The sequence below is a fragment of the Oceanotoga teriensis genome (assembly GCF_003148465.1).
GTDB lineage: Bacteria > Thermotogota > Thermotogae > Petrotogales > Petrotogaceae > Oceanotoga > Oceanotoga teriensis.
Map to the genome: position 1 here is coordinate 1 of NZ_QGGI01000001.1, position 54,762 is coordinate 54,762.

At 24.6% G+C, this 54,762-nt stretch carries 52 protein-coding genes, 4 pseudogenes and 1 riboswitch; of the genes and pseudogenes, 27 read left to right on the forward strand and 29 right to left on the reverse strand.

The genetic code is table 11. The features are described 5' to 3' along the window. A partial coding sequence (locus C7380_RS13620) for a hypothetical protein (protein WP_206050471.1) occupies window positions 1–325 on the forward strand: 325 nt, incomplete at its 5' end. On the opposite strand, the gene C7380_RS00005 is transcribed toward C7380_RS13620, so the two are convergent. The 8 genes from C7380_RS00005 to C7380_RS00040 all read right to left on the reverse strand — a co-directional run bounded on the left by C7380_RS00005 (window position 320) and on the right by C7380_RS00040 (window position 11,614). Continuing rightward, entirely contained in the window at window positions 320–1,774 is a 1,455-nt protein-coding gene (locus C7380_RS00005) for an aminoacyl-histidine dipeptidase (protein WP_109603431.1), read from the reverse strand. The two genes, C7380_RS13620 and C7380_RS00005, sit on opposite strands and share 6 nt — an antisense overlap. Window positions 1,775–1,879: 105 nt before the next feature. Next, window positions 1,880–3,913, reverse strand: a complete 2,034-nt coding sequence (locus C7380_RS00010) for a methyl-accepting chemotaxis protein (protein ID WP_109603432.1) — start codon at window positions 3,911–3,913, stop codon at window positions 1,880–1,882. A gap of 240 nt (window positions 3,914–4,153) precedes the next feature. After that, complete coding sequence (locus tag C7380_RS00015; protein ID WP_109603433.1) at window positions 4,154–5,881, reverse strand: FAD-binding oxidoreductase; 1,728 nt, start codon at window positions 5,879–5,881, stop codon at window positions 4,154–4,156. Window positions 5,882–5,893: 12 nt separating this feature from the next. Beyond that, complete coding sequence (locus tag C7380_RS00020) at window positions 5,894–7,453, reverse strand: FGGY-family carbohydrate kinase (RefSeq protein WP_109603434.1); 1,560 nt, start codon at window positions 7,451–7,453, stop codon at window positions 5,894–5,896. A 20-nt stretch (window positions 7,454–7,473) separates the two neighbouring features. Further along, entirely contained in the window at window positions 7,474–7,821 is a 348-nt protein-coding gene (locus C7380_RS00025) for a DUF1667 domain-containing protein (RefSeq protein ID WP_158274716.1), read from the reverse strand. A gap of 5 nt (window positions 7,822–7,826) precedes the next feature. Next, window positions 7,827–9,059 (reverse strand): NAD(P)/FAD-dependent oxidoreductase, encoded by a 1,233-nt coding sequence (locus C7380_RS00030; RefSeq protein WP_158274717.1) that lies wholly within the window; start codon window positions 9,057–9,059, stop codon window positions 7,827–7,829. Then, a complete protein-coding gene (locus tag C7380_RS00035; RefSeq protein WP_158274718.1) occupies window positions 9,046–10,767 on the reverse strand; it encodes an NAD(P)/FAD-dependent oxidoreductase in 1,722 nt (573 codons plus the stop codon). The genes C7380_RS00030 and C7380_RS00035 overlap by 14 nt, the downstream gene beginning before the upstream one ends. 151 nt (window positions 10,768–10,918) lie before the next feature. Next, on the reverse strand, window positions 10,919–11,614 hold the full coding sequence (locus C7380_RS00040; protein WP_158274719.1) for a GntR family transcriptional regulator: 696 nt from the start codon (window positions 11,612–11,614) through the stop codon (window positions 10,919–10,921). Between the two features lie 98 nt (window positions 11,615–11,712). Here C7380_RS00040 and C7380_RS00045 point away from each other — a divergent pair, with 98 nt between their 5' ends. Next, entirely contained in the window at window positions 11,713–12,354 is a 642-nt protein-coding gene (locus tag C7380_RS00045; RefSeq protein ID WP_109603439.1) for a lactate utilization protein, read from the forward strand. 9 nt (window positions 12,355–12,363) lie between these two features. Here the strand turns inward: C7380_RS00045 and C7380_RS00050 are convergent, their stop codons facing one another. Then, complete coding sequence (locus C7380_RS00050) at window positions 12,364–12,624, reverse strand: EscU/YscU/HrcU family type III secretion system export apparatus switch protein (protein WP_170110802.1); 261 nt, start codon at window positions 12,622–12,624, stop codon at window positions 12,364–12,366. 188 nt (window positions 12,625–12,812) lie between these two features. Here C7380_RS00050 and C7380_RS00055 point away from each other — a divergent pair, with 188 nt between their 5' ends. The 4 genes from C7380_RS00055 to C7380_RS00070 are packed head-to-tail and all read left to right on the forward strand — an operon-like array spanning window position 12,813 to window position 16,017. Further along, window positions 12,813–13,889, forward strand: a complete 1,077-nt coding sequence (locus tag C7380_RS00055; protein ID WP_109603441.1) for a tetratricopeptide repeat protein — start codon at window positions 12,813–12,815, stop codon at window positions 13,887–13,889. A gap of 20 nt (window positions 13,890–13,909) precedes the next feature. Then, window positions 13,910–14,371, forward strand: a complete 462-nt coding sequence (locus tag C7380_RS00060; protein ID WP_158274720.1) for a prepilin peptidase — start codon at window positions 13,910–13,912, stop codon at window positions 14,369–14,371. Continuing rightward, window positions 14,337–15,101, forward strand: a complete 765-nt coding sequence (locus tag C7380_RS00065) for a YdcF family protein (protein WP_109603443.1) — start codon at window positions 14,337–14,339, stop codon at window positions 15,099–15,101. Before C7380_RS00060 ends, C7380_RS00065 begins: the two co-directional genes overlap by 35 nt. Before the next feature lie 13 nt (window positions 15,102–15,114). After that, window positions 15,115–16,017, forward strand: a complete 903-nt coding sequence (locus C7380_RS00070; RefSeq protein WP_109603444.1) for an SMR family transporter — start codon at window positions 15,115–15,117, stop codon at window positions 16,015–16,017. Between the two features lies 1 nt (window position 16,018). Here the strand turns inward: C7380_RS00070 and C7380_RS00075 are convergent, their stop codons facing one another. After that, on the reverse strand, window positions 16,019–16,603 hold the full coding sequence (locus tag C7380_RS00075) for an isochorismatase family protein (protein WP_109603445.1): 585 nt from the start codon (window positions 16,601–16,603) through the stop codon (window positions 16,019–16,021). 147 nt (window positions 16,604–16,750) lie between these two features. Between C7380_RS00075 and gpmA the strand changes: the two genes are divergently transcribed. After that, window positions 16,751–17,497, forward strand: coding sequence for a 2,3-diphosphoglycerate-dependent phosphoglycerate mutase (gpmA, locus tag C7380_RS00080; protein ID WP_109603446.1), 747 nt, complete (start codon window positions 16,751–16,753; stop codon window positions 17,495–17,497). A 32-nt stretch (window positions 17,498–17,529) separates the two neighbouring features. Here gpmA and C7380_RS00085 read toward each other — a convergent pair whose 3' ends face one another. From C7380_RS00085 to ribD, 7 genes are all read right to left on the reverse strand, one after another. After that, window positions 17,530–18,252, reverse strand: a complete 723-nt coding sequence (locus tag C7380_RS00085) for a basic amino acid ABC transporter substrate-binding protein (protein ID WP_109603447.1) — start codon at window positions 18,250–18,252, stop codon at window positions 17,530–17,532. A 14-nt stretch (window positions 18,253–18,266) separates the two neighbouring features. Further along, window positions 18,267–18,992 carry an amino acid ABC transporter ATP-binding protein gene (locus C7380_RS00090; protein ID WP_109603448.1) on the reverse strand — a complete coding sequence of 242 codons (726 nt, stop codon included), beginning with the start codon at window positions 18,990–18,992 and terminating at the stop codon, window positions 18,267–18,269. Next, window positions 18,985–19,689, reverse strand: a complete 705-nt coding sequence (locus C7380_RS00095; RefSeq protein WP_109603449.1) for an amino acid ABC transporter permease — start codon at window positions 19,687–19,689, stop codon at window positions 18,985–18,987. Before C7380_RS00095 ends, C7380_RS00090 begins: the two co-directional genes overlap by 8 nt. A 318-nt stretch (window positions 19,690–20,007) precedes the next feature. Next, window positions 20,008–20,469 carry a 6,7-dimethyl-8-ribityllumazine synthase gene (gene ribH / locus C7380_RS00100; RefSeq protein WP_109603450.1) on the reverse strand — a complete coding sequence of 154 codons (462 nt, stop codon included), beginning with the start codon at window positions 20,467–20,469 and terminating at the stop codon, window positions 20,008–20,010. Between the two features lie 10 nt (window positions 20,470–20,479). Continuing rightward, entirely contained in the window at window positions 20,480–21,649 is a 1,170-nt protein-coding gene (locus tag C7380_RS00105) for a bifunctional 3,4-dihydroxy-2-butanone-4-phosphate synthase/GTP cyclohydrolase II (RefSeq protein WP_109603451.1), read from the reverse strand. After that, window positions 21,639–22,196, reverse strand: coding sequence for a riboflavin synthase (locus C7380_RS00110; RefSeq protein WP_109603452.1), 558 nt, complete (start codon window positions 22,194–22,196; stop codon window positions 21,639–21,641). The genes C7380_RS00105 and C7380_RS00110 overlap by 11 nt, the downstream gene beginning before the upstream one ends. Next, window positions 22,181–23,209 carry a bifunctional diaminohydroxyphosphoribosylaminopyrimidine deaminase/5-amino-6-(5-phosphoribosylamino)uracil reductase RibD gene (ribD, locus tag C7380_RS00115; RefSeq protein ID WP_109603453.1) on the reverse strand — a complete coding sequence of 343 codons (1,029 nt, stop codon included), beginning with the start codon at window positions 23,207–23,209 and terminating at the stop codon, window positions 22,181–22,183. The genes C7380_RS00110 and ribD overlap by 16 nt, the downstream gene beginning before the upstream one ends. A 112-nt stretch (window positions 23,210–23,321) precedes the next feature. After that, window positions 23,322–23,436, reverse strand: a riboswitch (FMN riboswitch). 103 nt (window positions 23,437–23,539) lie between these two features. Between ribD and C7380_RS00120 the strand changes: the two genes are divergently transcribed. Beyond that, window positions 23,540–24,067, forward strand: a complete 528-nt coding sequence (locus C7380_RS00120) for a GNAT family N-acetyltransferase (protein WP_109603454.1) — start codon at window positions 23,540–23,542, stop codon at window positions 24,065–24,067. On the opposite strand, the gene C7380_RS00125 is transcribed toward C7380_RS00120, so the two are convergent. Together C7380_RS00125 and C7380_RS00130 are read right to left on the reverse strand one after the other, a co-directional pair. Further along, window positions 24,068–25,795, reverse strand: coding sequence for an ABC transporter ATP-binding protein (locus tag C7380_RS00125; RefSeq protein WP_109603455.1), 1,728 nt, complete (start codon window positions 25,793–25,795; stop codon window positions 24,068–24,070). Further along, window positions 25,789–26,700: an MBL fold metallo-hydrolase gene (locus C7380_RS00130; protein ID WP_158274723.1), complete on the reverse strand. Its 912-nt coding sequence runs from the start codon at window positions 26,698–26,700 to the stop codon at window positions 25,789–25,791. Before C7380_RS00130 ends, C7380_RS00125 begins: the two co-directional genes overlap by 7 nt. Window positions 26,701–26,809: 109 nt before the next feature. Between C7380_RS00130 and C7380_RS00135 the strand changes: the two genes are divergently transcribed. From C7380_RS00135 to C7380_RS00145, 3 genes are all read left to right on the forward strand, one after another. Continuing rightward, window positions 26,810–27,013: a putative motility protein gene (locus tag C7380_RS00135; protein WP_109603457.1), complete on the forward strand. Its 204-nt coding sequence runs from the start codon at window positions 26,810–26,812 to the stop codon at window positions 27,011–27,013. 159 nt (window positions 27,014–27,172) lie between these two features. Beyond that, a complete protein-coding gene (locus C7380_RS00140) occupies window positions 27,173–28,432 on the forward strand; it encodes a metallophosphoesterase family protein (protein ID WP_158274724.1) in 1,260 nt (419 codons plus the stop codon). Next, window positions 28,429–31,548, forward strand: coding sequence for an AAA family ATPase (locus C7380_RS00145; RefSeq protein ID WP_158274725.1), 3,120 nt, complete (start codon window positions 28,429–28,431; stop codon window positions 31,546–31,548). Before C7380_RS00140 ends, C7380_RS00145 begins: the two co-directional genes overlap by 4 nt. Before the next feature lie 29 nt (window positions 31,549–31,577). Here C7380_RS00145 and C7380_RS00150 read toward each other — a convergent pair whose 3' ends face one another. From C7380_RS00150 to C7380_RS00160, 3 genes are read right to left on the reverse strand one after another with little or no spacing between them, the layout of a single operon-like run. Beyond that, window positions 31,578–32,897 carry an MATE family efflux transporter gene (locus C7380_RS00150; protein WP_109603460.1) on the reverse strand — a complete coding sequence of 440 codons (1,320 nt, stop codon included), beginning with the start codon at window positions 32,895–32,897 and terminating at the stop codon, window positions 31,578–31,580. Continuing rightward, window positions 32,887–34,206, reverse strand: coding sequence for an alpha-amylase family glycosyl hydrolase (locus C7380_RS00155; RefSeq protein WP_109603461.1), 1,320 nt, complete (start codon window positions 34,204–34,206; stop codon window positions 32,887–32,889). Before C7380_RS00155 ends, C7380_RS00150 begins: the two co-directional genes overlap by 11 nt. A gap of 2 nt (window positions 34,207–34,208) precedes the next feature. Continuing rightward, window positions 34,209–35,189 (reverse strand): LacI family DNA-binding transcriptional regulator, encoded by a 981-nt coding sequence (locus tag C7380_RS00160; protein WP_109603462.1) that lies wholly within the window; start codon window positions 35,187–35,189, stop codon window positions 34,209–34,211. A 153-nt stretch (window positions 35,190–35,342) separates the two neighbouring features. On the opposite strand from C7380_RS00160, the gene C7380_RS00165 reads away from it, so the two are divergent. The 4 genes from C7380_RS00165 to C7380_RS00180 all read left to right on the forward strand — a co-directional run bounded on the left by C7380_RS00165 (window position 35,343) and on the right by C7380_RS00180 (window position 39,646). Beyond that, window positions 35,343–36,194 (forward strand): alpha/beta fold hydrolase, encoded by an 852-nt coding sequence (locus tag C7380_RS00165; protein WP_158274726.1) that lies wholly within the window; start codon window positions 35,343–35,345, stop codon window positions 36,192–36,194. 571 nt (window positions 36,195–36,765) lie between these two features. Continuing rightward, window positions 36,766–37,959, forward strand: a complete 1,194-nt coding sequence (locus C7380_RS00170; protein ID WP_109603464.1) for a quaternary amine ABC transporter ATP-binding protein — start codon at window positions 36,766–36,768, stop codon at window positions 37,957–37,959. A 1-nt stretch (window position 37,960) separates the two neighbouring features. Beyond that, window positions 37,961–38,782, forward strand: a complete 822-nt coding sequence (locus tag C7380_RS00175) for an ABC transporter permease (RefSeq protein WP_109603465.1) — start codon at window positions 37,961–37,963, stop codon at window positions 38,780–38,782. A gap of 66 nt (window positions 38,783–38,848) precedes the next feature. Beyond that, on the forward strand, window positions 38,849–39,646 hold the full coding sequence (locus C7380_RS00180; RefSeq protein ID WP_109603710.1) for a glycine betaine ABC transporter substrate-binding protein: 798 nt from the start codon (window positions 38,849–38,851) through the stop codon (window positions 39,644–39,646). 29 nt (window positions 39,647–39,675) lie between these two features. Here the strand turns inward: C7380_RS00180 and C7380_RS00185 are convergent, their stop codons facing one another. Then, a complete protein-coding gene (locus C7380_RS00185; RefSeq protein ID WP_109603466.1) occupies window positions 39,676–40,806 on the reverse strand; it encodes an MFS transporter in 1,131 nt (376 codons plus the stop codon). A gap of 227 nt (window positions 40,807–41,033) precedes the next feature. On the opposite strand from C7380_RS00185, the gene C7380_RS00190 reads away from it, so the two are divergent. From C7380_RS00190 to rlmD, 3 genes are all read left to right on the forward strand, one after another. Then, window positions 41,034–41,594, forward strand: coding sequence for a hypothetical protein (locus C7380_RS00190; protein WP_109603467.1), 561 nt, complete (start codon window positions 41,034–41,036; stop codon window positions 41,592–41,594). Between the two features lie 110 nt (window positions 41,595–41,704). After that, entirely contained in the window at window positions 41,705–42,268 is a 564-nt protein-coding gene (locus C7380_RS00195; protein WP_158274727.1) for an MBL fold metallo-hydrolase, read from the forward strand. A gap of 11 nt (window positions 42,269–42,279) precedes the next feature. After that, on the forward strand, window positions 42,280–43,623 hold the full coding sequence (rlmD, locus tag C7380_RS00200) for a 23S rRNA (uracil(1939)-C(5))-methyltransferase RlmD (protein WP_109603469.1): 1,344 nt from the start codon (window positions 42,280–42,282) through the stop codon (window positions 43,621–43,623). A 287-nt stretch (window positions 43,624–43,910) separates the two neighbouring features. Here the strand turns inward: rlmD and C7380_RS13790 are convergent, their stop codons facing one another. After that, entirely contained in the window at window positions 43,911–44,054 is a 144-nt protein-coding gene (locus tag C7380_RS13790) for a hypothetical protein (RefSeq protein ID WP_206050486.1), read from the reverse strand. Window positions 44,055–44,574: 520 nt separating this feature from the next. Here C7380_RS13790 and C7380_RS00210 point away from each other — a divergent pair. The 4 genes and pseudogenes from C7380_RS00210 to C7380_RS00225 all read left to right on the forward strand — a co-directional run. Beyond that, window positions 44,575–44,783, forward strand: a pseudogene (locus tag C7380_RS00210) (helix-turn-helix domain-containing protein); the annotation flags it as partial. 2 nt (window positions 44,784–44,785) lie between these two features. Further along, window positions 44,786–45,163, forward strand: a complete 378-nt coding sequence (locus tag C7380_RS00215; RefSeq protein ID WP_109603471.1) for a TIR domain-containing protein — start codon at window positions 44,786–44,788, stop codon at window positions 45,161–45,163. 20 nt (window positions 45,164–45,183) lie between these two features. Then, a complete protein-coding gene (locus tag C7380_RS00220; protein WP_170110804.1) occupies window positions 45,184–46,176 on the forward strand; it encodes a caspase family protein in 993 nt (330 codons plus the stop codon). Window positions 46,177–46,307: 131 nt separating this feature from the next. After that, on the forward strand, window positions 46,308–46,766 hold the full coding sequence (locus C7380_RS00225) for a TIR domain-containing protein (protein WP_206050474.1): 459 nt from the start codon (window positions 46,308–46,310) through the stop codon (window positions 46,764–46,766). A 19-nt stretch (window positions 46,767–46,785) separates the two neighbouring features. On the opposite strand, the pseudogene C7380_RS13710 reads toward C7380_RS00225, so the two are convergent. Both C7380_RS13710 and C7380_RS13640 read right to left on the reverse strand, forming a co-directional pair. Continuing rightward, window positions 46,786–47,993 (reverse strand): annotated as a pseudogene (locus C7380_RS13710) (relaxase/mobilization nuclease domain-containing protein); the annotation flags it as partial. After that, window positions 47,966–48,112, reverse strand: a pseudogene (locus C7380_RS13640) (plasmid mobilization relaxosome protein MobC); the annotation flags it as partial. The pseudogenes C7380_RS13710 and C7380_RS13640, both read right to left, overlap by 28 nt. Window positions 48,113–48,160: 48 nt before the next feature. Between C7380_RS13640 and C7380_RS13440 the strand changes: the two are divergent. Next, a complete protein-coding gene (locus tag C7380_RS13440; RefSeq protein ID WP_158274728.1) occupies window positions 48,161–48,325 on the forward strand; it encodes a hypothetical protein in 165 nt (54 codons plus the stop codon). Between the two features lie 851 nt (window positions 48,326–49,176). After that, complete coding sequence (locus C7380_RS00240) at window positions 49,177–49,899, forward strand: DUF5131 family protein (protein WP_109603474.1); 723 nt, start codon at window positions 49,177–49,179, stop codon at window positions 49,897–49,899. Between the two features lie 244 nt (window positions 49,900–50,143). Here C7380_RS00240 and C7380_RS00245 read toward each other — a convergent pair whose 3' ends face one another. From C7380_RS00245 to C7380_RS00255, 3 genes are read right to left on the reverse strand one after another with little or no spacing between them, the layout of a single operon-like run. Further along, window positions 50,144–50,860: an ABC transporter permease gene (locus tag C7380_RS00245; protein ID WP_109603475.1), complete on the reverse strand. Its 717-nt coding sequence runs from the start codon at window positions 50,858–50,860 to the stop codon at window positions 50,144–50,146. Then, complete coding sequence (locus C7380_RS00250) at window positions 50,860–51,672, reverse strand: ABC transporter ATP-binding protein (RefSeq protein WP_109603476.1); 813 nt, start codon at window positions 51,670–51,672, stop codon at window positions 50,860–50,862. The genes C7380_RS00245 and C7380_RS00250 overlap by 1 nt, the downstream gene beginning before the upstream one ends. Next, window positions 51,669–52,469: a MerR family transcriptional regulator gene (locus C7380_RS00255; protein WP_109603477.1), complete on the reverse strand. Its 801-nt coding sequence runs from the start codon at window positions 52,467–52,469 to the stop codon at window positions 51,669–51,671. Before C7380_RS00255 ends, C7380_RS00250 begins: the two co-directional genes overlap by 4 nt. 179 nt (window positions 52,470–52,648) lie before the next feature. Between C7380_RS00255 and C7380_RS13795 the strand changes: the two are divergent. From C7380_RS13795 to C7380_RS13445, 3 genes and pseudogenes are all read left to right on the forward strand, one after another. Then, window positions 52,649–53,155 (forward strand): annotated as a pseudogene (locus tag C7380_RS13795) (GrpB family protein); the annotation flags it as partial. Beyond that, complete coding sequence (locus tag C7380_RS00260; RefSeq protein WP_371682077.1) at window positions 53,135–54,394, forward strand: phosphotransferase; 1,260 nt, start codon at window positions 53,135–53,137, stop codon at window positions 54,392–54,394. The pseudogene C7380_RS13795 and the gene C7380_RS00260, both read left to right, overlap by 21 nt. Before the next feature lie 99 nt (window positions 54,395–54,493). Then, a partial coding sequence (locus C7380_RS13445) for an SAP domain-containing protein (RefSeq protein ID WP_170110805.1) occupies window positions 54,494–54,762 on the forward strand: 269 nt, incomplete at its 3' end.

Consider the following 54,762-nt stretch of genomic DNA (forward strand, 5'->3'; position numbering starts at 1 on the left):
TGTGTTAGGCGCGCCGCCAGCGTTCACCCTGAGCCAGGATCAAACCCTTCATCCTTATGGTTTGTCCTTCTTCAGTTCTTTCTCTGACGTCTTTTATTCCTTACCTTATTGGCTTTCTTCTATCCACTTTTCAAACAGCATTTCTTCCTCTGGCTTCTCAGCCAGCCGAAGTATATACTATCACATTTCTCTATCTCCTGTCAATTTCTTTTTTGTTACATTTATTCCCCCCTTTCCTTACATATTTCCACCTCTTAACGTGTTTGATGATTTTATAAGAAAATATGGAGACACAATAATATCTCCATATTTTTATATTTTATAATTCTTTGAGTATATTTTTTAGAAAATTCCAACTTCTTTCAACGGATGAAATACTCATTTTTTCTTTTGGAGTATGAACATCATATAAATTAGGACCAAATGATATCATATCTATATCTCCAAGTTTTTCTTTAAAAAGTCCACATTCTAAACCAGCATGTATTGCTGAAATTTCTGGATCTTTGTTATACATTTTTTTATAAACATCTATAAAAACATTTCTTATTTTTGAATTTTCTTTGAATTGCCATGCTGGATATTCAGCAGTTCTTTGAACTGTTGAATTTGTTAAAAAAGCAATATTATCAAAAATCATATGCATATAATCTTTTTTACTTTCTATAGAACTTCTTGAAGCAGATTTAAAATATATTTTTTTATCTTTTATTTCAATAATACCCAAATTATTAGATGTTTCAACTAAATCTTCAATTTCGTCTGACATTCTTATCACACCATCAGGTATTAAATTTATTATATTTATTATTTTTTTAGTAATACTATTTTTTATAACTTTTTTAAATTTTTCTTTTGATTCTTTAAAATCAATTCTAATATTTTTATCAACTTTATAATATTCTTTTTTTATTATATCAACAATTTCGTCAAAATCATTTTTTATTGTAGTAAAATATTTTTCATCAAATGCTATTATTGCCTTTGATTCTCTTGGTATTGCATTATCTTTCGCGCCTCCAATTAAATCAACAAGTCTTATTTTAGTATTTTTAGATATTTCATATAAAACTCTTCCCATTAATTTATTAGCATTAGCTTTTTGTTTTATTATTTCAGAACCTGAATGACCACCATTTAATCCTGTTATATATATTTCAAAGAATCTATAATCTTTTTTAGATTCTTTATATTCTAAATCAAGGGATATATTTTCCCTCATTCCACCAGCACAACTAACTAAAAATATTCCTTCTTCTTCTGAATCTATATTTATTAAAGTTTTACCTTTAATATTTTCTGGATTTAAATTATGAGCACCTGTCATTCCAGTTTCTTCATCGGTTGTTATTAAAACTTCTATTGGTGGATGGGCTATATCTTTAGAATCTAATAAAGCTAATGCAAAAGCTACAGCTATACCATCATCTCCACCTAATGTTGTGCCCTCTGTTTCAATAAAGTCTCCATTAATTTTCATTTTTATAGGATCTTTAGAAAAATCATGTTTTACAGAACTTTCTTTTTCACAGACCATATCCATATGACCTTGAAGTGTAATTATGGGATTATTTTCTTTACCATTTGTACCATTTTTTCTAATTATTATATTTAAAGCTTTGTCTTGTATTACTTCAAGATTTCTTTCTTTAGCAAAATTAAAAAGCCAATCACTTATTTTTTTTTCACACTTTGAACAACGTGGAATTTGATTTATTTCTTCAAACCATTTAAAAACTTCTTTGGGTTCTAAATTTTCTAAAACTTTATTCATATTATTACCCCCTTATATTATTTATAACAATTATAACAAAATGAGTTTATTTTTTCATAAAGTATATTTAAATTTTAAAAAAAATGATATCTGAATAATCAGATATCATTCGAATTTGAATATGTTTATTTTTTCATTTAAATTTGTTGATATTTCTTTTAATGAATCAGAAAGTTGTTCAATTTCATGAGATTTTTTTGTGTTAGTTTCTATCATTTCTTTAATATCTTTTATTTGATAAAATATTTCCTTTACTAAATTATCTGCCGCCTCCATTGAAGAATTCATTTCTTCAGATGAAGCACTTTGTTCTTGACTCGATGCTGAAAGATTGTTTATTTCACTATTAATCGAATACACTTTTTGTTTTATATCTTCAAATTTTTTTATTAATTCATCTGTACTTAAATCTATTCCTTCAATTATTTCAACTATTTTAGATGTTGATTTGTTAACACTGATGGTTCCAGCATTTATATCTTTTAATATTTCTTCAATTTCTTGTGTTGCTTTAGAACTATCATCTGCAAGTTTTCTTATTTCATCTGCAACTACAGCAAATCCTTTTCCAGCTTCTCCCGCACGAGCTGCTTCAATAGCAGCATTCAATGCTAATAAATTAGTTTGTTCTGTTATACTTCTAATACTTTCAATTATACTTTGAACATTTTTTGTATTATTTAAAAGTTTTTCAACTTCTTCTTCTGTTAATTTAGATCTATTTTTTGCATTATCTATAGTAGATTTTATATCTTTTATTTTTTCAGATCCATCTTCAGCTGAACTTAATGATTCACCAGAAAAAATACTGAGTTCTTGTGCCGAATTAGAAATAGTAGTAGAACCTTGAGCTACTTCAAATATACCATTATTTAAATTTTCAACATTATTGCTAACATTCTCAGAATTATCTTTTACAGTAGTTATTTTTTCTTGTAACTTAATTCCAAAATTTATCAATTCTTCAGCTGTATTGTTCAATTTTTTTGAATACTCTAAATTTGAATTAGAACTAAATTCAACTTGTTTTAAAGCATCATTTAAATTTTTTCTCATATCTTCTAATGCATTTGAAATATCACCTATTTCATCTCTTCTATTCAGTTTAAAATCTACTGTAAGATCTCCTTTTCCAAATTTTTCAATTTTATTTTTTATATATTTTAAAGGATTTATAATTATTTTATTTATTAAAAGAAATAGAATTAAAATAAATATAGCTATAAATATTATAGAAATTATTATTGATTGAGTTATAGCATTTCTTATTCCTAATTCTTCTTCTAAAAGGTTTATAATTATGAATATTCCTGTATCTCCTATTATTGATTTTGAAAAATATGTATTTTTGGAATTATAGTCAAATTCTTTTACTTCAGTCCTTTCAGATAAAATATAATCTGTAATATCTTTCTCTAATTTATTTTTTATATTAATCTTTAAATTTTCTTCTTTATTATTTGAAACAACATAAGTACCATCTTTATATACTGCAAAAGCTGATCCAGTTTCTCCAATATCAATATTCAAAACTTTATCAGTTAAAACATCCAATCCAATATCTATTGTAGTAACACCTATATTTTTGTTATCTTTTATTATTGGAGAGGTTATTGTGATCATAGTCACATTGGTGACAGAGTCAGCATAAGGTCGACTCCAAACAGAATTTTTAGATTTTATTCCCGATTTATACCAATCTTCTTTAAAATAATTTGATTTTTCATTTGAATAATCCCAAGTTAATTTTATGTTTGAATTTTCTTTATATGAATATGGTCCAAAATATATTTCATTTTTATCATATTCATATGGTTCCATCCAAAAACCTCCTCCAACTATTAAAGGATTATTTTTTATTATTTCATTCAAAAAATTTATTATAATATCTGTTGACTCTTCATCATAAGTTTTAAAAGATGAAACTAAATTTGAAAGATTTTCAGAACTCTCTTTTATCTTTTCGAAAGAAATATTTAAATTATCTGAAATCCCTTCACTCTTTGCAGATAAATAATTATCAGCCATACTTTGTATATTTGTTTTTAAAGAACTTACATTAATATAAATTTGAATTGCAAATAGTATTACTGAAATTGAAGAAATAAAAATAATTATTTTTTTACTTATAGTATTCATTGTAATACCCCCTTAATTTTTAATAATAAGCTATATAATTACATCATTAAATTTTTTCTTAAAATAAAATAATATTTTTATTTATAAAAAACATAAATTAAATTTCATTTGATAAATTAACATTTTATTATTTATACAGTAATCATAACACATTATAAAACCGAAATATTAACTAATTATTAAATAAATATATTTTTATTGTATCTATAAAAAACAAAATAACATACCATAATAGGTATGTTATTTTTTATTATTTCTTATTAAATTTTTTTCCAAATCTAAACCTAATGTTCCACCTGGATTCATTATATTATTAGGATCAAAATAATTTTTTAAATTCTTAAATAAATCCATTTGATTTTCACCTATATAGCTTTCTAACCAAGGAGCAGTCATTTTCCCTATTCCATGATGATGTGACATGCTCGCACCATATTTTTGAATATTGTCTAATATTCCATATTGATATTCGAGATATTCTTCTTCCTCTTCCATTTTTGCAATAAAAATAAAATATAAATTTGCTCCCTGAGGATAAAAATGTGATATATGAGTCATACATATTGTATTTGGTCTGCTATGACAAAATTTTCTTACTCCTGTATGAACTTTTTCCATATTTTCCCAATTTACAGAGCATTCCAATGTATCTATCATAATTCCAAAGTCTCCAAGATCTTCTCTTAAATAAGGATCTCTAAATCTACCTTTTTCCCATGAAGAGGTGATATATCCTGTTGTATACATAGCATTATATTTTTTACAAATTTTTTTTATATTTTTTTTCACCAATTTAGAAAAATTTTTTTCTCCTTCTGTAAATCCGAGCATTAAACATCTTTCCATAGGATTGAATCCTCTAAATTTAAGAATTTTATCTATTATAGTATCTTCTACACCGTATAATTTCATAGCAACATCTGTCTCTTCAGGATCAGATAGTCTAAAAACTGATGGATAACCAAACTGACCTTGCATTATTTCTCTTGCAGCTTCTTTTGCATCTTCCCAATTTTTAAATATGAATGAAAATTTTTGATGGTTTTCTGGTAAATACTTAAAAATTTTTAAAGTGGCACTAATGAGAATACCAAATGCTCCTTCACTTCCCATCATTATTTCATCTATATCTGGACCAGTAGCTTGAGCAGGAAATTCATTAGTTTTTATTTCTCCTATTGGAGTAATATATTCTTGGCATATAACTATATCTTCAATTTTTCCGAAATATGTCGAATTTTGTCCTGCTCCTCTTGTTACTATCCAACCTCCTACTGAAGAATATTCAAATGATTGTGGAAAATGTCCACAAGTATATCTTCTTTTTGCATTAAATTTTTCTGGGGCTTTATTTAAATACTCTTCAAGATCCGGACCTTGCATTCCAGCTTGAACAGTTATAGTTTGATTTATTTCATTAAATCTTATTACCTTATTCAGATGTTTTCTCATATCTAAGGTTATTCCTTGTTTTACAGCTTCCATACCTCTTGTTACAGTTGATCCACCACCAAATACATATATAGGTATTTTTTCATCATTACAATATCTAACTATATTAATTATATCTTTTTTATCTCTTGGATAAATTACTATATCTGGAATATTTTCTACTTTTTTGTGCCTCATTCTTATTGAATCAATCATAGTTTTACCATAAGAAACTGAAAGTCTCGTATAAACATCCTCATTTACATTGTCTTCACCAACAATAGTTTTAAATTTATTTATATTTTCTTTAGTAAGTTTAATTTCTCCATCATATTTCACATCATCAAGCCCAAGATTTTTAGGTTCTATAAAATCATTATCTGTCATATTAAACGTTTTTTTCATTAATTCATATAATTTTTCATTTGGATGTTTAAATTCATTCCATTCCCCCCACTTAAATATGCTTCTATAAGAATTTTCTGGCGGTTTATTTATATACCAATTTGGTTCGAATCCTTTATATTTATGACCCATAAATCCCACCCCTTATTCATTTGGATAATTAGCTATATCCTTAATTTGAATATATAAATTTTTTAATCTTGGATATATTCTTTTATATACTTTATGAAATAAATCTTTATATATTTCAGAATTTTTTTTATCTGGAATAAACTCATCTTTATAATGAATCATATTTTTTATTGCTTCTTGATAATTTTTATATATTCCCAATGAAACAAAACCTATCATAGCTGCTCCTAATCCACTAGCTTCATTAGTATGTATTCTAAGTACTTTTCTATTGAACATATCAGAAGTTATTTGACATATAGTTTCTGATTTACTTCCACCTCCTGAAACCTTTATTTCTTCAATATGTTTATTAGTTTTAGATTCAATCATTTCTATACCATCCATTAAACCATAATTTATACCTTCTATAATTGCTCTATATATATGTATTCTCGTATGAACATCTCCAAAACCTATTATTGATCCTTTTGCAAAAGGGGTTTTTATATGTGGTCCCCAATATGGTTGTAATATTAAACCGTCTGAACCAGCTGGTATACTATTTAATCTTTGATTTAAAAGAATTTCAGGATTTATATTTAATTTTTTTGCTTCTTCCATTTCTTTTTGTGCAAATTCTTTTTTAAACCAACTTATCATCCAATAGCCTCTAAATATTTCTACTTCGGGATTATATGAGTTTTTTATAATACCAGGATATGCAGGCATAAATTTTATTGGTTCTATATACTTATTAGATGTTATTTGAATAGTTGCTGTAGTTCCAAAACTTATACTCGCACATCTTTCATCAATACATCCATTTGCAAGAGTTTCACACCCTTTATCTGAAGCACCAGCATAAACTGGAATTCCATTTTTTAATCCAGTTTCATATTCAGCATTTTTGTTTATATTTCCTATCAAGGTTCCAGGTTCAACAAGTTCTGAAAGTTTATCTTTTTCAATACCAAAAATTCGCCATTTCCAACTACTCAAATTTTCTTCCCATTTTCTTTTTTTATAATTAAAAGGAATATGGCCTACTTGATTTGCAATAGAATCTTTTATTTCGCCTGTTAATTTAAAATTCAAATATGCTGATAATTGAATATATTTATAAGTTTTATTCCATACTTCATTTTCATTTTCTTTTATCCAATTAGCTTTTGATTCTCTTGATATAATTTCTATAGTTTTTTTCATACCAACCAAATCAAATATTAATTTTTCATGTTTATAAAGTTTTCCTGGATATTTAACCATTCTTTGATCAAGCCAAGTTATAGTATTTCTCAATACTTTTCCATTTTTATCTAAATTTATCATTGTATCTCTCAAAGTAGTTATGACAACAGCATCTATTTTTTTAAATTCTGAAAAATTTTCTAATTTCAAATAATTTGTTGCTTCACATAAACTTTTCCAATATATTTCAGCTTTTTGTTCTGCCCAACCAGGTTTAATAGAAAAATAAGGATTAAAATCTATTTTTTTATACCCTTTAATATATCCAAATTTATCAAAAATAATTCCTCTCAAACTCTGGGTTCCACAATCAATTGATAAAATTCTTTCATCCCCCTGCATTTATTTCACCCCAACCCATTTTATTCTATTTCATCCGTAGTTATTATATCCACCCCTGTATTACAAACATTTTTTAAAACAATACTTCCAGGTTCTATTTTTTCTTTAAGTATGAATTTATTTATATTTTGCATTATTTCAAATATTTTATTCTTGGGAACTTCTGAATTTGTTTTAACAGATAATCTTGGCTTATCTTTAAAAATCGTTTTTATTGTAGTACATATTGTTCTTCTTGGATCTTTTAATTCATTTAATGCAAAATAATATCCTCTTTTACATTTATTACCAGTTATAATATATTCATTTTTTTCTTTTTCAATATTTAATTCACAGGAGTTTGGACATACTATACAAGTAAGTTTCACCATTATCACTCCAATATCATACTTATTTTTTTATTTTTAATATTTTTTATAGTTAATTTTTCCATTTCTGCCGGAATTAATTTATTATAATTTTTTTCAACAATTTTGTCATCTAAAAAAATTTTTAATTTAGCATTTTCAAATCTCTTTTTACTTCTAAAATAAAAAATTATCTCATCATTTGAATTTTCATTTATATATTGAGGTACAATGTATAAAAAATTTTCATTTATATCTACTTTAGTATTCTTATTATTTGTTTTTTTATTTTTAATATATTCGCATGCTTTTTTTCCAGCAATTTCACCACTCTCGGAAACATAATCTACTAGATCGTTTACATGGAGAGCATTACCACATATAAATATTCCTGGAATTTCAACAGACATAAAATCATTATCTACAAATGCTCCATTTGTTTTTTTATCTATAGTTATTCCTAGATCTTCTAAAAGTTCATTTTCGGGTATTAATCCAACTGATAATATTAAAGTATCACACTTTATTATTTTCTTTGAATTTTCTATAAGTTCATAGTTTTTATTTACTTTAGATATTTCAACAGCTTCAATTCTTTCTTTTCCAAATATTTTTGTTATTGAATGCGACAAATATAAAGGTATATCATAATCATATAAACACTGTCTTATATTTCTTGTAAGACCTGATGGTGTATCTTTTATCTCATAAACTCCCAATACTTTAGCTCCTTCAAGTGTAAGTCTTCTCGCCATTATTAGCCCTATATCACCGCTTCCTAAAATAATACAATTTTTTCCTGGCATAAATCCCATTATATTAGTCATATATTGAGCAGTTCCAGCATTATATATTCCAGCAGGTCTCTCTCCTTGTATAAAAATTTGTTTTGATGTTCTTTCTCTACAACCAGTTGAAAAAATTACAGTTTTTGTTTTTAAAATATGTATTCCATTTTCATTTATTATTTTAATATGAAAATCTTTATCTTTTTTTATTTCAATAACAAAAGTTTTTAATAATATATCAATATCTTTATTTTTTATAATATTTTTATATTTTAAAGCATATTCAGGTCCCGTAAGTCTTTCATTAAATTTTAAAACTCCAAACCCATCATGTATGCATTGTTTTAAGATTCCACCTAATCTTTCTTCTCTTTCAATTATTAGAGCTTTACAACCTTCATTATTGACTTTTAAAGCAGCTGCCATTCCAGCAGGTCCTCCACCTATGATAATAACTTCATATTCTTTCAATAAAATCATCCCCAAATTTTTTTGTTTCCTTAAATATTAAATTTGAACCTAAACCTTTTTTTAAAATTTTTTCATATTCTATTCCAGTTTCTTCATGAATTATTTTTAATAATAAAGGTGTACAAAACCCACCTTGACATCTTCCCATTCCAACTCTTGTTCTTCTTTTTATCGCATCTAAAGTAATAGCTGGTATATTAGAATGTATAACTGATTTTATTTCTCCATAACTTATCATTTCACATCTACAAACTATTTTTCCAAAATCTGGATTTTTATTAATAATTCTATTTTTTTCTTTATCCTCTAATAAATAAAGTATAGGATATCCTTTTCTATTTGGATTATATTTAATATTTTGATTTATATTTGTTTTACTTTTTAAAATATTTATAGTTATTTTCTCAACATCTTCTGATATAGACGGTGCAGAAGCTATTCCAGGTGATTGTATTCCAGATACATGAATAAAATTTGAAATTTTTGAAGATTGTTTTATTATAAAATCTTCTTTATAAGTAGAAGCTCTTGTCCCTGAAAAATAAGTTATTATATCTTTTTTATTTATTTGTTTTAAAACAGAACTATGTTTATTCATTATTTCATTTATTCCTTTTGAAGTTGTACTATAATCTTCTTTATAAGGTTGTTCATAAGCATTAGGCCCTAATAATAAATTCTCTTCTACTGTTTTTATTATTCCTCCACCCTTACTATTATTTTTTAAATTAAAATCAGTTTTTGAAACCACTGAATTTATAAAATTTCCTGTTTTTTTATCCAATATAATTATCTCGCCTTTTCTTGGATGTATAGTATAAAATCTATCTCCAACAATTTCTGCTACTTCATCAGAATGAACTCCAGCACAATTTATTAAACACTTTGTGAATATTCTTCCTCTATTAGTTTCTATATAAACTACTTCATTATTTTCTTTATAAACATCTTTTAAGAATGTTTCAAAACTAATATCAACTCCATTTTCAACTGCATTTTCTGCATATGCTATTGTTGTTTTATATGGTGATATAATTCCTGTTGAAGGAATTAAAAATCCTCCTATTAAGTTCTTATCTATATTTGGTTCTATCATATTTATTTGTTTTTTATCAACATATTTTAAATAAACACCATTTTTTTTAGCTCTTAATTTAATAAAAGGCGATATGAATTTTAAATGCCATTTATCAAAAACTATTAAAGATCCTGTTCTTTTAAATTCAAAATTTAATTCTTTTGATTTTTTTTCATATAATTTATTGCCAAGTACATTATAATAAGCTTTTTTAGTACCAGGTTTAGGACTTAATCCTGGATGAATCATTCCATCATTTCTTGATGAAGTATGTACTGCTATATCATTTTCTTTATCTATTACTAAAATTTTTATATTCCATTTTGAGAGTTCTCTTGCAATACTACAACCTATTATTCCAGCACCTATAATAATTACATCATATTTTTTATTATTTAATTTGTTATCTTTTAAATCTGTATTTATAAAATTTTCTTTTTCTTGATTTATAAATTTCAAATTATTTATAACTCCATCAAAATCTGACATAGCAGCTATTTTTCCAGCTTTAATTACTTGTTCCCAATTTTCAACCACACCTTCAAGCTTTAAGGCATTGTTTTGAATTGATATATCAATATCATAAGAAATATCTTTTTTTATTTTATTTTTTAATTTTTGAATATTCATTTGCTCATCTCCTAAATAATGTACATACTGTCCGGACATTTAAATTATATACTATATTAATTTTTTGTTTAAATGTTATTAATTTTATTAAGCTTTGAAAATCAGTTTTTATTTTAGATTAAGCTTTAAATTCCATTAAATTTTGAATTATTTAAAATTTAACTACACTTTTAAATGTATATATATCACCTCTAAATATAAATTTTAAATATAAAAAAATATCATTTTTTTCATCAAATATTTTTCTCGATAATTTTATACCGGGAATTCTTTTTGTATTTAAGTATTCTGATATGGGTGAATCTATCAATACTGGTTTTATTTCTTGCTCCATCTTTTTATAAATAAAATTTTTCTTTTTAGACAAAAAATAATGCATGGAGTCTTTTATCATATCTTCATCTATATCTCCAACTTTACTAAAAGGAAGATATGATTCCTCATAAGCAAAAGGTATTTCAGAAGCATATCTTATTTTTATTATTCTATATAAGTATTCTTCGTTTTGGAAAAGTTTTTTATTATTTTTAACTTTGTTAAAACTTATTATTTTATTCTTAGGAACATATCCCATTTTTATTATCTCTTTTGTAAAAGAAATTTTTTCGCCTATACTATCATTTATTCCATCTTTTTTTGATATAAAAGTACCCTTACCAGGTCTTCTAACAACATAACCTTCTTCAACTAAAATATTTATTGCTCTTCTTATAGTTTCACGACTAACTTTAAATTTATTCATTAATTGAATATCGCCAGGAATTTTATCTCCAATCTTATATTCATTCGAATTTATCATTGATTCTAATAATATTGATATATCTTCATATAATGGATTTTTTTTCAAATTTATCACCTTCATTTTTATTCTATTTCACTTAAATATTTATTCTTTTTTATTTTATCATGTTAAAATATTTTTAGATAAACAATAGGGGGGATAAAATGAGAGATGAACTTTACAAATGGAAATTTATGAGTATAGGAAATGAAATTATAGAAAATTTGAGAATGAAGAAACATGAAGCTTATCTTGTAGAATCTTCTAGTGAAGCTTTAGAAATTATAAAAAAATTAATACCAGAAAATTCAAAAGTTACTGTGGGTGGAAGTATTACTTTATCTCAAACTGGTATAATCGATTATTTAGAAAACAGTAATATAAATTATATCAGCAGAAAAAATGCTAAAAATTCAGATGAAATGAATAAAGTATTTTTAGAATCTTTTACGAGTGATTTTTTTATTTGTTCTGCAAATGCAATAACTTATGATGGTAAAATAGTACAATTGGATGGTAATGGTTCAAGAGTAGCCCCTATGATTTGGGGACCTAAAAATGTAATAATAGTTGCTGGAATGAATAAAGTTGTAAACAATTTAGAAGAAGCAAATTCAAGAATTACTTATATAGCTCCAATGAATGCAAAAAGATTAAACACTAAAACGCCCTGTACGAGATTAGGCGAATGTATAGATTGTGAATCAAGAGAAAGAATTTGTGTTCACAAAACCATATTAGAAACAGGAGTAAGACATCCTGGAAGATTTAAAATAATTTTAATCGCTGAGAATTTAGGACTTTAAAGGGAGATTTTATCTCCCTTTTTTATCAATAGTGTAAACATAAGCTATTATTTCAGCAGCTATTTTATACATTTCAGGAGGAATTTCTAAATTTAAATCTAATCCATAAAAATTTTCTGTAGCAACTTCATCTTTAATAATAGGGATTCTTTCTTCTTCAGCTCTTTCTATTATTTTATCAGCTATTTCATTTATTCCTTTAGCAACTATTTTAGGTGCTTTATCAGTACCTTTTTTATATCTTAAAGCTATTGCTTTTTTCTTATTCATGATATACTCCTTTTATATTTTAATATCATTTATAAAACTATATATAAATTCCTTGAATTATTATAATTTAAATATAATTATAGCACTATATTTTAATTTTTAAAATATAATCAAATTTTTTAATTTTTGTTAAGTATGGTAAAATTATTATGAAGATTTTTTTACATACTTCAAAGGGGGAGATTTATATGGAGAACATTGTAAACGTGAACTTAAATGGAGAGGTTTACACTATAACAGATAGAACACCCTTTCCATTATTACTTTCTGAATATTTATATGAAGGCGATTTTGATCTTATGATGGTAGATTTAAAAGAAAAAAAAGACTTTATAAATGAATGTAAAACGTTAAAAGTTCTCATGGATAATATTCCAGGTATAAATTCTAACTTCATAACAAGTCCTTTTATTTTTAATGATTTTTTATCCTATATGGAAGAATTCAATATAAAAATAAATGATTTTAATCATGTTTCTTTGAATGGTTTGATAGATATAGTTTTGGATAGAGCTGATAAAAAAGATTTTGATATAGTAAAAAAAATATTATACTTCACATTAGATATTGATTCTAATTTTGCCCCTGCATATGAACTTTTAGGATCTATTCTAATTGAAGAAGGAAATTTTGAAGATGGAAAAAAGTCTCTCGAAAAAGCTGCAAAAATAGACCCTTGGAATATTGCCGCTTTGTCTGAACTAGGAGAGGCTTATTTTAATTTAAAAGAATATGATAAAGCGGCTGAAATTTGGAAAAAAGAAATAGAACTTGCCCCTAATAATTATGTAACTTATTTTATGATAACTGATGCTTATATGGAAGTAGACAAGTATGATAAAGCAGCAAACATTTTAGAAAAATTTTTAAATAGATTTCCAAAAAGTATACTTGGAAAATTCCAACTTTCAAATATATATAAAGAATTATCAAGAAATATAGAAGCTGAAGGTCTTTTAAACGAAATTTTAAATTCTATTCCGGAATACGAGAGTGATATAGAGATATGGACTAAATTAATGATAGAAAACAATAAAAATAAAACAGTCATAAAATTTATAGAAAAATTCATAGAAAGATCTGAAAACAATGAACATTTCAAACTTTTATTAGTTATACCATATTTTAAATCTGGCGAAATAGAAAAAGCTAAAAAAATTTTTAAAAACTTAAAAGATGAATACTCATGGTATATATATGGCTTAAAAGATTCGTTCAATGCTGTTTTAAATAAAGATGAACTAAAGGAATTAGAACTGATATGACTTTTAAAAAAAAGTGCCTATTGGGCACTTTAATTTTTTCTATAAATTTAATTCATTTCTTTTTATTTGAAAATTTCTTTGATATAATTATTATAAACTCTATAATATTTGCTGGATATATTGACTATAAAAAATTCATAATTCCAGATACTTCTGTAATAATAATTTTAATTGTATCTTTATTTAATTTTTCTATTTATAATTTAATAATTTCAATAATAATTTTTTTATTACTTGTAAATTTTTATAAAAAGAAAAAAATGGGATTTGGAGATGTAAAACTTTTAACAGTATTAAGTTTATATTTTGGATATGAAATTTTTTTTATAATAATATTTAGTATCATATTGATACTTATTTTAAATTTTAAAAAAGAACAGGCTAAAATACCTTTTGGTTTTTATATAATGTTTGGAGTATTAATAAATTTATTCATGAGGTGGTTTTATGATCCTTTACAAAATTATTGGTTCCCTTTTTGAAATTCCCGGAATTTTTATATTGATATGTTTTATAATGTTTTTATACTACTTAAAAAAAGAGAAACGTGTTAGAAAATTTCTTCTTTCTATATTGATAATAATATATATAATTTCAACTGGTTGGTTTTCAAGAATGCTTGTCTACCCTTTAGAAAATAAATATCCTCCATTTAAACTTCAAGGTAAAGAATTTTCAAATGATAATGGTATAATACTGACACTTGGTGGTGGAATAATATCTAATATTTCAGAAAACACAAATCAACTTTCAGATTCATCTATGCAAAGAATATATCAATCATATTTAATGTATAAAAATTTAAGATATCCCATAATAGTAACAGGAGGAAAAATTGAAGGGACAAAAAATCTTCCGGAAGCTTTTGTTATGAAAGATACATTGATAAAAATGGGAGTTGAACCAGAAGATATTTTTATAGAAATAAATGCTAGAAACACAGAAGAAAATGCTAAATTTGCATCTGATATAGCTAAATCTTTGAATAAGGATAAAATATATTTAGTTACTTCAGCTGTACATTTACCAAGGTCTATGAAAATATTCGAAAAATATTTTGAAGAAAATTTAATACCAATACCTACAGATTATCAACTTTCAAGAACAGAATTAAGTTGGTATGATTTTTTGCCAAAGATGGAATTTTTAAAAGCTACAGCAAGTGCATTACATGAATATATTGGTATTTTGTATTTGATGTTAAAAAATTAATTGAGGTGTTATTTTGATATATTTAATAATAGCAATATTTTTTAGTTCTTCAATAGCAATAATATTTAAAGTATCAGAACTCAATTCTCAAAGTAGATTAAATGTTACAACATTTAATTATGCAACTGCCTCAATAATAAGTGGGATTATGTCTTTAAGAATCCCACTTAATTTTGAAAATAACATAAATTTTTTTAATGAGTTTAAAAATGTAATAGAAACCCCCAACTTAATTTTAAGTAATAGTTCAAGTTTCATATGGAGCTTAATTATAGGAGTTCCTGCTGGATTATTCTTTTTTCTATCTTTTTTACTTTATCAAATAAATATTAAAGAAAATGGAGCTTCATTATCTGGTGCATTTTCAAAAATTGGAATTCTTGTTCCAATGATAATATCAATAATTTTATGGAAAGAATATCCAACTAAAATCCAATCTTTTGGTATAATTTTATCTTTAACTTCTATATTTCTAATAAATATTCCAAATAAAAATGAAAAAAAGAATTTTAATTATTTATTAATTTTATTATTATTAACGGGTGGAATGGCAGAATTTTCAAATAAATTATTCCAAAAATATGCCAAAACAGAAATTAAAAGTATATTTCTATTTTTTGTTTTTATATCAGCATTTTTGATAAGTTTAATTTTTTCAAAAAAAGATTTAAAAAAATTAACAAAAAAAGAAATTCTTACTGGTATATCAGTAGGAATTCCTAACTTATTTTCATCTTATTTTTTAATATTATCTTTAAATTATATAAAAACCTCTATAGCTTTCACAATTTATTCAATAGGAAGTATTTTAATAATAAATATAATAAGTTTTCTATTTTTTAAAGAAAGATTGAAAAAAATAGAAATAATAGGTATTTTTATCATTATATTATCTCTGTTTCTTTTAAATATTTAAATTAAATAATTTCTATCTCATCTAAAACATCTTTACTTAAATTTTCTGAAATTTGTTTTTTATTAACAGATTTGACAAATTTTTTTAAAACTATTACATTGAAACCTTTTTCTAATGCATCTTTTATTGTTTCTTTAACACATACATCTCCTGCAAGTCCTAAGATTATAAGATTTTCTATATCTTCTAATCTTAACCTTTCTTCAAGACCATTTGATTTTTTTAATTCATAATCATCATAAAATGCAGAATAACTATCAAATTCTTCAGATGTTCCCTTTTGAAATAAAAAATCATAGTATTCTATGAAAAGCTGATTACCAAATGTGCTTTTAACGCAATGAATTGGCCATTCTTTGAATGAAATATGATTTTTCGGATGATCATCTTTACTTGAAAAAATCTTTATACCTTCTTTTTTTATATCTTTTACAAAATTATTAATATCTTTTATCCAAAACTCATCAGTTCCTTTAACTGGAAGTTCTGATGGGCATCTTTCAGTAAAACCGTTTTGGCAATCAACACATAATAAAGCAGTATTCTTTAAATTAAATTTAGTTTTAATATATTCTAATATGTTCATTTTAAATCCCCCCATAAAGTTATTCTATAAATATTTTATCATATATAATATTATTTTTCCTTTAAAGTATTTTATTTGTAAAATATCTCTTATATAATATATATTGTATGTTCTAATTTTTCACAATCATTTAAAGGGGTGAATAATATGTATAAATTAGTATTAATAAGACACGGCGAAAGTGAGTGGAATAAAGAAAACAAATTCACAGGTTGGACAGATGTTAACCTTTCCGAAAAAGGTGTTAGTGAAGCTAAAAATGGTGGAAAACTATTAAAATCAGAAGGTTTTGAATTTGATATAGCTTTTACTTCAGTTTTGAAAAGAGCTATAAAAACTTTAAACTTTGTTTTAGATGAAATGGATCAAGATTGGATACCAGTAATTAAAGATTGGAGACTTAATGAAAGACATTATGGTGCATTACAAGGTTTAAATAAAGCAGAAACAGCTGAAAAACATGGAGATGAACAAGTGAAAATTTGGAGAAGAAGTTATGATATACAACCTCCAGCCTTAACAGAAGATGATGAAAGATATGCCGGAAAAGATAGAAGATATTCAAATCTTTCAAAAGAAGAATTACCATTAACAGAATGTTTGAAAGATACTGTTGAAAGATTCTTACCTTTATGGCATGAAGAAATAGCTCCTACAATAAAAGAAGGAAAAAAAGTTATAATTGCTGCTCATGGTAACTCATTAAGAGCTTTAGTAAAATATTTAGATAATATATCAGAAGAAGAAATTGTTAGTTTAAATATTCCTACAGGAACACCTCTTGTTTATGAATTAGATGAAAATTTAAAACCAATTAAACATTATTATTTGGGAGATCAAGAAGCTATAAAAGCAGCAATGAATGCCGTTGCAAATCAAGGAAAATCCAAATAATTAAAAAAGCAGTTCAAAATGAACTGCTTTTTTTAATTAAAATATTTATCTATTAATTCTTTATATTTTCCATTTTCTCCTAATTTTTTTAAAGCATTATTTATTTCTAACATCAAATTTTCATCATCTTTTCTAAAGGCTATTGCATAACTTTCTTTCAATGAATCAGTATTTACAACTTTTATACCTTCATTATTTTTTATAATATTCTTAGCTGGTTCTGAATCTAATACTATAGCTTCAATTTTTCCATTTTTTAAATCTAATACAGCAGAATAAACATTTGAAAATCTTTTTAATATTGAATTATCTTTTTCTGTCATCAAAGCATCTCCAGTAAAACCTAAAACAACACCAACATTTTTATTTTCAAGATCTTCAAAACTTTTTATATAATTATTATCTTCATTTATAATTATTACTTGTTTGGCTTCATAATAAGAATTACTAAAATTGACATTTTCTTTTCTTTCTTCAGTTTCGGTCATTCCTGCAATTACCATATCAACTTTTTTACTCTGTAAAGCTGGTAAAAGACCATCAAAGTCCATATGTATAACCTTTATTTCTTTATTTAATATATTTCCAACTTCATTTATTAAATCTATATCAAAACCAACTATTTTATCTTTATCAAAATATTCAAAAGGAGGAAATTCAGCATTTGTTCCAACATATATAATATTATTCTCATTACATGAAACTAAAAAAATAGCCATAATAGTCAATAAAATACTAAGTAAAAATTTTTTCATATATCAACAACTCCCTATTTTAAATTAATTTTATTTAAGAAATCTAAAGTTCTTTTATTTTTTGGATTATTAAATAATATATCTGGTGATCCTTTTTCTATAATTTTTCCTTCATCCATGAACCAAATTTCATCTGATATATTTTTTGCAAAATTCATTTCATGTGTCACAATGAGCATAGTTATATCATCCTTGGATAAATCTCTTATAACATTCAAAACTTCTTGAACCATTTCTGGATCAAGTGCAGAAGTTGGTTCATCAAAAAGTATTATTTCAGGATTCATAGCCATAGCTCTCGCTATAGCTACTCTTTGTTTTTGCCCACCACTTAATTGAGATGGATATGAATTTATTTTATCTAAAAGTCCAACTTTATCAAGTAATTCATATGCATTTTTTTCAGCTTCTTTTTGAGTTTTTAGGCCTAATAAAATCGGAGCCAAAATTATATTATTTAAAACATTTTTATTGTTAAATAAATTAAAATTTTGAAAAACCATTGCTATATTTTTTCTTATATTACTAATATTTTTTTCATTTAAAATATTAGTGCCATTAATATATATTTCACCACTTTCTGGAATTTCTAATAAATTTATGCATCTTATTAAAGTTGATTTTCCAGAACCAGAAGGACCAATTATTGAAACTTTTTGACCTTTTCTAACTTCAATATTTATATCTTTTAAGATATGTTTATCAGAAAAATATTTATTTAATTTTTTTATTTTAATCATTTACTTTCATTCCTTTTTCTATTTTTTTCATTATCTTTGTAAAAATAAAAGTTAAAATTAAATAAATTATTCCAACTAATATTAAAGGTTCAATACCTCTATATGTCTGACTTGTTATAATCTTAGAAGAGGTTAATAAATCCATGCCGCCAATAAATCCTACAATTGAAGTTTCTTTAAGCAAAGTTATAAATTCACTTATCAATGTTGGTAAAATAATTTTAATGGACTGAGGTACTATTATATTCTTCATAGTCATAGAATAACTGAGACCTAATGAATATGCTGCTTCTTTTTGACCTTTATCAACTCCTTGTATTCCAGATCTTATAATTTCAGAAACATAAGCAGATGAATTTATACCAAAAGAAATAGAAGCTATTATAAATATAGGTGTATTTTTAAGATATCCAACAAATATTAAATTTGCAAATATCATTAATTGAACAACAGCTGGTGTACCTCTTATTAGATTAACATATAATTCTCCTATTTTTTCTAAAGGATTTAGAAATATTCCCCATTTTTTAAAAGGGTGAAATTCAAACAATCTCAAAAAAGCAATTAATATTCCCAATCCTAATCCAATTAAAGCCGAAAAAAATGTAACAGAAAGTGAAAAACCTAAACCTTTTAAAATATATAAATATCTTTCATTTTCTATAAAAATAAAACTCAAAGTTTCTAAATAATTCATTAAAATCTCCTCTCAATATAAATTTAATCTTTTTCATTATATTGAAAACTCCGTTTTTTAAACATTTGTATACCTCCTTATATATAATAAAATGGAAGTCATACTAAGACTTCCAATTTTATATTAAAAATATATTTAGATATACAAAAATTAGTTCAAAAAATGATTATAATGAACATGAAGTCAATAGTATGATAAAATAATTATTCATTTCAAATGATCTTCGGCGATATCGCATTTTCATACTATTTCCTCCTTTTATTTTTTGATATTTTACAATATTTTTATTTACAAATCATGTGATATATGTTAAATTTATTAAATCAAATTATCTATATTAATCATTTCAAGCAAAGATAAAGCGGCATCGAATCCTTTATTTCCAGATTTTAATCCTGATCTATTAAAAGATTGTTCTAATGTATCTGAAGTTACAACTCCAAAACTTATAGGAATTTTAGAATTTAATGTTAAATGAGCTATTCCTTTTGAAACCTCATTTGAAACAATTTCAAAATGATATGTATCCCCTCTTATAATACATGCTAAAGCTATTATTCCATTATATTTTTCTGAATCTAAAATTTTATTACATAAATGTGGAATTTCAAAAGCTCCAGGAACAATATAAACATCTATATCCTCTTCTTTGACATCATGTCTTATTAAACAATCATTTGCACCTTTTAATAAATTATCTGTGATTGTAGAATTAAACCTTGAAATTATAATTGCTATTTTTTTATTTAATCCATTATATTTACCTTCATATATATTCATAATAACCTCCTTAAACATTCAAATTATGATTAAATCTAATTTTTTTTGTTTTCAAATAAAATTCATTATATTCATTAATTTCTCCATATAGATTTATACTTTCTTCTATATCTATACCATACTTAGATAATTGTTTTATTTTATCTGGATTATTAGTTAATAATTTTATTTTATTTACTTCCATAGCTTTAAGAATTTGAGCAGCATTTGAATAGTCTCTATTGTCTGCAGGTAGTCCTATTACCTCATTAGCATCATAAGTATCTACACCTTTATCTTGAAGAGCGTAGGTTTTAATTTTATTTGTTATTCCTATATCTCTACCTTCTTGTCTCATATAAATTAAAATCCCATCATTCTCTGATATGAACTTTAAATAATTATTTAATTGACTTCCACAATCACATTTTAATGAACTCATCACATCACCTGTTACACATTCAGAATGAACTCTCACATAAGGTATCTTATTATAAAAATCACCTTTTTTTATGACAAAATGTTCTTTTTTATCAAGATTATTTTTAAAAGCTATTATCTCAAATTCTCCATATTTTGTTGGAAGTTTTGCTTTTGAAACCATAAAAATATTTTGAACTCTTTTTATATATTCTTCATAAATTTCATCAATAGTAATTACTCTAATTTGAAGTTCTTTTGCAAGATTTTCTATATATTTTAAATTATGAGACTCTCCATTATCATCTATTATTTCTACAAAAGAAGAAAATCTTTTATATCCTAAAATACTCATTAATTCAATAGAAGCTTCTGTATGACCTTTTCTATTATTAAGACCTCTTCCACCAATCAAACTAACATGACCGGGATAAGCAAAAAGTCCTATATTTGGATTTTCGGATAAAACAGATACAGTATTCGCTCTTTCAATAGAAGAAATGCCTGTATTTGAAAGCTTATAATCAATAGGAATAAAAAAATTTGTGGAAAATTTTTCTTTATTATTAGATGGAAGTTTTATAAAACCTCCATCCAAAAGGATATTTTCATCTGCTGCTGTACATAACAATCCTCTACCTTTTTGTATAAATAAATTTATAATTTTTTCATCCATCAATTCAGATGGAAATACCATATCCCCTTCTATTTCTCTCTTAGTATCTAATATAATAACCGGTTTACCTAATTCAAAATCTTTTTTTATATTTTCAATATCCATACTTTTCACCTCTCGCATATCTATTTAAAATATCAATTTCATAATTAACATAATCATACATCTTCAAATCAAATAAATTTGTATTTAAATAAGTATGTGGAATAACTTGAATTACAAAAGAATCCATATATTTTTCGGCAATAGTCAAACTAATTCCATTTAGTGCAATTGCTCCTTTTCTTACAATTGCCCAATTTTCTTTTGGCATTTTAAATTCCATATAATAAGTATCAGAAATTTTCTTACAATTTAAAAATCTTATCATACCGTCTATATGACCAGTTACAATATGACCATCAAGTCTTCCATTAAACTTTAAAGCTCTTTCTATATTTAATTTTTTGGATATATTAATATTTGTAATTTTCTTAGTCTCTTCTCCAAGTGTAAATTGCAATTTACTTTCTGATAAAGAATCTACAGTTAAACAAACTCCATTAAGGGCTATAGAATCTCCTAATTTTATTTCTTTTGAAAAATTATTTATTACAATCTTATTGTTAAAAATATTAAAATCTGACTTTTTTTCTATTATTCCCGTAAACATCTTTTCAACTCCAACTTGATATTTTCTCCAATAATAAAACTATTCTTAATATGAAATTCTTTAATTTTTTTTAAATTTTCAAAAGGAGAAATACCTTTTCCAAATATTTTATTACTAATATAAACATTTATTTCATCTGAATAATCATAAAATAAAGAAATTATTTTTCCGCCGCCTTCTACAAGTACAGAATTAATATCCATTTTATTTATTTCTTTCAAAATATTTAAAATACTAAAATCTTTTATATAAACAATTTTTGTTATTTTTGAATTACAAATATAATTTTTAGAATTAGTAAAAATAATGTTTTTACCTGGAATATTAAATATATTAAAGTCAGTACTTTTTATATCAAAATCTTTATCAATTACTATTCTTATTGGAGAAATACCTTCTAAATATCTTAAATTAAGTTTAGGATTATCTTTTAAAATAGTTCCAGCACCTACAAGAATAGATTGATATTTTTTTCTCATTTTATGAACATCAATTAAGGATTCTTTACATGTAAATCTACCTTTAATTGAATCATTATATATAAACCCATCTAAACTTTGTGCATATTTTATATTTATATATGGTATAGAATAATTCATACTTTTAATAAAAAATTTATTTAATTCTGTTATTTCATCTTTTAATATTCCTTCATCAACAATTACTCCATTTTTTCTGAGTTTTTCTATGCTTTTACCATTAACTTTTGGATTAGGATCTTTGATCCCAATAAATACTTTTTTAAATTTATACTTTAATATTTCATCAACACAGGGAGGTGTTTTACCATAATGAAAACAAGGTTCTAAAGTTATATAAATATTTGAATCTTTTATCTCATGACCTTTTTTCAATGCATTTTTTATAGCATTTACTTCGGCATGATCACCACCAAAATATTTATGATATCCTTTTGAAAGAATATGTCCATTTTTTTCTATAATTGCTCCAACCAAAGGATTAGGATTAGTATATCCAATAGCTTTTTTAGATTCTTCTAAAGCCATTCTCATATAAAATTCTTTAATTTAAATCACCTCCAAAATTTAAATATATAACAAAAAACCCCGGATTTCTCCGGGGTTTAAATTTATATAAATTGAAAAAATATATATAAATATACTTATTCTTCTTCTATCATCCAGACTTTACTGTCGGTTCCGGAATTACACCGGATCAACCAAAAAGGTTCGCGGACTTTACCGCCGGTCGGGAATTTCACCCTGCCCCGAAGAAGTGTTACACAAATATTATATCACATAAACTATTCAATACACAAAAAAGTAACATACAAAAAAATATTTGATGTATAATTGACATAGTATAGTTTGAGAGGTGATTTAATGAATATAAGAATAGAAAAATTAAAACAAAAAAACTTAAATTTATTTAAAATAATAGAAAGTAAATTTATATCTAATTTTAAAGTTGTACCAAAAATGAAAGATTCTCATTTATATTATGACCTACAAAGAATAGATCAATATGAAAAATCTTATTCATTTGATTTTGAACTTGAAAAATTTATTACTATGGAAGATCGGTGTATATACTTTGCTTTCTTAAAAAAAGAAATTGTTGGTTCAATAACACTAAAAAAAAGCTGGAATAATTTTGTTAATATAATGGATATAAGGGTTTCAAATAATTTTAGAAATATAGGTATAGGTAATAAATTAATTCAATCTTCAAAAATATGGGCAAAAATGAATAACTGCAGCGGATTATTTGTTGAAACTCAAAATACAAATTATCAAGCTTGTAAATTTTATGAATCTCTCGGATTTAAATTAAAAGGATTTGATGAATTATACTATATAGGATTTGAAAATTACGATGAAATAGCTTTATTTTGGTATTTATTGATATAATTAACTTTTTATAAAATCATTATTTTGACTATTATAAAGGGAATAATATAATCCTTTATTTTCTATTAATTCATTATGATTTCCATCTTCAATTATTCCATCTTCTGTTAAAACAATTATTCTGTCAGCATTTTTAACTGTACTCAATCTATGAGCAATTATAAAAGTTGTTCTATTTTTTGATAAATTTTCTATTGATTTTTGAATAATTTTTTCACTCTTATTATCTAAAGCCGAAGTTGCTTCATCAAGTATCAAAATAGAAGGGTTTTTTAGAAACATTCGAGCAATAGATAATCTTTGTTTTTGTCCGCCAGATAATTTAACTCCTCTTTCACCTATGTAAGTATCATAACCATTTTCAAGATTCAAAATAAAATCATGAGCATTTGCTGCTTTTGATGCCTCGATAATTTCATCTTCTGAAGCATCCAATTTTCCATATCTTATATTTTCTAAAATACTACCAGAAAATAAAACTACATCTTGTTGTACAACTCCAACATTTTCTCTTAAAGATCTTAAAGTTACATTTTTTATATTTATTTGATCTATTAATATTTCTCCATCACTAATTTCATAAAATCTCGGTATTAAACTACATAAAGTTGTTTTTCCTGAACCAGAAGGACCAACTATTGCAATATTTTCACCCTTTTTAACAAAAAGATTTATGCTTTTTAAAATATTCTTACCTTCATCATATTTGAAAGTAACATTCTTAAATTGTACATTTCCTTCTACATTTTTTAATCTTAAAGCATTTGAAGAATCTTTTATATCTGGTTCTGTATCCATAATTTCTAAAAAACGTCTAAATCCTGCCGCTCCTTGTTGATATTGTTCAATAAATCTTAAAAGAACATTTAAAGGTGTTAAAAACTGTCCTATTAATATAGAATACGCAAAAAAATCCCCTATATTTATAATGTTTTTGTATACAAAAATTCCTCCAATTACAAGATTAATAACTATTGCCATATTAGAAAAAAAATTAACAACCGAATCAAATATTCCAATATGTTTAACTGCTTGTCTTCTTGCATCTCTTAAACTTTTATTATTTTCATCAAACTTCTTATTTTCATAGTCTTCATTTGTATAAGTTTGTACAACTCTTATGCCTGATATACTTTCAGAAATTTTAGCATTAATATTTGATGTTCTTCTTTTTAAGTCTCTAAAGGCTTTTTCAAGTTTATTATTATAATAAATCATAAACCAAAACATAAACGGTATAATGGCAAAAGTTATTAATGTCAATTTTACATTAATAAACAGAAGAATTATGAAAGAGCCTATTACTTTGATTGAAGAAATAAACAGATTTTCTGGTCCATGATGAGCAACTTCAGAAATTTCAAACAAATCATTTACTATTCTCGACATTATATGACCAGTCTTATTATTATCATAAAATTTAAAAGATAATTTTTGAAGATGTTGATAAAGATCTTTTCTCATATCATATTGAATCTTTACTCCTAAAACATGTCCCCAATATCCTACAACATATTCTAAAAACATTCTAACTAAATATAAAACTGTTAAAAAAATTCCAAAAAATATTATTTTATTTAAATTTTTATTTGGAATCAAATCATTTAAAATATATCTCGAAATTAAAGGGTATACTAAATCAGAAACTGAAATCAAAAATGCAGCCGTCATATCAATTATAAATAAAAATTTATGTGGCTTATAATATTCTGCAAATCTTTTTAACACAAATTATCCCCTGCCTTCAATTTTATTAGATTATCCATAATAATTTTAATTTTTTTATTATTTATCAATGAAGATATATGAGCATTTATAGTTGTAATATTAAAGTAGTATTCTGTTGGAGTTGAATTTTTTAAGTTTAGTTTTTCAAAAATTTTTTTATACAGTTCTTCAAAAGAAAGTTTATTTTTATTATTAATAAAAATATTTATAATGATATCATTTATATCTTTTATTCTATTTATATTTAAATCAACTGTTTTATGTAAATCTTTTATGATATTTCCATGTGAAGGAACATATAAGTAATTTGAATAGTTCTTTATCAAATTTAAACCTTCAATCAATGAATCAATATTTATATAAAAAGATAATTTATGTTTATTTAAAATTTCCTCAGAGATCACAAGATCGCCACCAAAAATAACATTATCATATAAAATACTTAGATGGCCATAAGAATGTCCTTCATTTCTTATTAATTCAAATTCAAAATCTTTAACTTTAATTTTTTTAATATCGGACGATAATTTAATGTCTACAGTACAAGGATTTGAAAAAACAAATTTATTTTTGATTCTGTTTGGAGCATTTGCACCTAAAAATTGTGAATTGACTTTTAATTGAGGATTTTCTATAAAAATAGATTCTTTTTCATCTGCATATATAATCGGATTAAATATTTCTCTATAATAATAATTTTCACCACAATGGTCTGCATGTGAATGTGTATTAATTATTGCTATAAGATTTAAATTATTTTCTTTTATAAAATTACATACAAAATTTGTAGTTTTTCTATTACATCCTGTATCAATCAAAATTATTTCATTATTATTTTTTACATAACCTAAGTTAGTATCACCAGTAAAAAAGCCTACTTTTTTATTTATTGATATTTTACTCATAAGAATACCTCCAAACATTTATCATTATAACATTTAATTAGCTAACCTAACAAAAAAAATATGTTATAATTAAATAACACTATATTCGAATCCGAAAGGAGGAGCTATAATGAATGTACAAGGTGTATCAGCAATGATGTCAAATATGCAAGGAATGGAAACAGCAATGAAAATTTCAACTTCTGTAACAAGCAAAGCTTTAGATACAACAAAATTGATAGGTAACATGGTTATGGAAAATATAGAAAGCGCAAAAGTAGATCCAATGGTTAAAGATCCTAACAGAGGGCATAACTTAGATATATTAGTTTGATATAAAAATACTTAGGTTAATTAATTATATTAAAACCGTTTTTTAAAAACGGTTTTTTTTAATTTATAAAAAAAATATTAAAATTTTAAAATTGTTTATTATTAAGGTATAATAAATATGTATTTATTATTATCATTATTTATTATTGGGAGGATTTGTATGAAAGAACCTAAATTTAAGTTTATACACTGTTCTGATATACACTTAAATGATTTATATTATATGAATGATATAAATCAAGAAAACGACTCTAAAAATAAAATTAAAAGTTTTAAAACATTTGATAAACTAATATCAGATGCAATTGCTTTTGATGTTGATTTCATATTGATAAGTGGAGATTTAATAAACAAAAATATTTATTCTTTAAAAGCAAAAAAACATATAATTGAAAAATTTGATCATTTAAAACAATTCAATATAAATGTATATATTATAGGTGGTCAAATAGATGAATCAAAAGAAGTATTCTGGAAGGAATTCAATATTCCAGAAAATGTAAATTATTTTTCTAATTCAAGAACTCAAGTATTTCCATTTATAAAAAAAGATAAAGTAGTTGCAAATATATTTGGAATAAGCTTTAACGATTCTAACCCTAAAGAAAATCTTTCATATATGTTTACAAATAAGAGCAATGAAACTTTTTCAATTGGAATGATGTATGCAAATATAATGGAAATAAATGAAAACTTTAAAATAAATCCAGTGAGCATAGATGATTTAAAAAATAATACTATAAATTATTGGGCAATAGGTTCAGAACATACAAACAATATATTAAATGCCGATCCATATATTGTAAGTTCTGGAAGCTTAAGTGCTCATTCTTTAGATGATTTAGGAGAAAAAGGGTATTATTTAGTTGAAGTTAAAGGTAAAAGGATTTTAAACATTGATTTTCATCCAATATCAAATATAATATATGAAAATCTAGATATTCATATAAATAAATTGAAAAATATTGAAGAATTAAAAAAAGTAATCGATTCAAATATAAATAATTTGATAAACAAATATCAAAACAAATATATTTTTTTAAATATAATTTTAAAAGGCAAAGGATATCTTCATAAACATTTAAATGAACAAAATGTAGAAAAACTTTTTTTTGAATACAAAAATTTAACAAAATATAGCAACTCAATAATAAATTTAATAAATATAGAAAATGAAACTTTTCCGGATTTAGACTTTGAAATGAGGAAAAAAACAGATGATTTTATTTCAAGAACTATAAAAATATATGAAAACAATAAACAAAATTCAAAAAATTATATACTAAAAAATATACAAAATGAAAATTCTTATAAAAAAATAGAAAAATATTTAAATTATATAAAAGACGATGAATTCGATAAAATATATGAAAAATCTCTAATAAAAGCTTTTGACTATCTCGGTGGTGAAGAATATTGAAAGTAAAATCTTTATTTATAGAAAATTTTGGAATATTCAACAATTTTCATATTGAAAATTTTGATAAAAATATAAATTTAATATATGGTGAAAATGAATCTGGAAAAACAACCTTAAAAAACTTTATAAATTATATCTTTTTTGGAGAAAATTTAAATTATAGATCCAATGAAGATATAAATTTTGGTGGATATTTAGAAATAACTTCAAAAGAAAAATATTATAAAATAATAAGATATGAAAACAGCCTTTCCATAATAGATGAGAATGGAAAGATTGTTAATAAAAATCCCCAAGAACTCTTTTTAAACTCAATAGATTACAACACATATAATAAAATATTTTCCTTAAATATAAACGATCTTGAAAGACTGGATATATCAGATAAAAATATAAATAATGTTATATTTTCTGCTGGAACTGGTCTTGGAAATAAATCAATTACTGAAATAATAAAAAATATAGAATTAAAAGAAGAAGAATTGATTTCTTTAAGAAATCAAGAAAAATTGATAAACAGAAAGATTGATAAAATAGATGAATTAGATGAAAATATAAAAAAATTAAATATAAAACTTCAAAAATATGATGATTATAATAATAAAATAAATAAAAACATTCAAAAGATAAATTCTATAGATTTAAATATAAAAGATTTTTTTAATAAAAAAGAAATTTATTCTATATCAAACAAAATTTTCCCTATGTTTCATGAAAAAAACAAATTAATAAATGAAATAAGTTCATTAGAATACTCTTCTTGTTTCCCAACTCGTGGAGATGAAAGATATTTAAACATTAAAAATCAAAAATATGAAACTGAAAAAACTATTAAAGAATTATCTTTGGAAATTAAAAACCTAAAAACAGAAAAAGAAACCATAAAAATAAATGAAGATATATTATTAAATTCTGAATTGATAAAATATCTTTTTGAAAATAATTATGATTATAAAAAGAAAAAAATTGATTATGAAACTGCCAAAGATAAATATAACAACTTATCTTTAGAGTTAGAAGAACAATTAAAAATAATCGGTAAAGACTGGAATATAAACCGTCTTGAAGATACTCAAATAACATCTGATTCAAGAAATGTAGCATTTAAAATTTCGAAAAAACATCAAGATATTACCCAAGAAATAAAAACTCTTGAAAAACAATTAGAAATCGAAAAAATTAATATAAATAATTTAAACTTGGATAAAAATAAATTAATTGAAGAAAGAAGTAACATAAAAATAGATGATTTAAATGTTGAAAACATAAAAAATAAAAAAATAAAACTTTTTGAAATGCAAAAAATATTTACTCAAATAGAAAATTTAGTAAAAAGAAAAGATGAAATACAAAACGAAATTGATCATATAAATCAAAATATTGAGAAAATAAATTCAAAAAAAGATAATTTTGGAACATTTTTTGGAACTACTGGTTATATAATAATTTGGATATTATTAATGATTTCTGGTGGAGCAACTTTTTATTTTTTAAATAATATTGCTGGAATATCTATATCAATATTTTCATTTTTTATGATAATAATAGGGAAAATGAAATACAATAATGAAAATTTTAAATTAAATGATTTGAAAAATGAAATAGAAGAAAATAATGCTCTGATAGATGAAAAATATTCTCAAATAAAAAATATAAATAATCAAATAGAAAATTTTGCCCAAAAAAAAGTTCAAATATCAGAAGAAATCGAAATAAATCCAAATATATTAGAAAAAGAAATGGAATTAGAATTAATAAAAAATGAAAAAGCCCATGAAAATTATCAAAAATATATGAACTATTCAAATTCTATTGAAAATACCAATGAAAGAATAAATAATTCGAATAATTTGGTAGAAAAATACAATGATGAAATACAAAAATTAAAAAATGAACAAATGGAAATAGAAAATAAATGGAAAGAATGGTTAAAAGAAAAAAAATACGATGAATCATATACTCCATTCAACTTTGAAGGGTTTATAAACTCCATAAATCATTCAAAAAATATCTTAAGGGAATTCAGAAATGCTGAAAATATAATAAAAAAATTAAAAACTTTTATAGATGAATATGAAAATAAATTAAATCTTTTAAAATCAAAATTTGAAGAAAAATATGAATTAAATTCAATTCAAAATATCCATGAAGAATTATTAGAAAATATAAAAAATAATACTATAAAAGATTCATTAGATAAAACAATAAAAGAAAAAGAAGCTATTTATAAAAATAAATTAGAATTTTTATCAAATCTTGATAATAATATATTAAATTTATTTAAAAAAGCTAATACAACAAATGAAGATGAATATTTTAAAGTCTCAGAAGATTTTAAAAAATTAACAATTCTAAAAGAAAATATAAATGATTTAGATAAACAAATGGATAACTATTTAAAAAACAATAAATATTTTTCTGAAATAATAGATATATTAAAAAATATAGATAAAACAACTATAGAAAAAACAATTGAAGATTGTGATGAATATATATCAAAATTAAAAAATAAAAAAATCTCTCTAAAAGAAGAAAATATAAACTTTGAAAAAGAAAAGATAGCACTTGAAAATCTTGAAGAATATATAGAATTAATTCAAAAAAGAGAAAATATAAAAAATACTATAATAAAAAATATAAAAAAATTATTAGAATTAAATACAAGTAAAAATATAATAAATGATACAGTAACTTTCTTTAAAAATAACAGAATTGCTGTTTTCAATACAGCCAGTAAAAATATTCAATTAATGACCGATTATAAATATAAACTAATATATAATGATGAAAAATTATTCTTAAAAGATAAAAAAAATATTGAAAAAAACAAAAATAAATGGAGCGATGGAACATTAGATCAAGTATATTTATCTTCAAGACTTGCTTTCATAGAAGAATATAATAAAAAATCATCATCTCTTCCTGTTGTATTAGATGATATACTAATAAAATTTGATTTATATAGAAAAAGAAAAGCACTCGAATTATTAATAGAATTCTCAAAAAATAATCAAATATTTGTATTTACTTGTAATAAAAAAACAAAAGAAATCTTCGAAAGTTTAAATAACAATTCTAAAATTTATACTTTAAAAAATGGAATATTAGAAAAATAAATGCTTTATTATATAAAGCATTTATTTTTTTAATTCAAATTTTTTATCCATTTTTTTCTGATATATCTAATAAAAAATAAAGTTCCTTTAAAAAATTCACCTATTATCATAGCAAAAAATATACCATTCAATTTAAAATCAAAAACAAATCCTAAAATATATGAAAGAGGGATTTGAATAATCCAAAAACCAAATAAAGTTATAAATAATATGCTCCAAGTATCTCCTCCACTTCTCAAAATATAAGGAAAAATTATATTAGAAGTTTGACAAAAAATCAAAAATATCAAATAAATCATCAAACTTTTTCCAATAAATACAGAATTTTGACTTAATTTAAACCAATCAAAAATATTGTCATAAAATAAAATTATTATAAAACTCAAAATAGAAGTAATTAAAAAACTTAAAAAAATACTTTGTTTAGAATAAATATTAGATTTTTCATAATCTTTTTTTCCTAAATATCCAGCTATAATACCAACACTTGCAGAAGCTAACGCTGAAATTGGAGTAAGAACAATACTTTGAAATATTTTTAAAACTTCAAAAATTGCCATTTGATCTGTTCCTAATCTAAAAATTAATGAAGTGTTTACAGTAGCAGCAAATTGCCAAACAGCGCCATCAATAGTCATTGGTAAAGAAATATATAATAATCTTTTTAAAATATCTTTATTAAAATTAAATTTGAAAATTATATTCTCAAATTTAAATCTTTTATAAACAAAAAAAATCAAAATAATAAATTCTAATATTCTTGCTAAAAAAGTAGCCCAAGCTGCCCCTAAAACTCCAAAATCTAAAATTATTATAAAAAAATAATCAAAGCAAACATTAAATATCATAGAAAATAGAGTTGCTAACATCGGAAAAAAATTCTTTTTATTAGCAACAAAAAAACCCGAAAAAACGGAAGATAATATTATAAAAATAATCGATGGGATATTTATAAAAAAATATTCATAAGCCTTATCAAAAGCTATTCCATCAATTTTCATCCAACTTAAAAATGTATCAGACCACATATAAAAAATGCTCATCAATAATAAAGATAAGAAAATTGAAAAACTAATAGTATTATTAATTAACTTATTAGTATATTCTTTATCATTTTTACCTTCGCTTTGTGATACTAAAATTGTAAAACCTGAAGAAAAAGAAAAAACAATAACCAAAAAAAGTGATATCAATTGATTAGCCCCACCAACACCAGCTATTGTATCTTCTCCAAGTTGACCAACAAAAATCTTGTCAATAGTTCCCAAAAGTATACGCAAAGTATTTTGTACTATTAATGGAAAAGAAATTAAAAAAATATCAACTAAAATATTAAATCTATTTTTCATAACTTAAAATATATACTCCTTTTTCAAAAAAAGAATCTTCATAGTATTCTTCAGTCAATTCATCAAAATAAGTTCCTTCCAACAAATAATTATCATTTTTATTTACTAAAATCATAAATTTGTCTTCATTATAGACTTTATCAAAAATAAGAACATCTTTATCTTCTTTTAAAATATAATTCCCTTTAAAAAGTGATTTGTTATTCTTTCTAAGATTTACAAGTTTTTTGAATAAATCAAATAAATATTTTTCTTTAATAGAATGATTATCTTTAAATTTCATAGAAACTCTACCAGATTCATGAAAATTTTTATAAGTTATATCTCCTTGAATACCTATTTCATTTCCATATTCAAACATTAAATTTCCACTAAGTGTAAATAAAAATTTCAATACCATTTCAAATTTCTTATAATCTCTACAAATATTAATAAATCTTGGTAAATCATGATTTTCCATGAAATATGTCAATTTAAAGTTTTTATTATTCATAGAGTATGATTTAATTATTCTATTGAAAAATTGAGAATTATTAATTTTATCTTCCGCAAAAAACTCTATAATAGAATCATACATATAAAAATCAAATAAAGATGTAAAAGTAGTATTTCCATCAAACTCTTTAAAATGTTTTATAAGTTTATAATTATCATTAGAATCAGAAATATCATCCCAAACCTCTCCAAGCAAAATAATATCTTTATTTATATTTTTAAGTTCTATATAAAATTCACTCCAAAATTCTATAGGTAACCCTATTGCATGATCAAGCCTATAACCATCAATATTAAATTTTTCAACCCAATATTTCCCAACAGAAATTAAAAATTTTTTTGTTTCTAAATCTTCAACATTCCAAAACTTAAAAAGCCTTTGCCATCTATTTTCTTGAGGCGTTTTTGGATTTTCTGTAACGGGTCTAAACTGTGTAATCGTTTCCATTTCATAAAATTTAGATACATGATTAAGAACTAAATCAAAAATAACTTTAATATCATTTGAATGACATAAATTTATAAAATTATGCAATAATTTCTGACTTTTGAATTCATTTTTATCAAAAATATGAGTTGCAAGTTTAAAATAATTAACAGTATCATATCCGTGAGTAGTATCACTTTTAAAAATAGGTGCAAGATATATTAAATCAACCCCGAGTTCTTTAATATAATCAAAATTATCAATAATTCCTTTTAAATCTCCTTCTACTGAATTGCTCTCACAAAATCTATATTCATTTGGTAAAAAATCATTTTCTGAATCACCATTATAAAAGAATTTTACTAAAATATGATATCCAATAAACATATTTAACCTCCTGTACTATTTCTATAAACTATTTTATAGTTCATAGATATTTTATTTATAGAATTTGTTGATTTAATTTGTTGATACAATAAAACAGCAGCATTATAACCAAGTTGATACTTATCATAGCTAACACTAGTTAATGAAGGTGTTATATATTTTACAATATCCATATCATCAAAACCACTAATCCAAACTCTTTTTGGAATATTTACATTTACACTTTTCAAATATGAAATACATGAAATAGCTATTGAATCATTGCAACATATTATTCCATCATAATCACTAATTTTATTATTATTAAAAAAATTTTCTATTATTTTATAAGATTCATCAATAGAAAAAGATGCTTCAAGAATCTTATAATTATGAATATTATTATTTTTTAATGTATTTTCAAAAGATTTTTTCCTAATTTGAGAACTATAATTATATTCTTGACCATTTATAAACAATAAATTTTTTTTATCATTTTTCAAATAAAATTCAACTATTTCTTTCATAGAACTATAATGATCTTGTATTACACAAGGAATATCTTTAAACTCATAATCTATAATGACAAAAGGTTTTTTATTTCCAAATTCTTTAATTTTACCATCAATTGAATTATCAATATACCATGGAAAATAAATTATTCCATCAACATTTTTATTCAATAAAAATTCAATATTTTCAACTTCATTTTTATACCTATCAGCTGATAGAAGAATTGAATAATTTTTTTTTGAAAAAAAATCTGTTATACCAAAAATAATTTTTCTAAAATATGTATCAACACCTGGAATAAAAACTCCAATAGTTTTAGTTTTCTTTGTAGTTAAACTTTGTGCATAAATATTTGGAGTGAAATCGGTTTCTTTTATGACTTTTAATACTTTTTCTCTTACTTCATCTCTTACACCTGATTTATTGTTCAAAACTCTTGATACTGTTGAAATAGAAACATCACACATCTTTGCTATTTCTTTCATTTTCATAACCTTTTTCACCCCCGTTTAACTTATATTATCATAAAAAGATTTTTTTTGCAACCGGTTGCAAAATTTCATAATAATAAAAAGTTATTTTGATAACAAAAAAATAATAAAAAAAAGATAATATATAATATGAGATTATATGGAGGGAACAATATGTTTATAAAAACAAATGATGATTTAAAATTATATTATAATTTTAAAAATAATAATAAAAAAAATACTCTTTTTTTCATACATGGAGGACCTGGTGCTTCATCTTATTTCTTTGAAAAACATATGTCAGAACAAATATCAAAAAATTATAATTTATTAACTTATGATCAAAGAGGTTGTGGTAGATCTGATGGAAATAAAAATACCGATTATACTTTAAATACTTTATTAAATGATATAGATATAATAATAAAAAAACTTTCATTAGATAATATTAATCTGCTTTGTCATTCATTTGGTGGAATTTTAGGTTTAAATTATATACTTAAATATCAAAAAATAAAATCATTAATTCTTTTAAATTCAACTTTAAACTTTATAGATTCTATAAAATACCAAATAACTCAAATAAACAAAATATTAAATATAAAAAATGAAACTATAAATAATAACAAAATATTAAATGAATGGTTAAAAAAATTAAGTATCTTAAATAAAGAAAAAAAAATACATAAACTTTCTTTTTTCAAGTATGAAAATTACAAAAACTTTTTCAAAATAAATGAAATTGAAAATAAAGAAAATTTTCTACAACAATATGTTTTAAATTCTTCAGAATATTTTAAAAATTTTAATGAAAAAACCGAAAAAATTCATATTCCAGTCTTAATAATCAACGGTATATATGACAATTCTGTAAATCCAAATGATTATAAAATAATGAAATTTAAAAACCTCTATATATCAAATATAAAAGGATCACATATGTTATATTATGAAAATCAAAAAGAATTTTTAAATGCAATTAATCATTTTTTGAATGATTTAAATATAAAAAACAAAACAATTTAATGTTTTTTTATTTAAATGAAATAAAAATAACTTTTTATTATTTTATCAATTTTTTTAATTTCATTTTAAAGAAATGAAAAAGTTGTTTTTAAATATCGTTTTTAATTAACATTCGTTAACAATAAATTACATATAATATTATATTTATGTAAATATAAATAATATGTTTCTATTATATATATTAAATAAAAATTTTTATTATTTTCATAAAATCCAATTCAAAAAAATAACAAAAATCAAGAAAACACTTATAATGGGAAAAATTCTAATTATAAAATCATAAAATTCAAAAATGAAAAAACTTCTTATTAATATATCATCAACATAACTCCTATTTAATTTATTAAATTAAATTTACTTCATTTTAATCTATATAAATTTAATAGCTTTTTAATAGCTATAGTGTATTATTAATTGTGCAAGATTAATTAGCTTCAATTAAATCTTATTATTAACAAAAAACTTCAAAATACTTCAAATTCAAAATCTAATAAAAAATTCAAAAATCAAGCCATTAAAAGTGGTTCTATTTTTTTGTTTTTTTAACAAATAATAGTTCAGGAGGTAAACAATGAATAATGAATACAAATTAGAGGTTAAAAACCTTTATAAAGTTTTTGGTCCTAATCCAAAAAAAGTTTTTCCTTTAATAAAAAAAGGATTAACAAAAAGTGAAATACTAAAAAAAACAGGAAATACTATAGGTGTAAATGATGTGAGTTTCAACGTAAAAGAAAAAGAAATTTTTGTTGTAATGGGACTTTCTGGAAGTGGAAAATCCACATTAATAAGATGTTTAAATAGATTGATAGAACCTACTTCAGGAGATATATTAATCGATGGTCAAGATATAGTTAAAACCAATAAAGAAGAATTGAGAAATATAAGAAGAAAAAAGTTAGCAATGGTTTTTCAAAAATTTGCTTTATTTCCACACAGAACTATATCTTCAAATGTTGAATATGGATTAGAAGTTCAAGGTGTAGACAAAGAAGAAAGAAAAGAAAAAGCATATGAAGCATTAGAAATGGTTGGTCTTAAAGGGTATGAAGAACAAAAACCAAATGAATTAAGTGGTGGGATGCAACAAAGAGTTGGCCTTGCAAGAGCTTTAGCAACAAATCCTGATATTTTATTAATGGATGAAGCATTTAGTGCTTTAGATCCTTTAATAAGAAAAGATATGCAAGATCAACTATTAGAACTTCAAGAAAGGTTACATAAAACAATAATATTTATAACTCATGATTTAGATGAAGCTTTAAAACTCGGAGATAGAATAGCAATAATGAAAGATGGTAGAGTAGTTCAAATTGGAAGTGCAGAAGAAATATTAACTAATCCAGCAAATGGTTATGTAAAAGATTTCGTTCAAGATGTTGATAGATCCAAAGTAATAAAAGCAGAAGCTATTATGCAAAAGCCACTCGATAATCTTCTTCCTAAAGATACACCAAGAGTAGCTGTAAGAAAAATGAGAAAAGCTGGAATAGATTCTATTTTAGTAACAAAAAAAGATAGGACTTTAGAAGGTATAGTTACTATAGAAAAAGCTTCAAAAGCAGTTGAAAATGGAGAAACAACTATTGAAAATATTATAGAGAGAGATGTACATAAAGTTTCACCTGATATACCAATCTTAGATATTTTACCAATGCATATAGAATATAATCATCCTGTCTGTGTAGTAAACGAAGAAAACAAACTTTTAGGAATAATTGTAAAAGTATCTGTTTTAGCAGGTATATTAGGGGAGGTAGATTAAAATTATCGATTTAAAAATAGGTAAAGGATTTGAAATAATAGTTAATTGGTTAAAAGATAATTGGGAACCTTTTTTTGATGGTGTAGCAAGTTTTATAAATTTTATAATATCTTCATTAGAAGATTTATTTACTTGGATTCCTTGGTATGTAATGTTAGCAATCTTAGTAGTAGTTGCTTGGAGAAAAACGGGAAAAGGTACAGCAATATTTACGTTTATAGGATTATTTTTAATACAAAGCATGGATCTTTGGTCAGAAACAATGCAAACACTTGCATTAGTAACAAGTTCAGCTTTACTTGCATTAATAATTGGAATTCCATTGGGTATATGGTCTTCAAAAAGTGATACTGTAAATAAAGTAATGAGACCTATCCTTGATTTCATGCAAACAATGCCAGCTTTCGTATATTTAATACCAGCTGTATTGTTTTTTGGTTTAGGTAAAGTTCCTGGTGCAGTAGCAACAATAATTTTCTCAATGCCACCAGCTGTAAGACTTACTAATCTTGCTATAAGACAAGTTCCAGAAGATGTAGTCGAAGCAAGCCGTTCTTTTGGTTCTACATCATCACAAATGCTTTTTAAAGTTGAATTACCAATAGCAACTCCAACAATATTAGCCGGAATTAATCAAACTATTATGCTTGCATTATCAATGGTTGTTATATCTTCAATGATAGGTGCTGGCGGATTAGGTAAAAAAGTCTTAAATGGTATCACTCAATATAAAATTGGAATGGGATTTGAAAGTGGTTTAGCTGTTGTTATTCTTGCAATGATTCTCGATAGAATAACTCAATCATTAGGGAAAAAGAAATAATAATTCAAATACTATATAGGAGGGATTTTTTTGAAAAAAATCATATTATTTTTATTCATTACTATTATGGCATTAAATGTATTCGCTAAGGAAACTGTCAAACTTGCTTATGCAAATTGGGCTGAAGGTATTGCGATGACAAATCTCGCAAAAGTTATTTTAGAAGATGAAATGGGTTATGATGTTGAAACAACAATGGCTGATCCTGGATTAATATTTGTATCATTAGCTCAAGGAAATCAAGATGCATTTTTAGATGCTTGGTTACCAATAACACATGAAGCTTATATAAAACAATTTGGAGATAAATTAACTGATTTAGGATATAATTTTGAAGGTGCGAGAATAGGATTAGTTGTTCCTGAATATGTAAATATAAACTCTATAGAAGAATTAAATAATTCAAAAGATAAATTTGATTCTCAAATAGTAGGAATAGATGCTGGTGCAGGAATAATGAGTACTACATATAGTGCAATAGATGCTTATGACTTAGATCTTGAATTAATAGAAAGTTCAGGACCGGTTATGACAGCTTCATTAGCAAATGCAATAGATAAAAAAGAATGGATTGTAGTAACTGGATGGCAACCACATTGGAAATTTGCAAGATTTGATCTTAAATTCTTAGATGATCCAAAAGAAGTATATGGAAAAGCAGAAAATCTTCATACAATGGCAAGAAGAAATTTTATAATTGATATGCCAGAAGTTGCACAATTCCTAACACATTTTTACCTTAATTCACAACAACTTGGTTCATTAATGGACATGATTTCAAACAGTGATGATGCTGAAGATGCTGCAAGAGAATGGATTAAACAAAATAAAAAAGTTGTTGAAAATTGGATACCAAATAATTAATAATACAATAAAAACGGTATGATTATAAATCATACCGTTTTTTTATTTATATATAATATTATAAAAAAGATAACTATTGCTGGAAAAGTTAAAAATAAATAAGCCATAAAAATAGAACTATCTGCAACAAGTCCCATAACACCTGTAATTATCATTCCTCCAAAACCCGTTATTGCATAAAGAATTCCATTAAAAATAGCCAATTGATTAGAAGGAATTTTTTGATTTACAAATCTTTGAAAAACTGGAAAAATAGGCCCTATAAACAATCCTAATAAAACATACAAAAAAGATAATTTTAAAGTCAATAATAAAATTATAGAAATAAATATTCCAAATATACAAATTAAAAGTAATTTAAAATAGCCTATCCTTTTAAGAACAAAATCAGATATAAGTCTTGAAAAAGTATAAAATAACCAAAACATACTGATAAAAAAAGCTGAGTAACTTTCAGAAAACAGAAAATAATCTACATGTAAATTAGAACTCCAAGTAACTACACCTTTTTCTATACCAGAATAAAACATAAAAAATATTAAAAAAATAATCACTAATTTATTTAAAAATAAATTTTTAAAACCTTTTTTATTAATACCACATTTATTGCTATCTTCCATAAAATATTTATTAAAAAAACTCAAAACAATAATTATCAACAAGATAAAAACTATCATATAAATGAAATAAGATATAGGAATATTTTTTTTAATAAAAAATGATATTATAATTGGTGACAAAATACCACCCATACCAAACATACCATGATAAACTCCATAATTTTGATACTTTAAATCAAGCTGAGCAAATATTGTAGTCATAGTAAGTATAGATAAACTTATTCCAAAACCTATAATAAAAGAAGCTAAAATTAAAATTATATAATTAGAAGCTCCTACAAATAATAAAGATCCTAATATATTTAAAAAAAGTGAAATCAAAAAGACTCCCTGAGATCCCAAAAATGAAATCAAAATACCTCCAAAAATATTACCTAAAAAACCTCCAACAGTATTAAAAATAGGAACCAATGAAGATTGAGAAATTGAAATCCCATAAGTCTCTTGAATATTCTTCATCAATGGTGGAATAAAGTTGGGTATCATTGCTATAAAAACCATAGAAATAAAAATAAAATACATAATTCTTTTTTGTGACATAAAATCTACTCCTTTTATTAAAAAAATATCAAATACAATTATAATAATTTATTGTAAATTAAACAATTACTAAAAATAAACATTGTTTTTTAAAATATAAATGGTATAATAACTTAGTAAGCTGGCACGTTGTCAGCTTACTTTTTATGTATTTCAAAAAATTTATAATTAATTATATTAAAATTCAAAAAAATTTGATATTATATTTTATTGAGGGGGGTGTACTTTTGAATACATCGATAAACTTAGATAATAATCAGAAAATTACAATCAAAAAACTTCTATTGAATTACTTTAAAAATGAAAAAATAAATAAAATAACTTTTAGAAAAGAAATTGTATACTTAAAATCTTCTGAAAAAAATCTAAAAATAATCATAAAAAACTTAGAAGAATACAATTGTGATTACTACTTAAAAATAAAAAATAATTGGGAATTACAAAAAAATATCAATCTCTTAGATTCAAAAAGAAATAAACACAAAAAAGGAGCTTTAAATTTAAATAAAATGGACATTGAGAGACTAAAAAGAGGTGTTTCAAGATATATCAAAGCTAAATCAAATTTCTTAAAAAGAAAAGAATTCATAATTGAAATATCAAATAATCAAATAAATATAGACTTTTATTTAGATGATTATTTTATTATAGAAGTATTGGACCAAGAATTAAAATCATGTATATTATACATAAATGATAAAAAAGAATCCGAAGGGGATTTTGATCATATAATGTTTAATTTAGATATTTACTTTTCCAAAAAATACTTTTCTGATGAATTAATATAAAAAATTCAACTTCAAAAAAACAGTGGATTCCATTAAGAATCCACCTTTTTTAATTAAATATAATATGTTAAAATATATTATATTATAAAAGATAAAAAGAGGTGAAAATATTGAAAATAGAATCATATGAAACTGGACCAATTGGAACAAATGCTTATATAATAGATGAAAAAATAATAATAGATCCTGGATATGGAATATCAAATTATATAAACAAAGAAAAAGAATATGATGTTTGGCTTACACATGCTCATTTTGACCATATTAAAGGTATAAAAGAAATAAAAGTGAAAAATCTATATCTTCATCCAAAAGACTATGAACTTTTAAAAGATCCAGAAAAAAATCTTTCAATATATACTAATGAACCTTTTACAATAGACATACCTTATAAAGATATAAGCAATATTACAAGATTTATTCACACTCCTGGACATACTCCTGGTTCCATAATAATAATATTAGAAAATAATTTATTTACAGGAGATACTATATTTTCAGACAGCATAGGAAGAACTGATTTTCCTGGTTCATCATACGAAGATATGGAAAAATCTCTTATAAAAGTAAAAGAATTTTTACAAAAAAACAAAAATATTAAAAATATATATCCAGGTCATATGAACAAAACAACTAGAGAACTTATTTTAGAAACAAATCCATATTTATATTGAGGAGAGATATCATGAGTATTCAATTAATACCTGAAAAAATAGTTTATGGAGGATATGCATTAGCAAAATATGATAATGAAGTATATTTAATAGAAAATGCACTTCCAGGAGAACTAATTGAAATTGAAGTGTATAATAAAAAGAAATCTGTAAATTTTTCAAAAGTAACAAAAATAATAGAACCATCAAAAGATCGTGTCAAATCTGTATGCCCTCACTTTAATAAATGTGGAGGATGTGATCTATTAAATTATCGATATGAAAAACAAATAGAACAAAAAGAAAATATATTAAAAGAACAATTAAGAAGAATAGGTCATCTGAATATAGAAACAGAAAAATTTGAAAAATCCTTTAATAATTTAAATTATAGAAATAAAATGGAATTCACATTCTCAAAAGATGAAAATAATAATATAGTATTAGGATTAAATGAAAAAAAATCTCATAAAATAATAAATATAGAAAAATGTTATATAGCACCAGACTACTTTAATACTATAAGAAATACAGTAAAAGAAGTTGTAAAAGAATTAGATATCCCAATATATGACCCTAAAAAAAGAAAAGGTGTGTTAAAACATTTAGTAATAAAAAAATCTTCAAAAACAAATAAATTAATGATAATAATAGTAACTCATACAGAAACTCTTCCAAAATCAAAAGAATTAAAACATTTATTATTACAAAAATTAAATTTTGACTCTTTAATACATGTAATGAACAGTTCTGATAAAGTAACTTTAAGAGGTCCTTATAAAACTCTTTTTGGAGAAGGAATATTAAAAGAAAATTTTGATGAATTCGAATATCAAATTCCTCCAACTTCATTTTTTCAAATAAATTATGATATAACAGAAAAAATATTACAATATATTTTAGAATATATAAAAACTAAAAACACCTCTAAAGATACTTTATTAGATCTTTATTGTGGTGTAGGCTTATTCAGTCTTTTTTATTCTCCTCTTTTTAAACATGTAACTGGTGTAGAATACTCAAAAAACTCTATAAAAGCTGCTAAATCTAATCTAAATATAAATTCAATAAAGAACATAAACTTTATTGCAGAAGATTCTTTACAATATATAAATCAAAGTATAGAAAAACAAAAAACATTTGATTATATTATAATAGATCCGCCAAGAAGTGGCCTTGGAGTTAAAGCTTCTGAAAAAATGTCTAAAATAACTAAAAAAACTTTAATATATATATCATGTGATCCGTCAACTCTTTCAAGAGATCTTAATATACTCAGTCAAAATGGTTTTAAAGTTGATTCTATAAAAGGGTTTGATATGTTTCCTAATACTCACCATATTGAGACATGCGTACTTTTGTCCCGCAAAAATTAGTAAATATCTCACTGTACTTATAAACAGGAAAATTGAATAAAATAGATTTTAATGACTATTCAAACTTGTTATATGAAAAAATCTCTATTTCTTTGATTGAAGAAATAGAGATTTTTTTCAAGTTCTAAGATGATGTCATATGATTAAGCTTGTATTCGATAAGTTGTGAATTTCCTGTCTATACTTGATTTTATTTCTATTGCAAAATCCTAATTTTAATAAGATTTATGATTAGCTATATGTTAGTTTTTTGAGCATAGCTTTATTCAAAGCTTTTTCCTAGTCGTTTAAATTTGCACTTTCTGATAAAATGGGTACTCCATTGCGTTAAGTGTCGTTATCCTTCTGATTTTTTGAATACCCTGTAAATTAAGATAATTAGCAACTTTATAAAATTTCATATTCTCATTTAAATATTTATCAAAAATAATGCATACTACTTCAGCTTCATCTTACGTATAAAAAGTTGTTTATACGTGAGATAGTAGCCGTAAGAAGCAAAGCCACCATTCCAAAAGCCTTGACGAGCTTTTTCTTTTCGTTAAAGATAAAGTCGATGTAATGAGAAAAAAATAAGACTGGAGAATCCTTTAAGGTAGGAATTTTTTCCATAATATCCAAAGTTTATGAATACTACTCTGCTTATGGAGAAAAAGAAGATATTTTACAGAATTTTAAATAAAGTGGTTTTGTAAAACTCTTTGGATAGGTTACAACTTCTATTAAGAATATTATAAAAATACATAGAAATATAAAAATAATATTATCAAAGCACTTAGAGAGAACAGATAAAAAAAAGAAGCCATAAAAAAATCAGTCTGAAAGATAATTTTATGGTTAATATAATTTTAGGGATTACTACAATGATTTTTATTTTACAAGAATTTAAATAAAAAGAATATATTTATTTAAAAAGGATATTTTATGTTATAATGTAATAAATAAAGTTGTTTTAGTTATAAAAAATTATTTAAAAATTAATATATATGGAAATGAAAAATACTGAACTTATGGAAAAAGTAAAAGTGAGTAAAAGCACATTTTATAAAATAAAAAATAGACAAAATGTTACTACGGATGTTTTACTTAGGATTTGTAATACTTTAGACTGTAATATTGAAGATATTATAGAAATTAATGACATTAAGGAGGTCAAATAATTATGAAAAGAATTTTTATTAGTTTTGCAATTGAAGATGAACGGTTAAGAGATTTTTTAAAAGGACAAGCGAAAAATGAAAATAGCCCATTTGAATTTGTGGATATGTCAGTTAAAAAACCGTGGGATTCACAGTGGAAAACAAATTGCAGAACAAGAATAAAAGGTTGTGACGGTGTGATATCAATAGTTACAAAGAATACCAAAAATGCAGATGGACAAATTTGGGAAATGAAGTGTGCAAAAGATGAAAATATTCCAATAGTTGGAATATACGGAAATGATAGTCACTCTGGAGTTGCTATTCCAAGTGAATGCGGATATATTAGATTGATGGACTGGAAATGGTCTAATATTTCAAATTGGATTAAAAGTATATAGGCTGATTAGGAGGGGAAAATATGGTGAACAATAAAGCTTTAGTTGTTGGCATAAATGATTATCCTAGTTGTCCATTATCATGCTGTATAAACGATGCTGAAGAAGTGGGCAAGATTCTTTCAATGAATGGAGATGGAAGCCCAAATTTTGATGTAAAATTTGCACTTGATGTTAGAACAAAGGCAGAATTATATGATGGCTTGAATTCGTTGTTTAATGAAGGCGAGGCGGATATAGCCTTGTTTTATTTTTCAGGACATGGGACGGGTTTAATTAATGGGAAGTTAGTCACACCTGACTTTACTGGTATGGATGCTGGCATTTCTATGGGCGAAATTTTATCAATGGCAAACAAGTCTAAAAGTAAAAATAAAATTATTATTTTAGACTGCTGTTTTTCAGGAAAATTTGGTGAAAATGGTGTTACAAATTCTAGTGAATCTGTTTTATCGAATGGAGTTACTATAATAACAGCAAGTAATAGTGATGAATATTCTATGGAAGTATCGGGGGATGATGGTATACCCGGCCACGGAGTTTTTACTGAACTATTGATACAGGGGTTAAAAGGCGGAGCGGCAGATGTAGGTGGTAATATTACTCCTGCAAGCTTATATTCATTTGTCGATCAATCGTTGGGAGCCTGGGAACAAAGACCTCTTTTTAAAACAAATATCTCTAGGTTCCTTCCCATTAGAAAAATAAAGCCTAAAGTTCCTATTGAAGTGTTAAGGAAGTTGAGTGATTATTTTCAAAATCCTGATAGTGAATATTCTTTAGATCCGTCTTTTGAATTCACTAATACTCCAGAGTATAAGATTGAAATTAGAGAACCATATGCAAACGATGTAAATGTTAGTAAGTTTAAAGAATTACAACTATATGAGAGTGTTGGTTTAATTGAACCAGTCGATGAGGAACATATGTATTTTGCAGCAATAAATAGTAAGTCATGCAGGTTGACTCCTCTAGGGTTGCATTATTGGAAACTATCAAAATATAAAAGATTTTGAGAGGAATATATATGATTTTAACAAAAGATTTTTTAATAAGAGAATCTGCAAAAAGAGACATTAGCAATGCATCGGAAACTAGGATTTTAAATGAAAATCATGCGGTTTTTTCAAAAAAAGAGTTATATGACTTGTTTATATCACATAGTTTTTTAGATAAAAAACTCATATTAACGCTAATTGATTTATTTAATAATGCAGGTTATTCAGTATATGTAGATTGGATAAATGATAAAAATTTAGATAGAAATAATGTATCGCCTAAAACGGCTAATGTTATTAAAAATAGAATATCTAATTGTAAAGGCTTATCTTATATTGCCACTAGAAATATTGTTAATTCAAAATGGTGTCCATGGGAATTGGGTTTAGCAGATGGCATGTTAAATGGGAAATCATGTATATTACCAGTAATGGAAGAAACCGGTAATTTTAGAGGTCTTGAATATTTAGGTCTTTATCCATACATAGAATATGAAAAAATAAGTAGAAAGAGTACTTATGAGTTCTGGGTTATAGATCAAGACGATAGTAGTATATACGCTTCTCTAAGGAACTGGCTAAATGGGGCTGCACTAGAAAGACATTAAAAATAATAAGGAGATGGAGCTATCTCTCCATCTCCTTACCCATGTAAATTCCATAGTTCTTTCGTATTTGATAAAGCTCGTTCATAGTAGATTTTGAGGAAAAATACTTTTGCATAAGGGTATTCTTTTTTTCTTGCAATTTATCAAGTTTATCTAAAATATTCTTTGAATCAGGCAGCTTTAAATAGGACTTTTTCAGTTTTACAAGAGCTGTTTCGTAGCGTGTGATTTCAACCTTATGTTCCTCAAAAAATGCCTTATCGGAAGGATTTGATTTACATTCTTTGTAATAGGCTCGATATTTTTTAACAGTATGAACCTGCTCCATTGTATCAGAAAGTAGCTGCATATCCTTGTCAATTTCTTTGATTTTATCTTGTAAGTTCTGTCTTTCTTCAGCAGTTTTTTGAATGTATTCATCAAGTTTGCTTAACAGATTTAATGCCATGTTCTCTTATAAAAACAACGGACTCAGCCATTGTGTTTAAGTTATGCTTGGTTGTCCAATACTCATAACCTTTGTTCTCTTTCACTTTGGCATTAGTATTCATATTATGACATTTCCGATTCGTTTTTTGACAGGAGGGGTTTTAATAACTTGATTTTCTGTAATACGCTCTTTTAATTTTTCTTCGGTATAATCTTCACCAATCGTCTTAGCCCTTGTAAATCTCTGCTTATCTTTTGGCTTAAAGGCTATATGTTTTCCATACTTTATTTCATAACCAAGTTCCGCCATCTTCTTTAGAAATTCTTCCCAATCATTAGACTGTTTTATCAAACGATCAATGTCAAATTGAAGTTTGCTTTTCCAAGAAGTACCTTTCTTAGACTGTTCATTTTCATACCATGACTTTCCACTAACCTTGCACTTTTTCTTATAAGCTTCATAAAATTCATCAATAACAGAAAGGTTGTTTTCTTTGCATAGCTTATCACTTTGATACGTATTTGATGATAGCTCTTTTTATTAGATTGATAGCACTTGCCCGTTACCATATTTACATTAATATGGTTGTGGATATATCCTTTATCTATGTGTGTAGATAAGACAAATTCGTACTCATCTTTTAATATCTTTTTACAAAGTTCAATACCAATTTGATGTGCCATTTCAGAACTTGTTTCTCCAGGCAAAAAGGACTGAATGAGATGTCTTGCAAGGATAATCCTATTTGTTCCTGAATCATTTCGTTTTCTTAAAAATTGAGTATGAGCATTTTCCTGTCATTTATATCATCTTTATAGATTACATCGGTCGAATTTACTTGCTTCGCAATTTAATTGATGTTTTTTGTAGCATTGGAAAGTAAGCCTTGTAAATCCCTGAATGGTTCTAAATCCATTATTGAATTAAAATTCAATATTATTCAGTTTTGAAAAGAGATTTACTTATGTCTGAAAAAGAATTATCAAAAAAAGTGATTGAAAAAATTGAAGAAATAAAATATGAAAATAATATTATTTTCATATCAATTGATAAAAATTTAAAGTCAACTAAGAAATATATATACTCTACTGATGAGAAAAAACTACTTACTTTTTTCAATAGATTATGATGGACACTTTGTAAAAATAATGATAAGAATATTAAACACATTGTATTTCATTGTTATAATATAGTGGGTATACTTAACCATTAAAATTAAATTCAACGATTGGCATAGCAAAGTATATAAAATTTGTTCCAATAATAATAATTCCTCATTATCGTTGAAAAAACAAGCTATACCTGACCAGCATACCTATTAAGAAAAGTAAATTTATAAAATAGTTACAGATATGCAAATTGAAGAATTTGGATTATTTTTTCATTCTTTTAATTATATATAGAATTTGGCCAAGAAATATGGAACGGTTTTTTTTGATGCCTTGGCTCTATTGCTTAGAGACTAATTGATTTGATATAACGAATGATTTTAATGTAGCTTTATTCTTTGCAACTTGAAAAACAGACAGTAATACTAAAAAATCATTAAAAATACATATGTAAATTTGAACTAAAGGAGGAACATTATGAATATTTTATGGGAAGTTTGATGTTATTAATTGGTCTTTTTCTATTTGTATCATCAATTAAAAAAAGTAAATTTATCATATACAAAACCCTTGTCGATAGAAGCAAAAGTTTATGGGGAGAAAATGTACATACTTTTTTCATAGCAGTAGGTATTGTCATCATGGGATTAAACTCATTGTTCTTTTTAAATATCTGGGGGTAATATATATTTGAATTCTTAGATTATCATAAACAATTGCGATAGAAAATGATTATTTACACTAATTATAGATTTGCTATTATAAATATTTTGAGGTAAATAATAACTTATAAGAATTTGGATGAAAAAGCAAATAAAAAACTGATTCTAAATAGACACCACAAAATTCACTAAATAAGGAGGAGTTCTCAATGAATTGGGAACCATGGACAGGTTGTTACAAAATTAGTGATGGGTGCACATATTGTTATTTTTATGGACCTCATGCAAAACGATATGGTCAAAATATCATAAAAAGAACAGATAAATTTGATTGGCCCATAAAAAAAGATACCAAAGGGGAATACAAAATTAAAGGAAACAAAGTTCTTGCAACATGTTTTGCAACTGATTTTTTTCTTTCTGAAGCAGATGAATGGCGTAAAGAAGTTTGGGCTATCATCAGGGAAAGAACAGATATAGAATTTTTAATTTTGACAAAACGAATTGACCGTTTTCTTGTATCACTTCCATCAGATTGGGATACTGGATATGACAATGTAAATATTGGTTGTACTGTTGAAAATCAAATGCTGGCTGATTATAGACTTCCATTATTTTTATCTTATCCGATAAAGCACCGTTTTATTGCATGCGCTCCGATCTTAGAAGCAATAGATCTAACATCCTATCTTCATGGAGTAGAGCATGTTACAGTTGGTGGTGAAACAGGCCGAGAAGCTCGCGAATGTGATTATGATTGGGTACTTAATATCCGTAAACAGTGCATAAAAGCAAATATAACATTTTGGTTCAAAAATACAGGTTCATTTTTTAAACATAATGGAATAGTGAAAAAAATAAATCCTTTTAAGCAATCTAATATGGCGAAAAACCTTGGCATAAATATTTCAGAAGAGAAAAAATTATTTTAACCTTAACAGAATAATAGAAAAAATTATTGCCTATTTTATTTAATTAATATTCTGAAATACTCAAGAATATTAAACACATTGTATTTCATTATTATAATATAGTGGGTATACTTAACCATTAAAATTAAATTCAACGATTGGCATAGCAAAGTATATAAAATTCGTTCCAATAATAATTCCCCTTAAAATGAATACTACAAAGGTCATTTTGAGACCAATTATTGTTGTTGTAAAATATTCATTTTCACTCTTGAACTTGTTTTTTGAGTAAAAAAATAATAGAAAGTATTGCAATAATAAAAACGATAATCAAGACCAATAAATTTTCAATCTGAAACTCGCTATTCAACATCAATTTATAGCCCCATGTAGCAGGAAATACTTTTCCAATTATTTCAAGAGGTTTTGGCAATAAGTTGACTGGAAACATAATACCTGAAAGCATTATAGATGGCAAAAATATAATTTGCGAAAACATAGTTAGTTTTGCTTGTTTTTTTACTAACAAACCTAACACAATTGCAATGCTTAAAGAAACTATAATAAGAATTGCCAGTCCAAGAAAATAAAATGGAATATTTGTGGGCAATATTGCATCAAAAACAATAGGAGCAATCAAAAATATGAGGATAGACATTATCATCAAATTAATAAATGTAGAAATAAACATAGTTGCTACACCCAAATATAATGGAACGCCATTTGCTCGATAGACTTTTTTTATATCGCTTCCATATGTTTCTAAGATGGTGGGAGGCAATCCAATTATTGCTCCCATAGATACACCCATAACAGTCATAGTTTGAATTAGAGTATTTTTCATTGTTGGAACTATAGAGGTAAAAATACCACCCATGATGGCAAAAAATAAAAGTGGCACTAAGTAACAGGTAACAAGCGATGTATTACTTCGAATATCTAGCTTCCATTGTAATACTACTCCATATAAAAAAGCTCTCATTATAAATTCCTCCTTGCAAGCTCTATAAAGTGCTGTTCTAGTGTTCCACGACTTATTGTTATATCCAATACCAAAATTCCTTTTTGTTTATAGTTTTCAAGCAGTTTCAAGAGTGTATCTGAAACATTATCAGTTTCAACAATATCATTTCCTTGATTAGTTTCAATTTTAATGGAATAATGTTTCCCAATCTTTTTCCTTAATTCTTCGAATGTACCTAAAAATACTATATTTCCGTTGTTCAAAATAGCAATTCTGTCACATAGAATTTCAACTTCTGCCATATCATGACTTGTCAAGATGATCGTTTTACCCCGATCTTTTAATTTGCGAATTTGTGCATGGAGTGATATTCTAGCCTCTACATCAAGACCTGCTGTTGGTTCATCAAGAAATAAAATATCTGGATTGCTTATTAATGCAAGTGCAAGATGCAAGCGACGTTTTTGACCTGTAGAAAGCTGAAAATATTGTTGTTTTGCAAGTTTGTCAATACAAAGAGTTGTTAACATTACTTGATCAATTTTGACTTTGTTCCATTTTGCAAAAAGTTGTACAGCTTCCATTGGTTTAATATGTTCTGGCAAAGAAGATGATTGCAGTTGAATACCCATTTTTCCATTTATAGTAATAACCCCTTGATCATACTTACGTAACCCTTCAATACATTCAAGAGTTGTTGTTTTTCCAGCACCATTCACACCAAGTATGGCAAAAACTTCGCCTTTTTTTACATCAAAACTAATTCCTTTTAACACAGTATGATTACCGTAGTTTTTTTGTAAATTATCAATTGTCATTGCAATATTCATTTTGTTTTCTCTATAAATGGATTAATTCCTAATTTAGTTAAATAAACATCTAACGCTTTTTCAATATATGTCATATCAATCATTTGTTTTTCCCCACTTTCAATTGCATTTTTATTTATGTTTCCAATTTCCATAAGCTTTGAAAATATACTCATATCTCCATCCGTAAAATCCATAATCATTTTCCAAAAATCTTTCGCAAGTAATTGACCTTCTTTACTATCTGGAGATACATTATTTTTTTGCAATTCTTGTGTTTTATTGTTTAAATCTATAAATTGATTCATAAAGGCTGTACCACTTTCCATATCAAACTTTTTGTAAAGATGGTTAAGTGTTTCTTCATCAAAATGCTTTATAAGTCCGTAAAATTTATTTCCCATTTGTAGATTAACAATAATACTCGCATATTTTTTAAAATCTACCGATTGTATTTGTAATACCTCTGCTTTTAATAATTTAATTTCTTCATATGCTTTTGAAAGATCTTGTATTTTCCTTTTAATATCAGCAGCCTGTTCAGTTAATATTATAGCAACATTATCTGGAGTATCTAGTGACATAATTTTATTTTTTATGTTTTTTAATGAAAAACCGAGATGTTTTAAAGATAAAATCTGATGAAGTCTAACTAAATCCTTGTTAGTATATAACCTACGTCCTCCATCACTTTTAACAGATGGAGAAAAAAAACCTTCTTTATCATAGTATTGCAACGTACGAACAGTTACTCTCATTTTCTTTGCAATTTCGCTCACTGTCATATATTCTTTTGGTATAATTCTATGTTTTTCCATTATCATTACCTCCTTATTCATATTATAAGTTATAACGTTACGTCATAAGCAAGTTTTTTATCATAAATCAAATACACAAATATAAATTTTTATAAAATAGGAACATATAAACTCTCAAATGTAGTATGATTGAATGGATAAAATGATTATAAAAATTAATTTCTTTTGAGGTGCAAAAAATGATAGGTTTAAAAAGAGGAACAGTAAAACTGTTCAACCATGAAAAAGAATGGGAAATTGAAGCTCAAAGAACAATTTCTCGTTTGAATAAGATTTTAGGTTCTGTTGCAAGTGATATTCAACATGTGGGCAGCACATCTGTTTTTACAATAAAAGCTAAGCCAATAATTGATATTGCAGTTGCAGTAGATAATTTTAAAGATGTTCTTGCTTTAGAAAAAGAATTCATTAATTATGGATTTTATTATAGACCTAATGCAAATTTGAAAGGCCAACTTCTTTTTGCCTGTGGTAGTTATTATGATGGTACTGGTGATCTACAAACACATTTTATTCATATTGTTTTAAAAGATAGTATGGAATGGATAAACTACATTAATTTTAGAGATTATTTAAATAAAATGCCAAAGGTAGCTAAAGCTTATGAAAATTTGAAATTATCACTTGTAGAAACTATACACTCTGACAAATGTAGAGAAGAATATTTGAGAAGGAAAAATGATTTCATTGTTTATACTTTAAGAAAAGCTCTTGTTAATTATTATCTTGGAAAAACAGTTGAAATTAAAATTGATCGACCTATAGGCAGTTCTCATCCTAAATACTCAGATCTCATATATCCTGTAAATTATGGATATATTCCAGGTGTTTTAGGTGGAGATGGTGAAGAATTAGATGTTTATCTTCTTGGTATAGATAATCCCGTAAAAAATTATATAGCTCGTATTATAGGCATTATTCATCGTCATAACGATATAGAAGATAAACTTGTAGCTGCACCTGAAGGAATAAATTTCACTAAAACAGAAATTAAAAAAATATTACATTTTCAGGAACAATATTATAAAAGCGATATAGAAATAATTCCTCCATACAAATTTATTTCGAAAAAAGTCATCAATAAAGGTTGGTCAGGTGATAAGAAGTACTGTGTTATAACTGATGATGGTATAAAATACTTACTAAGAATTACTCCAAAAGAAAAAAGTGCTAATCGTGAAAATATGTTTCGTATACAAAAACAGCTAGCATCTTTAGATGTTTCTATGTGTAAACCTGTGGAGTTAGGAAAGTGTAAAGAAGGTATTTACATCCTTCAAACTTGGATTGATGGTAAAGATGCTGAAGAAATTATTCCTCATCTTACTAATTCTGAGCAGTATTATTATGGTCTTGAAGCAGGTAAAATGCTTAAAATAATTCATTCCATTCCAGCTCCAAAGAATCATCCTGATTGGGAATTTCGATTTAATGCAAAAATGGATAGTAAAATCAAAATGTACAATGAATGCCATATTAAATTTGATGGTGCAAAAGATATGATTTCTTATATGAATTCTAACCGTCATTTGCTTGCAAACAGGCCACAAACCTTTCAACACGGAGATTATCATATTGGTAATATGATGATTGAAAAGAATAAGATTGTTATTATAGATTTTGACCGTTATGATTTTGGTGATCCTTGGGAAGAATTTAATCGTATCGTATTTTGTGTTCAAATTTCTCCTATGTTTGCATCAGGAATTATAAATGGTTATTTTGATAACAAAGTACCGTTTAAATTTTGGAAATTACTTGCATTATACATTAGCAGTAATACGCTTTCTTCTATACCATGGGCTATTAAATTTGGAGAAAGTGAAGTAAATACTATGCTTAATCAAGCAAAGAATATTATGAATTGGTATAACAATATGCAGAATCCTATTCCAACTTGGTATAGGGATATAGTAATCAAATAACAATATTTGACAAATTAAGTAAAACAGAATTAATTGAAAATAAAAAAGTCTAATAAAAAAAATTGAATAATTATTATATTATGTTATGGGTGTGAAAAAATGGAAAATAGACCAAAGTTTGAAGATATAACCTCATTTGAAAATTTCAATAAATATTATTGGTATAGGGATGAATTATCAAAAATATGTAGGTCATTAAAAATAGAACATAGAGGTACTAAAAAAGAATTAATGAACAATATAAAAAAATACTTCTCTGGAAAATTAATCAAAAAAAAAGTTTCAAAGAAATATATTAAAAAAACTCATAATATCTCTATAAATACTCCACTATTAGAATGTAACTTTTCTTTTAATTCAAAATTTAG

What these genes read in the sequence shown, in the direction of transcription:
- rlmD (WP_109603469.1), top strand. Translation starts at nt 42,280, where the DNA reads ATGAGTATTCAATTAATACCTGAAAAAATAGTTTATGGAGGATATGCA.
- ribD (WP_109603453.1), bottom strand. Translation starts at nt 23,209, where the DNA reads ATGAGAATGGCTTTAGAAGAATCTAAAAAAGCTATTGGATATACTAAT.
- C7380_RS00160 (WP_109603462.1), bottom strand. Translation starts at nt 35,189, where the DNA reads ATGAAAATGAAAGAAATAGCAAAGATGTGTGATGTTTCTATTTCAACA.
- C7380_RS00140 (WP_158274724.1), top strand. Translation starts at nt 27,173, where the DNA reads ATGAAAGAACCTAAATTTAAGTTTATACACTGTTCTGATATACACTTA.
- ribH (WP_109603450.1), bottom strand. Translation starts at nt 20,469, where the DNA reads ATGAATATATATGAAGGTAAATATAATGGATTAAATAAAAAAATAGCA.
- C7380_RS00150 (WP_109603460.1), bottom strand. Translation starts at nt 32,897, where the DNA reads ATGAAAAATAGATTTAATATTTTAGTTGATATTTTTTTAATTTCTTTT.
- C7380_RS00180 (WP_109603710.1), top strand. Translation starts at nt 38,849, where the DNA reads ATGGCATTAAATGTATTCGCTAAGGAAACTGTCAAACTTGCTTATGCA.
- C7380_RS00095 (WP_109603449.1), bottom strand. Translation starts at nt 19,689, where the DNA reads ATGAATTATTTAGAAACTTTGAGTTTTATTTTTATAGAAAATGAAAGA.
- C7380_RS00240 (WP_109603474.1), top strand. Translation starts at nt 49,177, where the DNA reads ATGAATTGGGAACCATGGACAGGTTGTTACAAAATTAGTGATGGGTGC.
- C7380_RS00015 (WP_109603433.1), bottom strand. Translation starts at nt 5,881, where the DNA reads ATGGGTCATAAATATAAAGGATTCGAACCAAATTGGTATATAAATAAA.
- C7380_RS00170 (WP_109603464.1), top strand. Translation starts at nt 36,766, where the DNA reads ATGAATAATGAATACAAATTAGAGGTTAAAAACCTTTATAAAGTTTTT.
- C7380_RS00130 (WP_158274723.1), bottom strand. Translation starts at nt 26,700, where the DNA reads ATGAGTAAAATATCAATAAATAAAAAAGTAGGCTTTTTTACTGGTGAT.
- C7380_RS00110 (WP_109603452.1), bottom strand. Translation starts at nt 22,196, where the DNA reads ATGTTTACGGGAATAATAGAAAAAAAGTCAGATTTTAATATTTTTAAC.
- C7380_RS00255 (WP_109603477.1), bottom strand. Translation starts at nt 52,469, where the DNA reads ATGGAAAAACATAGAATTATACCAAAAGAATATATGACAGTGAGCGAA.
- C7380_RS00220 (WP_170110804.1), top strand. Translation starts at nt 45,184, where the DNA reads ATGGTGAACAATAAAGCTTTAGTTGTTGGCATAAATGATTATCCTAGT.
- C7380_RS00250 (WP_109603476.1), bottom strand. Translation starts at nt 51,672, where the DNA reads ATGAATATTGCAATGACAATTGATAATTTACAAAAAAACTACGGTAAT.
- C7380_RS00215 (WP_109603471.1), top strand. Translation starts at nt 44,786, where the DNA reads ATGAAAAGAATTTTTATTAGTTTTGCAATTGAAGATGAACGGTTAAGA.
- C7380_RS00005 (WP_109603431.1), bottom strand. Translation starts at nt 1,774, where the DNA reads ATGAATAAAGTTTTAGAAAATTTAGAACCCAAAGAAGTTTTTAAATGG.
- C7380_RS00120 (WP_109603454.1), top strand. Translation starts at nt 23,540, where the DNA reads ATGAATATAAGAATAGAAAAATTAAAACAAAAAAACTTAAATTTATTT.
- C7380_RS00050 (WP_170110802.1), bottom strand. Translation starts at nt 12,624, where the DNA reads ATGAATAAGAAAAAAGCAATAGCTTTAAGATATAAAAAAGGTACTGAT.
- C7380_RS00090 (WP_109603448.1), bottom strand. Translation starts at nt 18,992, where the DNA reads ATGATTAAAATAAAAAAATTAAATAAATATTTTTCTGATAAACATATC.
- C7380_RS00035 (WP_158274718.1), bottom strand. Translation starts at nt 10,767, where the DNA reads ATGAATATTCAAAAATTAAAAAATAAAATAAAAAAAGATATTTCTTAT.
- C7380_RS00055 (WP_109603441.1), top strand. Translation starts at nt 12,813, where the DNA reads ATGGAGAACATTGTAAACGTGAACTTAAATGGAGAGGTTTACACTATA.
- gpmA (WP_109603446.1), top strand. Translation starts at nt 16,751, where the DNA reads ATGTATAAATTAGTATTAATAAGACACGGCGAAAGTGAGTGGAATAAA.
- C7380_RS00075 (WP_109603445.1), bottom strand. Translation starts at nt 16,603, where the DNA reads ATGAACATATTAGAATATATTAAAACTAAATTTAATTTAAAGAATACT.
- C7380_RS00065 (WP_109603443.1), top strand. Translation starts at nt 14,337, where the DNA reads ATGATCCTTTACAAAATTATTGGTTCCCTTTTTGAAATTCCCGGAATT.
- C7380_RS00165 (WP_158274726.1), top strand. Translation starts at nt 35,343, where the DNA reads ATGTTTATAAAAACAAATGATGATTTAAAATTATATTATAATTTTAAA.
- C7380_RS00085 (WP_109603447.1), bottom strand. Translation starts at nt 18,252, where the DNA reads ATGAAAAAATTTTTACTTAGTATTTTATTGACTATTATGGCTATTTTT.
- C7380_RS00135 (WP_109603457.1), top strand. Translation starts at nt 26,810, where the DNA reads ATGAATGTACAAGGTGTATCAGCAATGATGTCAAATATGCAAGGAATG.
- C7380_RS00045 (WP_109603439.1), top strand. Translation starts at nt 11,713, where the DNA reads ATGAGAGATGAACTTTACAAATGGAAATTTATGAGTATAGGAAATGAA.
- C7380_RS00010 (WP_109603432.1), bottom strand. Translation starts at nt 3,913, where the DNA reads ATGAATACTATAAGTAAAAAAATAATTATTTTTATTTCTTCAATTTCA.
- C7380_RS00245 (WP_109603475.1), bottom strand. Translation starts at nt 50,860, where the DNA reads ATGAGAGCTTTTTTATATGGAGTAGTATTACAATGGAAGCTAGATATT.
- C7380_RS00020 (WP_109603434.1), bottom strand. Translation starts at nt 7,453, where the DNA reads ATGCAGGGGGATGAAAGAATTTTATCAATTGATTGTGGAACCCAGAGT.
- C7380_RS00185 (WP_109603466.1), bottom strand. Translation starts at nt 40,806, where the DNA reads ATGTCACAAAAAAGAATTATGTATTTTATTTTTATTTCTATGGTTTTT.
- C7380_RS00155 (WP_109603461.1), bottom strand. Translation starts at nt 34,206, where the DNA reads ATGTTTATTGGATATCATATTTTAGTAAAATTCTTTTATAATGGTGAT.
- C7380_RS13440 (WP_158274728.1), top strand. Translation starts at nt 48,161, where the DNA reads ATGTCTGAAAAAGAATTATCAAAAAAAGTGATTGAAAAAATTGAAGAA.
- C7380_RS00105 (WP_109603451.1), bottom strand. Translation starts at nt 21,649, where the DNA reads ATGGATATTGAAAATATAAAAAAAGATTTTGAATTAGGTAAACCGGTT.